The sequence below is a fragment of the Cellvibrio polysaccharolyticus genome (assembly GCF_015182315.1).
In the GTDB taxonomy this organism is placed as follows: domain Bacteria; phylum Pseudomonadota; class Gammaproteobacteria; order Pseudomonadales; family Cellvibrionaceae; genus Cellvibrio; species Cellvibrio polysaccharolyticus.
Genome location: NZ_PRDL01000001.1, coordinates 3,167,100 through 3,224,770 on the forward strand (window position 1 = coordinate 3,167,100; position 57,671 = coordinate 3,224,770).

Here is a 57,671-nt window from a genome sequence, read left to right on the forward strand (position 1 = left end):
TGCGCGGTAATGTGCGCACTGCGACCGTCCAGTGCGCGCTGCTGGCTTTCCAATACATTCAGAAAAGGATCAATACCTTGCAGGTAACGATTCAGGGAAATTTGCACCGCGCTTTCTGCAGAAGACGCAGCGGTTTCCAGCGCAGCTTCGCGCCTTACCAGCAGCGATTCCACCACCAGCGCGCTTTCCACTTCTGCCATCGCTTGTAACGCCATTTCCGCGTAAGCGTGCAAGGCTTCATCGCGCTGCCCTTCGGCAATATCCACTTGCGCAATCAACCTGCCGCCCTGAAATATTGGTTGCAAAACCTGCCCGGCAATCGACCAGATTTGATTACTGCTGTTGAACAAATCAGACCATTGATAACCTGAATAGCCCACCGAGCCGCTGAGCGAAAGTGAAGGTAAAAAGGAGCGCTTCGCCGCGCCCAATTGATAACCGGCGCTGCGCAAGCCCAGCTCGGCGGCGCGCACGTCCGGGCGGCGGGCTAACAATTCAGCAGGAACACCAGCCGCCGGTGCGGCGGGCACCTCCGGCAAAATATCTGCCGTTTGCAAAGCGCCAGCTGGATATTCCCCCATAATTACGTCCAGTTGGCGCAAGCTGCGTTCCAGCGCTTCGCGCCGCTGCTCCAAACCGGCGCTGGCGGAGGCGAGGTTGGCATTGGCCAGCATGCCATCCGCCGGTGAAGCAATACCGACATCTACGCGGTTGTTAATTTGCCGGGCCATTTCGGTCAGCGCGGTTACCGTGCGCTCGGATAATTCCAGCTGTGCCCGCGCGTGCACAATTTCAAAATACATTTGCACCACTTGCGCGGCTACCGATTGACGCATCGCACGCAGTTGTTCATTACTGGCAAGATAATTGGCGCGAGCCGATGCCGATAACGCCGAGAGCCTGCCCCATAAATCCAGCTCCCAACTGATATCCAATGAGGCGTTGTAATTGTTAAAAAGAATCGCCTCGGTGGCGAGGGGTGTTTCTCCTCCGTCTTCCACGGCCACATCTGCACCCGCGCCTACACTACCGTCGGTTGCACCACCAGGCATCATGCCTGGCATGCCCATCATTTTTTGTCGCTGGCGGGTTCCGCCCACACTCAAACCGGCTTGCGGTAATTGATCGGCACGATTAAGGCGCGCCTGGGCTTCGGCTATGCGGCTGCGGGCAATCGCCTGGATTAACGCCGGGTTTCGCTCCAGCGCGGCAACCACAAAATGATTCAGTTGCTCATCACCAAAACTTTGCCACCACTCATCCGCCGGTGTTGTCTGCCCGGAAACCGCATTGGCAAAATTTTCCGGCAGGTCAAAAGAAAGTTGTGCAGGTTCGGGCTTTACTGACACACAGGCACCGAGTAGCCCGGCGGCAACCAGCAAAAATAGACGCGAAGGTAATAACAGCGGTGATTTCCCGATCATCATGCGCCCTTCCTCGCCAGCAGGATCAATAACATTTCACGGTGTGCCTGCCGCACTTCGGCAAGGTCTTCTCCGGCGGTTGCGCCCTGCCCCAATAGTTGCCCGATCAAAGCCAATAATGCCGGCGAAGACAGCAGGGAAAATTTGCGCGTAAAAAGATTGTCAGGCAGCTGCCCCCGGTTAACGCTCTCGGTAATTTCGCTCTGCCGCTGCGCGGCATAAGGCGTAAATATGTCGTCATGCCAGCGGCGAATACGCTCGGGCGCACGGCCACTCTCACTAATTAATAAACGGAATGTCGCCTGCACCTGCGGAACCTGCAAATGCAGATAAACGTGTTCAAGATAGTCGTCTACCGTTTCTTCCAGCGATGCACCTTCACGCCATTGCCAGTGAGGTTGCGCGGTTCTGCGAAAGATATTGCTCAGCAGCAAGGCTTCAAAAATGTCGTCTTTACTTTTGAAATGGGCGTAAATGCCGGCTTTGGTAATACCTACACGCCGGGCAAGCCGGTCCATGGTGGCACCCTCAAAACCCACTGCGCTGAACTCAATCAACGCTGCATCGAGAATTTGTTCACGCCGCACCTCGGGGGCAAGGCGTACCCGTTTCGCCGGTGGCGATTTCTGACGGCGTTTTCCGCCTGGAGACTCTCCTTCACGCATGCAATACCACTCTGGCAGTAACCGATTTTTTGAGTGTAGAAGTGAACGCGGGAAATTAAAGTCCAAATGGTAGTTAATAACGCTGAATCAAAAATGCATCACAAAGTATCAGCCAGGACGGCGGTAACGAGCCTAAGGATGGGCGCTCAGGTCACAGCGTTAGCCATTACAAACAAATTTGCCAGCCATCTGCAGATGCCATAAAATTGCGAACAATTATCATTATTGGTTCTGGCGGTATCAGTCATGTCCACTAGCGAAGCGGTGAACCCGGTCGATCTTCAAGCCCTTTATCTTGGACATCACAGCTGGCTGCGCGGCTGGCTCAGCAAGCGTTTGGGCTGCTCGGAAACCGCCGCGGATCTGGCGCAAGACACTTTTCTCAAGGTGTTGCTATCGCCGCAACATGAAACCATCCGCATTCCCCGTGCCTACCTCTCTCGCATTGCTCACGGTTTGATGGTCAACCATTGGCGCCGCAAGGATATTGAACGCGCCTGCCTGCAAGCTCTGGCAACGCTGCCGGAAGCCGAAGTGCCTTCGCCGGAAACCTGCGAATCCATGCTGGAAATTCTCTACCAGCTGGACGCCGCCCTGGAGCAACTGCCGGCGCTGGTCAAACAGGCATTTTTACTTTCACAGCTGGACGGCATGAAATACCAGCATATCGCCGGGCAACTGGGCGTAGCGGAAATTACCGTGAAGCGCTATGTCAAACGCGGGCTGGTGCAATGTCTGATGGTGATGGACTCCCTTGCATGAACCGGCAGCCCGCCCTTCGGGAAGAAACGTTTGAAGCCGCCGCCGACTGGTTATTGAAAATTCAGCAGGGCACCTTGTCGGCACAGGAAAAGCAGGATTTTCAGCAATGGCTGACCCATGCCGACGACAACCGCCGCGCCTGGCAGCGCGTGGAAAAACTCATGGGCCAGCTCGGCACCCTGCCACCGGATATTGCCCGGCAGGCGCTGAATGCACCCGACAACAGCGAGCGCCGCACAACCGTTACCCGCCTCGCCCTGTTGCTTGCCGCGGTGCCGCTGGCAGGTAGCCTCTGGTATGTGAGCCGCGAACCGGCGCTGTTTGCCGGCCACAAAACCGCCGTGGGCGAGCGCAAAACGCTTCAGCTGGAAGACGGCACAGTCATCACCCTGAATACCGACACCGCCATTGACGTGCAATACGATCATGCCGGGCGCAAGGTGTTATTACACAGCGGTGAAATTTATCTGGAAACCGGCAAACAACCCGATGCGCGCCCCTTCCAGGTGGTCACCAGGTTCGGACATTTCCGCCCGCTGGGCACCCGTTTTTTGCTGCATTTACAAACCGACAGCGTGCAATTGACGGTGCAGCAAGGGGCGGTAGAAGCCATCCGCCCACAACATCAGCGGCTGATACTGCAAGCTGGCGAGCAGGTGCAACTGGGGCAAGCTACCGCCAGCAACATTACCCCGGCCGATGAGCACGCCAATGCCTGGACCACCGGCATGTTGCTGGCCGATGCCATGCCGCTGGAGCAATTTGCCGGAAAGATCGGGCGCTACCGCAATGGTCGCCTGTCGGTCGATGCAGCCATCGCCAACCTTGCCATTTCCGGCGCCTATCCCCTGGACAATACCGATCAAACGCTGGCGATGCTGGCCGAAGCTTACCAATTGCGTATCGAATCCCATTGGTTTGGCTACGCAACCCGCTTGACGCCATCTACCCCTTAGCAGCAAACTAGGCACCCGTTAAGAATAATTATCAATATTATTCTCATTCATAGCACTCTGCGCGATCTGAATCCGTCCTTTTGGAATATAGGCTGCTGTATGACGAATGTTGCCGTTGATAGGCTCTATAAGGATCACCAAAGCTGGCTGCACACCTGGTTACGCCGAAAAATCGGCAATAGTTGGGACGCCTCCGACCTGGTGCAGGATACGTTTTTAAAGGTATTACTGAAGGACGACCGGGAAAGCATTCGCGAACCCCGCGCTTACCTCACCCATATTGCGCATGGTTTGATGGTAAACAGTTTGCGGCGCAAGGATCTGGAGCGCGCTTATTTACAAGCGCTGGCCACCCTGCCGGAAGCGGAATATCCGTCGCCGGAAAACCGCGCACTGGCGCTGGAAGCCTTGCAGGAAATTGACGCCCTGCTGGACGGTTTGCAACCGCAGGTTCGCCGCGCTTTTCTGTTATTGCAACTGGAAGGCTTACGCCACGCCGAGATTGCCGAACGCCTCGGTGTGTCAGTAAGCTCGGTGCGGCAATATCTCGCCAAAGCAATTCAGCATTGCGCGTTACGCCATCACCATGTCTGAAAACCAACTCCATAAAAACGCGCTGGAAACCGCTTCGCGATGGTTTGTTCGCCAGACTGATAGCGATTTTTCAGAAACCGAGCGCATCGCCTGGCTGGCCTGGCGCGAACAAAGCCCGGCCAACGAAGCCGCCTGGCAAGCGGTAGAGCAAGTTACACAAAAATTTTCGTTGCCCGGTGTTTCTACATCCGTGGGCATTGCCACACTGGATCGCCCCGCTTCACCGGCACGGCGACGAGCCTTGCAACAACTGTCGCTACTGGTGGTGTTGGGTGGTGCCAGCTGGGCGGGCTACCGACAAGCGCCCTGGCAGGAATGGCGAGCCGACTATGTAACGGTTGTTGGCGAGCAACGCGAAATTTATTTACCGGACAACTCAAAAGTTACTTTGAATACCGATTCAGCACTGGATATTTTTTTCACCCCTGATGAGCGGCGGCTACTGTTGCACAAGGGTGAAATGTTTATTGAAACCACAAGCACAACCACAGAGCAGCGCCCGTTTATTGCAGCCACTCAACACGGCGATGTACAAGCATTGGGCACGCAGTTCAGTTTGCGCACCGCTGGTGAGCAGTCACGGGTGGATTTGTTTGCCGGTGCCGTTGAAATACGCAACGCGCAAAGCCCGTTAACACTGCAACTGAACGCAGGAGAAACCACTACGTTTACCAGCACATCGATTGTTTCCCCCTCACCGCTGTTATCCGAGCTTCCCTTGTGGTTAAACGGGATTCTGGTGGCCGATAATCAGCCATTACCAGAATTCATTGCCGAACTTGCACGTTACCGCAACGGTTATTTGTTAGCTGATGACTCGTTGAAAAATTTCCGCATCTCCGGCGCCTTTCCTATTGCCGATACCAATGCGATTCTTGATTCCATCAGCCGCACTTTGCCGGTAAATGTGCAGCGTTTTACCAATTATTGGGTGCGTGTAGTGGTGGCGAAAAGTTAAACACAAAACTGATAGTTGCTGACCTCGGGAAGCTTGGGAGCAAGTGTCATTCTGTCCGTTTGCCATTAGGGGAGATGTTTCCAAAAACGCATGAATAATTGGCAGGATTGCCAATTAGCACAGCGAAGCTGCCCGCCGGGTGAGCCACATGGATGTGGCGAATGCATCGTCCTTGTAGCTCTGACTGGTCAACGGCAACGGCTCCTGCGTTGCGCCAACCGCGTTGCTCTAACTTCCGCCATCCATGGCGATCGTCCATGACCCGACAGTTTTGGAAACATACCCCCTAATGGCAAACTCGTATGTACCAGTCTGAAATTTCCTGAGACCATGCAAAAAAATTCAATTTACCCTGTCACTTTTTCAGTTTCATTTGGCATAGGAGATGAACCCGTGTTTTCACCCTGTCATCTCCAGGAAACGCTATGACTCATCACAGACCTTCTTCCAAAACTTTGCAACGCAATCCGTTAGCGCTGGCGCTTGGCGCGGCGCTATTGACGGTAGCAGCTACCACTACCCTGCCCGTTTTCGCACAAGCACCGCAACCGGCGGCAGCGATTGTTAAAACTTACGATATTCCTGCCGGCTCACTGGGCATCAGCTTGTCGAGTTTTGCTGCGCAGTCAGGTGTGTTGCTGTCTTTTGACCCGGCGCTGACCAGTAACAAACACAGCAAGGGTTTGCGTGGCAGCTACGGTGTTGAAGAAGGTTTCAGCCGCTTGCTGGCAGGCAGCGGTTTGGGGCTGGTACGTCAGGGGCAGGGTTATTCCTTGCAAACGATTGCCAATGCCGGCGTGCAATTGCCAGCGGTCAATGTGTCCAGCAGTTATGAACCATTAAATGCCGGGGTCAGCGGCAACCGCAGTGTGGTGAGCGAAGAACACATTGAAAATATTCAGGCCACCGACCTTGAAGATGTGTTTCGTCGCACACCCTCGGTAGCGGTTGGCGGGTCTATCAGTGCCGCTGAAAAAGTGTATGTGCGCGGCCTTGAAGATGCCTTGCTGAATGTCACCATTGATGGCGCAACCCAGGCCGGTGTCTTGTTCCATCATTCCGGGCGGCTGGCGATTGAGCCGGAATTGTTAAAACAGGTTGAGGTCCATGCCGGTGCCGGTATCGCTACCGATGGACCTGGTGCGCTGGGCGGCTCAATTCAATTCACCACCAAAGACCCGGAAGATTTATTAAAACCCGGTGAAAAACTCGGTGCCCTGGTTAAAGCCGGTTATCTGGATAATGCCGAGGGTTACAAAGGCAGCGTCAATTTATTTGGTCGTATTACCGATGACTGGAGCGGTATGGTCAGCTTATCGAAAACCGATACCGATGCCATTGTGGATGGCAAAGGTCGCGAGCTGGCGGGCACCGCATCCGAACAGAGTATGGGCTTTGCCAAAGTGGTGGGGAAAATTACCGACAGCCAGACGCTGCGCTTCAGTTACGACACGCGCAAGGATGAAGGTATTCGTGCGCAGCGCCCGCAGTGGGTTATCAGTGACTGGAACCCCGGTTATCCGCTGGCCATTGAACGGGAAACCTTTAACCTGGGTTATCAAATCAACCCCACCGATAATCCGTATTTGAATCTCGAAGTTACCCTCTACGATACCAGTGCCGAGCTGGAACAAAACGTGATTGGCCACTGGGGCGTTTACCACGGTTCAACCGACAGTGAAGGTATTAACCTGCGCAACACCAGCCAGTTCGATGCGCATGAATTAATTTACGGTGCCGAGTACCGCAAGGATAACGCCGATGCAGGCCCCGGCACCAACCCCACTGAATACGGCGAGTCTGGCAGCGTAAAAGCAGTTTTTGTGCAGGATCTTTACCAGGCTACTGAAAAATTATTATTCAGCGCTGGTGTTCGTTACGATGATTACGCCCTGGACGATGCCAACAACCAACGCTTTGAAGCCGATGGTTTTAATCCCAATGTCGGCGTCAGTTATCAGTTAACCGATAGCCTTAGCCTGAACGCAAGCTACGCCGAAGCCTTACGCGGCCGCCAGACCATGGAAACTTTTTTGCTGGATTCACGCTTGAATGACCCGGCATTAAAACCCGAAGAAGCAAAAAATACCGAAGCCGGTTTTGAGTACCACCACAATGCGCTCGGTTTATCCGGCACTTTTTATACATCCCGCATCGACGATGCCATCAACGACCAGCGCATTCCTTTTAACGGTGCGCCGCGTTGGGTAGTGCGCAATATTGGCGATATTAAAACCGATGGTTATGACCTGCGTTTGAGCTACGACTGGTCGCAAATACAAGCGGGATTGACCTACAGCAATTTTGATTCCGAACTGGCAAGCGGTGATGGCGATTTGCAATTGAACGCTTACGACCACGGTGCGCTGGGCAACACCATCGGCAACACCTGGACACTGGATGTTGCCTGGCAAGCCAGTGAGCAATTTTCGTTCGGCTGGAACAGCCGCGTTGTGGAAGGCGTAAAAAATGTGCGCAGCTCAGCGGGCACCATGAATCAACCGGGTTACGCGGTGCATGATCTTTACGGAAAATGGGCACCGATTGAGATGTTCAATATGACACTCACGGTAAAAAACCTGTTTGATAAATACTACATCGACCACGCCACCAACGGCAGTTTTGAACATATCGCCGGTTACGAAGGCATTGTCGGCCTCGCCGAACCGGGACGCGATATTCGTTTAACCATGAGCTGGCGTTTGTAAGCAACACCAGTCACAAGGACGTGACAGTTTAAAAAATATTTCACGACCACAGATACTTTTTGCTTCCCCGATTGGCGAAGGAATTAAAATCCCACCCATCACGAGGAAGTTTCATGCGTTTTTCCCATCACTTCAAAAGAGCACGCCCGTTGCTCTGCACCCTGGCACTGGCTATGGCCACACAAGTCGCCGCCGAAACCGCCACGCTTACCGCTCGCGATTACCAACTCGACGCAGGCCCGTTGGGCAGAACCCTTTCCAGCGTTGCCGTGCAGGCAAGCATTCCGCTTTCTTTTGATACTGCATTAACCCGGGGGAAAAACGCCCCGACCCTTTCCGGTAACTACACACCGCTGCAAGCGCTTGAAGCACTGCTCAATGGCAGCGGTTTGCAACTGGTACGCAAAGCCGATGGCAGTTACACATTGCAGGTGATTTCGGGTACACCGCGTCTGGCAACCGTGGCGGTGTCCGGTAAAGCGATGGGCTCTACCACCGAAGGCACCGGCTCTTACACCACTGAATCTACCAGCAGCTCCACACGTCTGAATTTGTCATTGCAGGAAACACCGCAGCCAATCTCTGTGATTACACGGCAACGGATGGAAGATCAGGGGTTGAATACACTGAACGAGGTGCTGGATGCGACCACGGGTATCACGGTCAAATCATTCGGTGTGGGTGGCGACGGTCCGCAACTCTGGGCTCGCGGTTCCAGCATTACCAATTTCCAGGTAGAAGGCGTCCCCAGCTCTTCTTCTATGAGTAACTATCTGCAAAGCAGTGTGATGTATGACCGGGTAGAAATCGTAAAAGGGGCGACCGGTATGATGAGCGGCCTCGGCACGCCATCGGCTACCGTCAATATGATCCGCAAGCGCCCTACCGGTGAACCGCTAACTGATATCACGATGGAGGGAGGCACCTGGTCCAGGTACGGCGTTGGCCTGGATGTTTCGCGTACGCTGAATGAAGAGGCATCGGTGCGAGGTCGGCTGGTCGCGGATTACAAAAACCAGCAAGCATGGGCCGATAACTACCAACAGGAATATGGTGTGTTGTACGGTATCGGTGAGGTAGACCTCGGCATCAACACCTTATTAACGCTCGGATTCAGCCACATTACCCGCAATACCGATGCGCCCATTCGTCCATTTTTCATTCAGTACAGCAACGGTCAGCCCAACGGAGCAAAACCCTCAAACTACGCGGCGCCCTCCTGGACCTATTATGACCACCAACTCAACAGCCTATTCAGCTCTGTCGAACATACATTTGATTCCGGTTGGAGCGCCAAAGCCGAGCTGACGCATACTCGCTACAAGTACGATGCGATAATTGCTTCATTGCAAGGCGGGGTGGATCAACTCACAGGGCTAGGTGCTTACGCACAAATGCCTTTATGGGCCAACGAAGCCGAACAGACCAGCCTGGATTCCTATATCACCGGCCCCTTCACACTGTTCGGGCGGCAGCACGAAGTGATCGGTGGTATCACTCTGTCACAGGTAGATCAGGAGAGCCCCGGCTACCCGACCTACCGACAGAATGTTACCGACATCTTCAACTGGACCAACACCATCTCCGAACCGACATTCATCCAAACCGGTGATGTTGAAACAAAAGAAAACCAGTTTAGCGCCTACCTGAGCTCCCGCTTGCAGGTAAGCGATGCAACCAGCCTACTGCTGGGCGGCCGCATTACCGACTGGGAGCGTGACCGGAAAGCCTTTACCTATGCCAACAGTAGTGTCAGTAACTCACGCGATCGCGAACACAACGTCGTAATTCCCTACCTTGGCATCGTGCATGAGTTGAATAACATCCTGTCGCTATACAGCAGCTATACGAGGATATTCAACCCGCATGGGGTGCGGGTGCGGGACGTTAACAATATGTCGCTGGATCCGGAAGAAGGCACCAGCTACGAAGCCGGTATTAAAGCCGGTTTTAATGATGGAGCACTGACATCCAGTCTGTCTTTATTCCGTACCGAACAGGACAATCTGGCCCTCTACAACATCGCCCTGGTAGCCTATGAAGCAGCCAATAATGCCGTCACTGAAGGGGTAGAAGTGGAGCTGAACGGGCAGCTCGCTGAGGGCTGGCAATTCAGCGCCGGCTACACCTACAGCGAAACCAAAGACAAGGACGGCCAGCGCGTCATGACACGCATTCCTCGCAACTCCGTCAAGTTGTTCACCACCTACCGGTTACCCGGCGATTGGAATCGTTTCACGTTGGGCGGTGGCATCAATTGGGAAAGCAAAACCGGTGACGATTACATCCAGGGCGGCTACGCCCTGATGAAGTTGATGGCACGCTATGAAGTGAACAAACAACTCGCCATCACAGCACACCTCAACAATGCGTTGGATAAGGAATACTACGTAGCACTGGGAGGCAGCGGCGGAACCTTTGGTGATCCACGCAACTTTATGATCTCGGCGAAATACAGTTTCTGATTTTTCCACCTCACTTGCCGCCTTCAACGGCGGCAAGTGGTTTCAAGCATCTGATCAGAAGTTACCGCGTAGCGTTAACATGGCATTGGCAGGTTCACCATACCAATTACCCGAGTTGCTGCTACCCATGGATTGCCGCTTTTTTATCTTAGTCGTCATTCCATGTGCAGCCGGCAAACACATGCCAGCGCCTGAGTATCAGCACCCGGCTTTGACAAGGACATTTTTACAATGGGCTAAAGAAGGTATCAGGAGATGATCGTTAAAGAGGGTTGTTAAGGAAGATCGTTAACAGGCATGAGCCGGAAGCCGGCTCAACGTCGATCAGGCCTGTTTTATCACGATGACGATATCGCTTAAGGGGTTTTCCTGTTCTATTTCCGAAGGGCCGGTGAAGTCGAAATGGAAATCTACCAGGCACGGCAAGGGTTTTCCCTGCGCGTCATGGAGCGTTACCTGGGTGCTGTAATCCTCGCGCCAGCCGGTATTGCCCTTGATATTGGCGATGTCGCTGAGATCCGGCAGCAGACCGGTGAGTAATTCCAGCGCATTTTTGCCAATTACGTCCTGTTCGTTGTAGCCGAAAAGCACCGGGAATACCGGATTGACGTAGGAAATTTCCATCTCCGGCGTTGTTACCAGCACCGCACTTTCACCGCGCGCAACCGCCAGTGACATGTTATGGATTTGTTCTTCCTGACGCTGCTTGTCGCTAATGTCACGAATAAACGCGGTAAAGAGTACGCGCCTGCCCAACTGCACCCGTGAAATAGACATTTCGCCCCACACCAGCGAGCCGTCTTTATGCAACACCGGTACTTTGCGGCTGTTACCCATTAACGGGTGCGCCGCGTCACCGCCTATCAACGACCCCGCCTCAACTTCATGGGGCGCAGGTGGAATCAGCATTTCAATGGACTGGCCCAATACTTCACGGCGCAAGTAGCCCGAGAGTTTTTCTGCTGACTGGTTGAACAGAATAATGCGATTTCCTTCATCAATTACGATGATGCTATCCACCGCCTGTTCCAGGGTTTGGGTAAGAATCTGGTAGGTTTCGTGAGCGCTGGCGCGGCTCCAGCTTTGTTCGGCATACAAGGGGTCTGCCGTTTCCAACGCCTGCTTTGGCAAGGCGGCGATCAGTTCAGACGCCGTGGTAGGTCTGCCGAACAGGAAACCCTGCACGCTGTCGCAGCCCATGTTGGTGAGAAATTCCTGCTGTTCCGGTGTTTCTACCCCTTCTGCCACCACCCGCATATTGAAGCTTCTGGCCAGCGCGATGATGGAGGTAATAATGGTGGCGTCTTCACTGCCGTAGGTGAGGTCGCGCAGGAAGCCTTTGTCTATTTTCAATTCACTGGCGGGCAAACGTTTGAGATACAAAAGGCTGGAGTGACCGGTGCCGAAGTCGTCAATGGAGATTTGTACACCGAGGGCATTGAGTTGATCCAGCACCAGCAGGTTGGCTTCAAGGTCGCTCATGGCGACTGACTCGGTAACTTCGAGCACCAGTGAGGACGGGCTTAAATTGAAATGTTCAAGAGTATCGCGAACATTGTCGATCAAATCCGGGTGCGATAATTGCAAAGCTGACAGGTTGACCGCCATGGTCCAGCCGGTATAACCGTCATCGTGCCATTGGCGTAACTGACCGCAGGCTTCACGAATAACCCACTCGCCCAGGTTAATAATAAGACCGGTTTTTTCTGCCAGCGGAATAAAAACATTGGGCGGGATCATGCCGTGCTCGGGGTGATTCCAACGTACCAGCGCTTCCATGCCCATTACCGGCCCACTGGGCGCACGGTATTTGGGTTGGTAATGCAACACCAGCTGGCCGTTTTCAATGGCATGGTCCAGCTCGCGCAATAAACTCAGGCGGCTTTGCACATCATCGTTAAGGGCATTGTCAGAAAAACAATAGCGATTGCGCCCCATAGACTTGGCACGGTACATGGCGGCATCGGCATTGACCATCAGCGCCCGGCGGGTTTCTCCATTTTGTGGATACACCGCAATACCCACGCTGGCAGAAACGCGCAGCTTGCTGCCTTCAAGGTGGTAGGGGTTACTGATGGCTTTGATTAAATGGTTGGCAACGCGAATCGCATCGTCATCGCCATTAATGTCCATCAGGGCTAAAAATTCATCACCACCGAGACGGGCAATAAAATCGCGGGAGCGGGTTGCCGACTTCAAGCGCCGGGCTACTTCAACCAGCAAACTGTCGCCGGTGTGATGTCCATAAATATCATTGATGGCTTTAAAGCCGTCCAGATCAATAAACAACAGCGCAAAGGAATGATCGCCCTGTTTTGCCTGCTCCAGTTTTTCCAGAATCACGGTTTTAAAATGCCGACGGTTGGGCAAACCGGTCAGGCTGTCGTGTAGCGCTTGCTGCGAAAGAATGGCATTGGCTTCTACCAGCGAACTTTGCAATTTTTGTTTTTGTAACTGGTGCCGACGGCTGAGGGTGGAAATTACCAACAGACTGACGATGGACGCCAACGCCGACAAAATAATCAGCGGCGCCAGCCAGATTTGATTTTCAATTTCATAGCCGGGTTGGGCAGGATGGGAATGGAATTCGGCCGCCGCCATGCCGGTGTAGTGCATGCCGGCAATACCAAAACCAATAAACAGCGCAGCGCCCAGCCGCAATGCCACCAGGCGGGAGCTGTCACGCAGACGGTGGTTAATCCATAAGGCAATGGTAGAGGCGGAGATGGCAACAACAATAGAGAGGGCAAACAGCAGCGGGTCGTAATGCAAGGAAGCGTGCATTTGCATGGCTTCCATGCCGGAGTAATGCATGAAGGCAATACCCAGCCCGAAAATAACACCACCGGGTAAGAGTCGCCGCCACCCCAGCTTTTCACGAGCCACCAACCATAAACTGAACGCCGACATCACGATAGCAATCAGTAGCGAAAGCAAGGTGATCGCCGCGTCGTAACCTACGTTGACCGGTAGCGAAAAAGCCAGCATCCCCACAAAGTGCATGGACCAGATGCCAAAACCCATGATGGTTGCGCCGGCGGCCAGCCAGGCTTGTCGCACGCGCCCGGTAGAGACGGTGATGCGACTGGCCATGTCCAAAGCGGTATAAGCAGAAAAAATGGCGATGAGAACTGAAACAACAACCAGCAATGGCGAGTGATGTCCGATCAGCATAAGGAAGTATTCCGTGCAGACGGGAGCAACGCAGTAGAACATTCGCCAACCCGCAGATGCGGTTTTCGAACATTCCACAGCCCAATAACAAAATATCGGGGAAGCCGGATAGCCATGTTTTCACTCAGTAACGCGGTCGAGAAATGGAAATTACAAACTGACGACATATTCTGCTAAAAATCCACTAAAAGATAGGCACTACCAGGCAAATTAAACCGACTTGGGCTCAAAGCGCTAATAATTCACAATGTAGATTAAAAATCACACTGCGCACTGAATAAAAATTGCCAATAGTGTTTAAAAAAACATCAACCGGGAATAACAAAACACGCGTTGGCAATCGCCATCATTTGAACTTCTTGCCACCATCTATTGCCTTCACGGCGTTTTAGCCAGTAGCTCGCGATTAACACAATAGCGGGTCACTTGCCCGGTCAAAGCATTGATAAGGTTTTCAACCGCGCACGCGGCCATGCCGTAACGCGTTTCATGGGTTGCCGAGCCAATATGCGGCAGGGCTACAACATGGGGCAATTGTAATAAGGGCGAATTGACCGGCAGCGGTTCCTGCTCAAAAACATCCAGGCCAGCACCGGCAATAGTGCCGCGCTGCAAAGCGCTGATTAAGGCAGACTCATCAACCACCGGCCCACGACCGGCGTTAATAAGAATGGCCGACGGTTTCATCAGCGCCAGTTCCGGCTCGCCAATAAAGTGGTGGGTTTGCGCCGTAAGCGGCAACACCACACAGACAAAATCAGCCCGCGCCATCAATTCATTCAACTCGCAACGCTGTGCAGAAAATTTCTCTTCGGCATCCGGGTGCGCGCTGCGGCTGGTGTATAAAATCGGCATGTCAAAGCCCAGGTGCGCACGCCTGGCCAGCGCTTTGCCAATGCGCCCCATGCCGACAATGCCCATTGTTTTATGGTGCACATCGCAACCGAACCAGCTGGCGTCAATGGAAGATGTCCACTCACCGGCTTTGGTCCGGTTGGCAACCTCCACGATACGACGGGCAGTGGCCAACACCAGTGCCATCATGGTGTCGGCCACGGTGTCGGTCAGTACGTCCGGCGTGTGCATCAATAACACGCCCCGCTCGGTTAACGCCGTTACGTCAAAGTTGTCGTAACCGACTGAAATAGTAGAAGCCACTTTCAAACGCGGCGCATGGTCAAGCACCTGGCGGTCAACATTGGCATTGGAGCCAATGATGCCTTCGGCCTGTGCCAGCCACGACAGGGTTTCGCTGTTATCCAGCGACAGCCCCGGTGTTTCAATCACCCGGGCGTGTTCACTCAACCTTGCTAGTAACGCTGCGGGTAAAGGTTTATAGGCAATAACGACCGGTTTCATACAGACTCCTGTGCAATACACTCAACAACATGGATAGGAGCCATCATGTCAGGAACCCTTACCCGCCGCTGAGACCTGGGTATCATCAGCAAGGTGGCTGACGCGCGTCACCAGCAACTGATCAATTTTGTAGTTATCAATATCGACCACTTCGAATTTGTAGCCGTCATGAATAACAAAGTCAGTGCGCTTGGGAATTTTGCGCAGCGTATACATCATGAAACCGGCGATGGTTTCGTAATTTTGTGAGGCCGGAAAATGATCAATCGACAGCACACGCATCACATCGGCCAGCGGTGTTAACCCTTCGACCAACCACGAATTATCGTCGCGGGACACAATTTGCTCTTCTTCCGAATGAACCAGCTCGCCCATCACAATATTCATTACATCCTTGAGCGTTATTACCCCCACCACCATGGCGTACTCATTCATGATCACGGCGAAGTCTTCACCGGTAGACTTGAAGTACTCCAGCACTTCATAAAGCGACAAAGTGTCGGGAATAATTAAAGGGGTACGCAAAATACCTTCTGCGTCCAGAGATACGTCATGGCCATTTAAAATTTGCAGCAGAATATCGCGGGTATCGACATAGCCCAGCAAACGGTCCAAAGACTGGTCGCACACCGGAAAACGGGAATAGGCATGTTCGGCAATGCGGGCTTTCATCATGTCTGAAGAATCGCCCTTGTTAAACCAGAACAAATTTTCCCGCGCGGTCATCGCCGAGGTTACGGTGCGCGATTCCATTTCAAAGACGTTCTCCAGCAACTGATGTTCCTGTTGCTGCAACACCCCGGCCTGGGCGCCGGCGTCCATCATGGCGATGATATCTTCCGGGGTGATATTGTCTTCACGCATGGTGGGCAATTTGAATATTTTAAAGACAAAATTGGCCAAACCATTGAATAACCACACCAGCGGCTTGAGCAATACAATCAGGCCGGCCATGGGTTTAACCAGCGCAACCGCAACCGCCTCCGGGTACACCATCGCGAGGCGCTTGGGGATCAAATCCGCGAGCAGAATAAACAGCGCAGAAATCAGAAACACCGAAAAGGAAAAAGCCACCGGTTGTATCCAGGGGCCTTCAAAAAAGTATTCCAGCAGGTTGACGAAATAAGGCGTAAATGCCGACTCGCCTAAAATACCGCCGAGAATACCCACCGCATTGAGGCAAATTTGTACCACGGTAAAATAGTTACCCGGCTTCTCTTGCAGGGCCAATACCCGGGAGGCATTCTCATCGCCCTCCGACGCCATTAACCCCAGCTTCATTTTGCGGGACGCCGCCAGCGAAATTTCCGAGAGTGAAAAAAAAGCACCGACCGCAACCAGCGCCAGCAGCAATAAACTGTATTCCAACGTCATAACTTTTTTCCTGTAGTACCGGTTTAAACCACTATCCGGAATTTTTGCTGTTGCGTCGTAAACACCGCCAACAGAACAGCAAAAACCCCCGAGACGACGATTCATTATAGCTGCTGCTTTTTCAACCTGTCGGCAGCTGCGCTTCTCGTTCCAAACGCCCGTAGCTTAACAGCATGACAAAAAGGTTACTCCTACCGCGCTGACAATCCCGAACTTCTGGCAGAATGGGTCGCACAAAAAACGGAGAATAATATGCACACGTCAACCCGCCTTGCCCGCTTCTCGATGGTGATATTGATCGCCTTGCTGGCCGCCTGCGAAAAGCCGGCCGTTAGCTCGCTGGCGATTAACACTCTGACCGGAGAGAGTTTACAGCTCAACAGCCGACACTTTTATGTCAACCCGGCGCTGCCCGCCAGCAAACCGCACACCTTTCAATTCAAAAACCTGCATGACGCTGTCGCCGCTGCAGACAGCGGCAGCGAACAACAGCCGATGGTGATTTACCTGGAGCCGGATGTGTACCCGATGAACGGTACAGAAACCGATCGCGGTTTGTACATCCATCAGGATTGGCTGTCGCTGATCGGTTTGGCCAGCGATCCACAGGACGTAGTACTGGCGGATAACCGCGGACACACCATTGGTGCCTCCAGCGAAAAAGGTTCATCGCCGGCTGAAACCCTGTTTGTAACAGGCACCGGCTTTCGTGCGGAAAATCTGACCCTGGGCAATTACTGCAACGTGGATCTGGTGTACCCGAAAGACCCGTCCAAAAATCAACCAAAACGCTCTGCCACCATTACTCAGGCTTATGTAATAGGCGCGCATCATCCGGACAAGGTGCTGGATAAATACGTGTTTAAAAATGTACGTTTTGTCAGCATGCTCGACACCATAGCGCTCGGCCATGTAAAGCGCGCTTATTATGAAAACGTGTACGTTCAGGGCACCGATGATTACATGGGCGGCGGCGATATTCATGTTATGAAGAACGCGGTTCTGCACAACTACACCAGCAAACCGGTGTACAGCGCAGGCAAAAACGGCATGGCATTTATTGACAGTGAATGGCGGGTCGCCTTTTCCGACCCGCAGGATCTCACCATCACCAAAGTGTCTTCACCGATTTATTTGATCAACAATAATTTCTCGGATACTAACGGCAACCTGCGCGATATTCGCTGGGCCAACTATCCGCGCAGTGATGTGCAATCCATGAGTTGGCGCACCACCCGCGAGGGCGAGCCTTATACCATCCAGCCACAGGCCAATACGCTATTGCTCAGCGACCGCCAGGCGGCGGCGTTTAGCGTACACAACTTGCTGAAGGGCGAAGACGACTGGGACCCGGCTGGCGATAAAGCCACCGACCCGGCAACCACCGATGCGGCCATCAATGTGAGCGTTACGGCCAATGCAACCCTGCGCACCGGCGAAGCGCCAGTTATCTTACAGGCCTCGGTATTCCCTGCTGATGCCAGCCAGACCATCCATTGGCATGCCGACAATGACATGCTGACCCTGGAGCCGATTGATAGCCAATCGGTACGCGTGATCGGCCACAACGACAGCGAAGCAAGTGCCACCGTCCAGGTTACCGCGTCGGCAGAAAATGGTATTTACAATCACAGTGTGGTGACGGTGCACCCGGCACTGCTGCCTGCCCCGGCGTTCATCAGCAAACCGGCGTTATCCGGTGTTAATGCAGGCAGCCTGCAATTAAGTTATGCGCTGGATCTCGCTCACGGCAAGCACACCCGCCCCGACCACTCACACGTCACCTGGTACCGCGCCCGCGATAAAGACGGCAGCAATGCCTTGCCGGTTGCCATTTCCCACGGCAACCAGCCACTGCTGCAATACGCCTTGACCACCGGGGACGTCGGCCATTACCTGCTGGCAACGGTTGCCCCGGCGCACAATCGTAGCCAGCCGGGCGAGCCTCAATTAGTCATCAGCGCTCGCGCTATTACGCTGAACGATATACCGGGCGATGGCCTGGCCAAATTCAACATCAGCACAGATTTCAAACACCTGCCCACCGGCTGGCAACCGCAACTCCTCGACGGCACCTGGACCCAGGATACCTTTTACCCGAAAGATCAAAAAGTCGCCTGGCGCGCCGAAGAAACCACGCCCTGGACATACGACCGTGGCATCAACGGCGCTGGCCAGCAAACCGGCCTGCTGACCACCGCCCAGGGCGCACGTCTGCTGTATTCACAGTCGGTCAGTATTGACGACATGCGAGTTGTGGTAGAGATGAACCCGGCCAAAATGGCATCACAAGGTTTTGGCAGCCCCAACGGGCAATATCTGGAAATCTACATCAAATACGACACCCGCAGCCAAAGCGGTTATGCCTTGCGCATTGAGCGCACCAACAAATACGGTTTCGCGACCGATTACACGCTGTACCGTTATGAAAATGGTGTTGGAAAAGCTATTTCAGATTCAATATCCACCACCGCCTTCAGCCCCGGCGCCCGGGTAGAGCTGACCATCAGCAAAGGTGTATTTACTGCCAAAGCCACCACCAGCTCAGCGCGCAGCTCGGATCAAATTGCCGCCGGTTTGCCAGACAGTGTGACGCTGCTAGCCCAGGTTGAAAACAATACCTTTGGCGGTGCCGGTTTACAGCACACAGGAACGGTAGGCGGTGAAAGCCGGTTGCAGATAACCCGGCTGAGCATTAACTACGATATTAATGAGGATCACTAATAAAAAAGCCCCCGACTTCAAAAGTGGGGGGCTTTTTTGCGGTACCGATTACGACAAAAGATTAATGCTTGTGAGCACTGTTTTTAACGCGAGTAGAAAAATCACTTACGCCTTCTTTGGTACGCTCAACTTTCTTAATAGTGCCATCTTCATTGAAGTACAAATATTCCGCTGCACTGTGGCGCTGTCTTTTCTCGCAAGTACCTTCCGGTGAATCTATCCAACGGTGGTAAAACAAAATCCACTGGCCTTTATATTCAACAATGGAATGGTGATTATTCGCATTGTTCTCCTGCTCCATAATCACACCCTGATATTTCCAGGGGCCTTTCGGTGAAGTCGCGGTGTAATAAGTGAGCACACGGTTATTTTCCGGCATGGTGAAATAGTAAAGACCGTTGCGCTTGAATACCCACGGGCCTTCCATTTTCGGCTCATGGCCGCCCATATCCATTTTGAAAAATTCGCCTTTGGTGCTGCGCATATCGTCGGCCATTTCGATCACCAGATAATCTGCATTCTCACCCACGCCATGAAAATACAAATAAGCCTTGCCGTCGTCATCAATAAACATCGCCGGGTCGTTAGCGTAGGGTTCGGTCCACAAGGGCGCGCCGATCATGTCTTTGAAGGGGCCAGTAGGTGAATCACTTTCGGCAATACCAATACCCATCCACTTGGTACTTTTTTCCGGGTTTACCCGGTCTTTAAAGCCGGTGCCAGCCGGAAATACAAAATAGTACTTGCCGTTTTTGTAAGCCGCATCCGGTGCCCAGGCAAAATCATCTGCCCATGAAAGGTCGTCTACCGACAAAATGGCACCGTGATCTTTCCAGTCCACCAGGTTTTCTGACGAAAACACATGCCAGTCTTTCATGTGAAAGTCTTTCTGGCACTCTTCATCATGCGAGGTATACAGGTACATTTTTCCATCAGCCCATACGTGACCCGAAGGGTCTGCAGTTTTGATGTTGCTGCCAAAATCGAGAGGGTTCTGGGCATGGGTAAATGCAGCGCCTAAAGATAAACACAGCAGCGCTGCTGTAGTGGTCAATCGTTTCATAGTTATTTTTCCTGGCCAGTTAACATCACTGACCGATACCGGGCCGATGGGTTGATTATGTCGCCCCGAATAAGCCGGGGCTGTTATGGTTTGAATAACTATAACAACATTGACTCAAACTGCCCATATTTTTGACCCGCAACGGCTTTTTATCCCCGGTTTTAGCGGTAATAGCGGCGTTTTTTGCTGCGCCATGCAAAAACAAAAATACTATTTAAAACAACGTGTTATAAAAATTTAATGTAAATTTTTATTGATCTTTTGCCGGAAAACCTATATTCAAGCAGCCGTAGCATCGCTGTTTTCACGAGAACATAGCCGCTACAACCCGATTGGCTACTGAGGTGGGCACAACCCCTTTTATATGGACGCGTCTCGAATACGTCATTGTTTTACGCATACTGTTGATTTTCCTCCGGCTGCTGCGACCTCTGGTTGCCCTGTCGCCCTGATGGAGTTCGTTAAATGGAATTTTTAATGGACCCCTCAATCTGGGCCGGCCTGCTCGCCCTTATCGTGCTGGAAATTGTTCTCGGCATTGATAACCTGGTTTTTATCGCCATTCTGGCGGACAAACTTCCCCCGCATCAACGCGACAAAGCACGGGTCATTGGCCTGTCGCTGGCCTTGATTATGCGGCTGGGTCTTCTTTCTGTTATCTCCTGGATGGTCACCCTCACCAACCCGCTGTTTTATGTCGCCGGTTGGCCGGTTTCCGGTCGGGATATGATTTTGCTCTTCGGCGGCCTTTTCCTGGTTTACAAAGCCACAGTTGAGCTACATGAAAAAATGGAAGGCAAAAATCACGTAGAAAACAAAAGCACGCTGTATGCCGGCTTCTGGGTGGTGGTAACCCAAATTGTTATTCTTGACGCGGTGTTCTCGCTGGACGCCGTGATTACCGCTGTCGGTATGGTGGATAACATCTATGTGATGATGACTGCTGTTGTGATTGCCATGACAGTGATGTTGCTGGCCTCCAAACCGCTGACCATTTTTGTTAACAAGCACCCCACCGTGGTTATCCTGTGCCTCAGTTTCCTGTTGATGATCGGCTTCAGCCTGATCGCAGAAAGTTTTGGCCTGCATATCCCCAAAGGCTACCTGTATGCCGCTATCGGGTTCTCTATTTTGATTGAGGTTTTCAACCAGTTAAGCAAACACAATTCGCTTAAAAATCAGGAAAAGCAGCCGTTCCGCGAGCGCACCGCTGACGCCATTATCAAGCTGATCAGCCGCAATCCGCTGACGGTTTCACCGTCACAGCAGGTACAGGTTGAGCAGGAAAAAATCTTTGCCGATGAAGAACGCTACATGATCAGCGGTGTGTTAACCCTGTCCGAGCGTTCTGTTAAAGGCATCATGACGCCGCGCAGCGATATCTCCTGGCTGGATATCAATGACTCACAGGAAAAACTGCGCGAGACTATTTTGTCGGTACCGCACAGCTTCTTCCCGGTCGCTCGGGAAAATATCGACAACGTATTTGCCATGGTGCGCGCCAAGGAATTCCTCGATGCGCTGGACAACGAAACGGATCTCAAGCCGTTGATGAGCAAATACCGCCCGGTATATATCTCTGACCATATGAATATTCTTCAGGTGATGAAGGTATTGCGTCAGTCCAACGGCAGCCCGGCGATGGTGGTAGACGAGTTTGGTTCTATCAAAGGTCTGATTACGCCGCTGGATATTTTTGAAGCGATTGCCGGTGAATTCCCGGATGCGGATGAAACCCCGGAAATTCAAAAAATGCCCGATGGCACCTGGCTGGTAAGCGGCGCCGCTGATTTGTATCAGCTGGAGCTGGAGCTGGATGTAAACCATCTGATCAGTCGCAAAGACGGCAGCTTTATCAGTGTTGCCGGTTTGATTCTGGAAGAGCTGGGGCATATTCCAAGCATTGACGAAAAAATCGTCAGGGAAAACCTGATGTTTACTGTTCGGGAAATTCAGGAAAACCGCATCCATCTGGTTGAGGTGAGTATTGTCGAACCGGAGAATGGTCACGAGTAACAAAAAAGCCCGGCAAATGCCGGGCTTTTTTTCGCCTTAATTTCACTGAAGATCCGATCAGCACAATGCGAGTTTGCCGTTAGGATGTTTGTTCCAAAACTGTCGGGTCATGGACGACCGCCATGGATGGCGGAAGTTAGAGCAACGCAGGAGCAGTTGCCGTCGACCGCCATGGATGGCGGAAGTTAGAGCAACGCAGGAGCAGTTGCCGTCGACCGTCAGAGCCACATGGGTGGAGTGCGCATAAAGCAAAACATGTTTTGCGCGTACGGAACGACAATCCTCTGTGAGGATTGGCCGGCTCCGCTTGCGGATGTTCATGCGCTTTTGGAACAAACATCCTAACGGCAAACGGATAGACTGGCACTTACCAGCAGGTTTGAAAAACAACGTCCTGATACCAATCTCCGATTGAGCCAATTTGAAACGCTTAAGAGTCTGACAACTCATTGCGCGGAGCGGTGATTTACCATCCACACTGCGGCTTCTACGCGGGAGCGCAAGCCGAGTTTTTTCAGCAAGTGTTTAACGTGTACCTTAACGGTGCCGTCAGAAATATCCAGCGCCCGCGCAATAAGTTTGTTACTCATACCCTGCGCAATCAATTCAATAATTTCCCGCTCGCGGCCGGTCAGGCTTTCAAGGCTGGAGGTAGGGCTTTTTTGCGGTTTGCGAATCGCGCTGGCCAGTACCTGGGTAACCGCTTCGCTCATCACCATCTTGCCTTGCAGTGCGCGCTGAATTTGCTCCAGCAGCAACTCCGGCTCCATGTCTTTTAACAAATAACCATCAGCACCGCGTGAAATGGCTTCCAGCACATCTTCATCGGCATCGGATACCGTCAGCATCACAATACGCGAGGTCACGCCTTCGTCTCGCAAACGGCTGAGGGTTTCCTGGCCGTTCATGCCCTGCATATTCAAATCGAGCAATATCAAATCCGGGTCAAGCTCTGTACCCAGCGCAATCGCCTCTTCTCCACTGCCCGCTTCGGCAATGACTTCAAGGTTGTCAGCCAACCCGATTAACTGCTGCAAACCTTTGCGCAGCAACGGGTGATCATCAACCAGCATGATAGTAGCGACCTGCTGTGTCATATCCTGTACTCCCAATCTGATGAAAATCTGACGCGGCAAACAGTGCGCCCAGGCGACCTGCTGCCAGGCAAGCTTATCATCCTGGCAGCGCAAATGATGTAACCCGGAAGAATAACCCGTTCAGCAAAATTACCCCTTTGGGAGTACCTCGAAAAAACACGATTTTCCGCAAAAACTAACCCCAAGGGCGAATTGAGTTGATCGCCAACAGACGGCACACTGACCGTCATCAATAATGATGGCCGACTAACCGCGAGATCCTGGCTATGCCACAGGAATTTGTTCACACGGAAAGTCACGCCTCTACTGCCAGCACAACAACGAACAACGAACCGCCTATCTGGTGGTTGATCGCCTGTGCCTTTTGTTGCTTCGGTGTTTGGTCAAGCTGGAGTGTTATCGTTGTTTTGCTATTGCAGACCGGGGCCAGCTATTCCGTATCAGCACTTTTTTCACTGCTGTCCATTTCCGGGCTGGCCGGTGCCAGCTTGCATATCGCGCTCGGATTACTGATACCACCCGGCAGCGCACGTCCGCTATTGATGCTCTGCATCGGCTTTCTACTGATTCCCGCTACCCTGCTCTGCTGGCTGCCCGCGCTGGACGCACCGCTGTGGACACTGCAATTGGCCGCGTTGTTTTGCGGTTTGGGCGGCGGCAGTTTTTCTGCGTTTATTACCCGTGTTTGTTACCAGTTACCGCGCTCGCAGCAAGCCACCACGCTGGGGCTGGGCAAAGGCCTAGCGCACCTTGGCATGGCTGCCAGCCAATTGCTTTTACCGCTGCTGGTCAGCATCGGCCTATGGAGCGGAGCACAAGCCAACCCGCTGGTGACCGGCCAATTCAGTACGTTGCTCGGCAGTGACAGCAGCAGCGAAATCCGGCTGCAACAATCATTTTTGTTATGGCCGCTGTTGCTGATGTTATTGCTGCTGTTTGCCTTGAAAAATTTTCGCAGCAGCGAAACCACCCGCCGCGAAACACCCGGCACCGGGCTCGCCGCGCTGGGCATTGGCCTGGGCGTAAGTGCTCTAGGATTATGGTTAACCCTGTCACCGGAAGCGTCCGGCGCAGGGCTGCAATTATCGCGGGAATTGGTACTGGTTGCGGTTGCACTCACCATGCTGGTGTTGCTGCGCTTTTTATTCGGCGCGCAACATCCGGCGTTTGCGCTGTTTAATAACCGCCATACCTGGGCCATGAGTTTGTTATACGCCATGAGCCTGGGCTCTGTTTTAGGCCTGGCTTGCGCGCTGCCATTAACGCTGGAATTGGTGTTTGGTTACATCCCCGATGGCGATTTACGATTGCCCAATCCCAATGCACCCGGCGTGTTTACCTATATCTGGATGGGGCCTTTATTGGGTGTGCTGGCACAACCGGTTGGCAGCTGGCTGGCGCGGCTTTTCGGCAGCGCCACGGTAACGCAAAGCTGCGCACTGGTTATGATGCTGAGCGCGGCATGCAGCGCTTATTATTTATCGGCCGCTTACCAATCTACCGAGCCGGAACAATATTTTTTAACGCTGTTGATGCTGGTTTTTATTTTATTTGCCGCGGCGGGTTCCAGTTATGCGGCATTGTCGCTGGCGGTGCAAAACAGGTTTTCCAGCCGCCAATTGCTGCATGCACGCCTGTGGCTGACCGGCATTGCCAGTTACGGTATGTTTTATATTCCGCACTTGCTGGGCGAGCAAATGGCGCAAGGCACACCGGCGCAAGCCATGATCGGCTTTGCGCTTTTTTATGGTTTATGTTTGCTGGTGAATGGCTGGTTTTACAAACGGCGGGAACGCACTGCTTAACAAGCTTTAGCCGCCCTGCCTTGCAATCAAATTGCGCTGCTGTAAATAATCCGGAGTGAAACCAAAATACACCCCGGTGCCACCTTCCTCGCGCCGCCTAATCGTCACATCACCACCGAGGTTCTTACTGCGTTCGCGCATAATCGCCAACCCGTAATGATTGAGCTTTTCCGGTGACTGGGCGATACCCACGCCATCGTCTTCAATACTCACCTGCACCTGCTTTTGGTCGCTCTGGTACACCTTCACCGTCACCGACTGGCCGCCACTGTGGCGCACGGCGTTTTGTAAAGCTTCACGGATAATTTGCAGCAAGTGAATTTCTTCGTTGGGTGTGAGCGGCAAATTACTCAACCGGTAATCGAGAGAAATATCCAGCACCGATTGTTCACTGAATTGTTTGATACTGGTTTGCAAGGAACTGAGCAGCCCGGAGGAATCCATTTTCAAACGGAAAGTAGTGAGCAGCTCACGCAATTGCCGGTAGGCCGAATTCAAGCCTTCCTGCAATTCTGCCGACACATCTTCCAGGGTGGTGCGGTCATCTTTGGCCAAACCGTGGTTCAACCTTGTTACCTGAATTTTTAAATAAGACAGCGCCTGCGCCAGCGAGTCATGCAGTTCACGCGCAATAACCGTACGTTCATGCACCAGTGCCAAACGACGGGCGTTGTCTTGCTGATTTTGCAAACTCAGGGCCACCGCCAGTTGGTCAGCGACGGATTGAATCAACTGACGCTGCCAATGATCCAGCTCACTACGGTTACTCATACGGCACACCAGCACACCATAGTGACGCTGCTCATACAACATAGGAAAGCTGTAACGGCACAAACCGGTTTGACCAGCCGCGTTGGTAGCGTTGGTTAAGGTTTCTCCATTCAAACAACTGTTACAGTTTTCTGCCGCACACAAACCAACCGCATTGTCCGCCGGTTTGATTTGTAAATAAGGGCTGTCACCGGCTTCGGTCATCAGGCAGAGTTCGATATCACCACCGTCAATCAGCTGTGCCAGGCGGCCAACAATCTGGTCGTAGTCAATACCTGCCGGGTCGTGTTCAATAATAGTTTTGGCCGTGTCATACAAAAATTGCAACGCGGTATTACTGCGTTGCAAGGCACGGGTTTGCTCTTCAATGCGCTCTTCCATTTGTTCGTGCATACGCGCAATGGCTTCACTCATACGGTTATGCGTTTGCGCCAGAATGCCCAGCTCGTTCAACTCCCGCGGCACCAGCCGATCGCTGAAATCGCCCTGCCCTACGCGGCGCGCAGCGCGGGTTAATTCCGATAAAGGCTGTTCTACTTTCACTTTTAACCAGTAAACCACCACCGATGACAACAACAAAATCAGAAACAGCGCCGTTACCTGGGTTAACCGCAGCTTGCGCGCATTGCTTTCGGAATGATGTTGAATACTGGTGACCAACCCGTTTAACAACGTCACTTGCTCGGCCAATAATTGCTGAATTTCTGTGGCGGCAGGTTTGGCCATTAACCGGGGAAAAATCTCCTGCCAGAAATCGAATGCTACCTGCCAGGTTTCCCGCAATGCCGGGTTGTGGTGTTGCAAACTGTTAAACAGAGGATGCTGCCAGGTGTACTCCAAACGCTCCAGAACCTGCTGCAATTGCAACTCGTCAACATCCGGTTGCGCCAGTAAAAAACCCATTTCATAACTTTGTACCCGCAAGGAACCGGCAATATTAATGGCGGCGGCGTCGCTATCGGCGCGGTCAGAAATCCAGTAAGAGGTGAGCATGGTAGCCATCGACAGCGCTACGATGCCGGCAATGGCGGCGCTGATTCGGATCACAATAGAAGACTGACGCATAACAAATCCCGGGGTATTCAGCTGGCCGGGTGAAAAAGGAATACACCTTTTGCGCTCCGGTCGAAAAGTAACGCGATTTTATCACCGCAAAATTGCAACAAGACGTTATAAATCAAAATATTAACGAATTCGTGCTTATACCACTTTATGGGTAGAAAGCCGCATTTTTCAGCTAACCCGTGGCGAGAATTCAAAAACGCGTTGGCGCATAATCTGCTTCACCAGTGATTGTTACCCTGAGGCCCGCATGACTTTATTCAACACATCCGTTACCTGGAATAATGAACTGATCAGCCGTTACGATCTGGCCGGGCCGCGCTACACCTCCTACCCTACCGCGCCGCAGTTCAGCGATCAATTCTCCATGAGTGATATGCACGCGGCTATTGAGCGCAGTAACGCCACGGCCAACCCGCTCTCACTGTATTTTCACATCCCCTTTTGCGACACCCTGTGTTTTTATTGTGGCTGCAACAAAATTGTTACTCACCATAAAGAACGGGCAATGCCTTACCTGCAGCGCCTCGACCGTGAGATGCAAATGCAAGCAGCATGGTTTGATACCCAACGACAGGTAGAGCAATTGCACTGGGGCGGCGGCACCCCGACGTTTATCAGCGATGCAGAAATGACCTGGTTAATGGCAGCCACGCGCAAGCATTTCTCACTGCTGGATGATGACAGCGGTGAGTACTCGGTAGAAATTCACCCCGGCAGAGTCTCTGCCAGTACCATGGGGCATTTGCGTGATCTTGGTTTTAACCGCGTCAGCATGGGCGTGCAGGACTTTGATGCAAAAGTACAAAAAGCGGTCAATCGCTACAACACCCCGGAAGATGTTCGCTCGCTGGTGCAAGCGTTGCGCGCGCAGCAATATCACTCCATCAGCATGGATTTGATTTACGGCCTGCCGCTACAAACTCGTGCCAGCTTTACCGAAACCCTGAAACAGGTGATTGATTTATCGCCCGATCGCCTATCGCTTTTCAACTACGCGCACCTGCCGCATTTATTTAAAAGCCAGGCGCTGATCAAGGCAGACCAGCTGCCTTCCGCGCAGCAGAAGCTCGATATTCTGCAGTCGTCCATCGAACAATTACAGCAAGCCGGATACGTGTACGTGGGCATGGATCACTTTGCCAAACCACAAGACAGCCTGGTAAAAGCACAACAAGCTGGCAAACTGCAACGCAACTTCCAGGGCTATTCTACCCACGGCCATTGTGATTTATTGTCTTTCGGCGTTTCGTCCATCAGCGCGTTTGGCGATGTGTATTTACAAAACAGTAAACAATTGGATGATTATTATCAGCGCATCGACCAGCAACAACCGGCCTTTGTACGCGGCTTTACTCTGAGTAAAGAAGACCTGTTGCGCCAGCGTGTGATTAACCAGCTGATCTGCCACTTTCATCTGGATTTTCAACCGATACAGGAAGAGTTTGGCATTGCGCCAACCGAATACTTTGCTAACGAGCTGGCAGAGCTCCAACCGATGGTAGAGGACGGCCTGATCAGCATTGACGACAAGGGCATTCAGGTACACAACACCGGCCGCCTGCTAATCCGCCGCATCTGCATGGTATTTGACGCCTACCTCAATCAGGGGACGATGATTCGGTATTCGAAGGTGATTTAGCGGAAAGAAGCAGGAAGAGAGATCAATTTTAACTCTGCGAGGGCGTTGCTGTATGATTACAACAACGCCCTCGCAGTATTTAAAACCACACCAATCCAGGACAGGACAGGACAGGACAGGACAGGACAGGACAGGACAGGGGCGAGATTTTAGCGATCAAGCAAAGCACGAAAAAACCAATCGGATAAAACTTTTATCGAAAAATATCCGGGATAAAAAAATAGGGAACTTGTATATTATCGATCAAATCCGGATAATTTTAAGTGCCAAGCCTTTCTTTACACCCGACCCCAAAAAATAGAAAAGCGAATGCAGCCTCGACGAAGATGGCTAAAAATATGCCAGCCACCACACTTCCCATTAAAAACTCATATACCCCAAGAAGCGTCAGAGAGACACACAAAACGACAATACCTGTTGTTATTGAAAATCGGCTTTGTGACGCTGGTGCATTTCGCACCATATATAACATGGTCGCCAACCCCAGGAACAGTGCAGCGCTTCGGCGACCAACCAAACCCGTTATTTCAGAATAGGATATACACCGCACATTCAAAAGTAGATGAGGGTAAAACAACTATATTGCTGTCAGCACCAGGAATGTAAAGCTCGCAGCAAGAGAAACGTTTCTAAAATTTACCACACCGATCGGCCTCGACAGAAAACATTAAAAAACGAGTACCTTATAAAAATAACACCAATAAAAACTATGTTTAATACTATGCATTTAAAATAAATTATTAAATCTCTTTATACATAATATTGACTGAAACATCTCTATACATGCAAGGCTCCAAACTCCGCCAACCCAACCTCTCATACAGTTTCGAAGCAAATTCAGTATAAAGATATAAGGTATCAACCTTTGATCTCTTTGCTTCATATTCGCATTTGGCAACCAGAGCGGAAGCAACTCCCTGGCTCCGATATTTTTCTTTTACATAAACTGCAGCCAGCCAGGGCGATAAGTCAGGTCTTGATTGCATATCTTCCAGCACCAATGCAGCAGAACCAATAAGCTCATTTCCAGAGGTAGCGATAAATATTGAGGGGATACTCCTTCCGCCCGCTAAACTGGCAAGCTTTCCTATGCGCTTTTCCAAGGTTAAAGACGGATTCAAATGCCCCCACTCCGAATGATGAAGTGCTGCCAGCTCCTCAATGAATTCCATTCTTTCGCCTAACGGGATAATGTTCATAGATTCCTTGTGTAAATAGTCAGGATAAATCAACTGCACTCAAAATAAATGACAACCGATATTCCAAATTACCGGGTGGCACTTCCAATGTTTTATAACCCCATTGCAGATACCAGCGTTTCAAGCCTTCGAATACGTCAATAGCTTGCTCAAATGTCTGGTCACGTTCGGAATCAGTCTGGTAGATCTCTCTCCATGGCGGCAGCAGGAAAACGGTGGCGTTATACGGAAAAGAGTGAACATATTGAAAGGCTTCATCGTCTACCAGTGCATTTTCAGCATCAAGCATGTACATTGCATCCAGAATCCCCCTGTCGAAAAACGTGGGGTGAACACTGTTGTCTGTATTACGATATTTTTCAATATCCCTCCTGAGAATATCACGGGCAAAAGGGACAGGATCCGGCCGGGCAGACAATCCCGCATTCAAACGCTCTCTGATAACTTCCCTCGCAGATTCGGACACGACATCGTATCCATGTTTTACCAGCGCATTGAGTATTGTGGTTTTACCGCCACCGGGACCACCGCTTAATACAAATCGATAATTCATTTAACACCGGATACTTAAATCAGTCTTTCCCAGGCAACTGGCCATCAGGCAGAGAAAGCTTGAAAACGTTGAATTTTTCGGCATTACTTTGAGGATTCCATGGACCATCTATAACAATCAGATTATTTACACCGAATTTTTCCAGGTCTTGCAAAGAATAGTACCAACCGTTGTAATAAACACTATGGTTACTGTATTCGCCCGATTGACCAAGGGTGTTTATAGATTTTGATACGCCGATTTTTTTTATAGAAATCAGTTTCCCTCTTTCCGGTTTTTTCCCGATGAATGCGCAAGGCCTCATCCATTGCTTTCTTTACAGACGCCCTTTTATCTTCCGGAAAAGACGCAAGAGTGCTCTCATCATTGGATACAAACGATTCACTGTGTGCCCCGCCATGGAAAGCAACCAGCGCTTTGTTACCAATATACTTTTTCACACCAGCCGGGAAAATATAATTAGCGCAGGATGACATACAGTAATCCTCGACTTTGACATGCAGCAGCTTTTCTACAAGCCACTCGCCCAATTCCATACCAACTTCAATATCCCCGCCTAAACTGGTTATACTCAAGGTGTCGGGCTTGTTGACACTTTTATCATAAAGATCAAAAGCTTTTGCATTAGCTTCAACAGTTAGTCCACCAACATAGAATATTTCATCGCCATCAGAAAAGACCTGAGTATCCGCTGACACGACCTGAGAAATTAACAACACAACCAATATTACTTCCCTGTAGAACATAATAAATTCCTTTGTATTATTAGATAACTACTAAAACATATAGAGATATTGATTATATCAACATGGAATTTTAATAAGTGTTACCTCAACAATGATATTGCCCCGACAAAATGGAAACGTTCATTTTATCGGGGCAATATCATGTGCAGATTGCTACTCCTTGTTACGCTTTTTTAGAGATAGCACTCCACCCACTGAACTCCATTGATTGTTTTTTTAATTAAAACATCTATAAGGAAATTGAGCTATTGTTGCCTGTAATTATTGATATCAAAATCACTGGGTGGTTTCATTAAAAATGCCATTAGGACATAAACACCTAAAGCAGAACCACCACTTAAAATAAATGATACAAACCAGATGAATCGCACAAACCGCACGCTCATCTGCTGATATTCTGCTATGCCACCTGCAACACCTGCCAGCACGCGATCTTTTGATTTTCTAATGTCCAAATGAATTTTCTCCTTGATTCGTACTTATGCATAACTTTTAGATACGTGCGAGTTATCTACCTAATAGATGCCTGTTATCCTTTTTCCCATTCTGCAAGCGGCTGACTATATGAGGTTTTTTATCAAAAGCAAACCGGATACGCGCGTTGACCGGCTGCAAAACGCACATATATCGTTATCTATTTTCATGCTTTTAATCCGCTGCCCCTTTGGGGGTAGAGCTGCCTCAAATTTGATCTGGATCAAATACCCAACCTCTCCATACGCCCACCATTCGCACATATAGTGTTTTATCAAAACAAAAACACAACATATGGTTTTCAGCATGTTGCAGTCATTACGATTTATTGCCGAGCAAGTTGTTTGGCAGGAGGTGCCGGGAGAGGTTTCTCTGGCGTTTACGGTTAGTGGTTGCCCACTTCGCTGCCCCGGTTGCCACAGTAGTGACAGTTGGGATGCGCAACAGGGTTTGTTGCTTACTGACAACTATCTGCAACAGCGTATTACACAGTATGAAAACCTGATTACCTGTGTGTTGTTTTTTGGTGGCGAGTGGCGGCCGGAGGCGTTGTTGCCGCTGCTGAAGTTGTGCCGGGCTGCAGGGTTGCATACCTGCCTTTATAGCGGACTGGATGCAGTTGCCGAACCAATAACAGCGCAACTGACATTTTTGAAAACCGGCCCCTGGATCAGAGAGCTGGGCGGGCTTGATAGTCCGACAACCAATCAGGTTTTTACCGACTTGCGGACAGGAAAATCACTTAACCATCTATTTCTTTCATAAGTTTCACGGCTTTATCGTGCACGGGAAGCACTGCTAACAAAGGCAGTTTTTCAGAGTTTCCCAACTACATCTCAGGAGAGCAAAAATGCTGGCATTAGACCCCAACCAGATTGACCATAAACTGAATTTCATTAGCAACTATCTTAGCGCCGAGAATGCGGCGGATGGCTCTACGATGGACGCCAACGCCAACGTGACGCAAAAGAATATCGCCACGCTCGAAACCGAGTTGATGAAAGATTATTTTGTGCAGGTAAACCGTTCGCTGGTGAGCAAGAAAATTGCAGAGTTGTTTGGTGATGACCTGGCTCGCGAATATCACCGTCAAATTGAGAACCACGAAATTTACGTGCACGACGAAACCAGCCTTAAGCCTTATTGCGTGTCTTTAACCATGTATCCGTTTTTACATGACGGTCTGGTGAAATTGGGAGGCGAGTCAAAAGCGCCACGACATCTGGAATCTTTCTGCGGCAGCTTTGTTAACCTGGTGTTTGCGGTAAGTGCGCAATTTGCCGGTGCTGTCGCCACCGTAGAATTTCTTACCTACTTTGATTATTTCGCCCGCCGCGATTACGGTGATAGTTACTTGCTCACTCATGGCAAGGAAATCCGCAACCATTTACAACACGTGGTTTACGCGCTTAATCAGCCGGCTGCGGCCAGAGGCTACCAGAGCGTGTTCTGGAACATTTCTGTCTATGACGAACATTACTTTGATTCCATGTTTGGCAACTTTGTATTCCCGGACTTTAGCGCACCCAAGTGGTCATCTGTAGCGGCACTGCAAGACTTTTTCCTGAGCTGGTTTAACCTGGAGCGCACCAAAGCCATTCTCACCTTCCCGGTGGTTACGGTTGCCATGTTGACCGATAACGGGCAATGCAAGAGTCAGAAGTTCGCCCGCAATATTGCCCGCGAACTGGCAGACGGCAATTCCTTTTTTATGTACCTTTCTGATAACGCCGATTCCCTGGCATCCTGCTGCCGTTTACGCAGTGAAATCAGTGATAACACCTTCTCTTACACGCTGGGCGCTGGCGGTGTCGCAACCGGCTCTATTAACGTGATCACGCTGAATATGAACCGCCTGATTCAGGATGGCCGCGACCTGGCAACCGAAGTGGATAAAGTACAACGTTACCAGGTTGCTTACCGGGCCTTGATGGAAAGCTACCAGGCTGCCGGATTACTCAGTGTCTACGATGCCGGTTTTATCAGTATGGATAAACAATTTCTTACCATCGGTATTAATGGCATGGTAGAAGCTGCCGAGTCAGTGGGTCTGGTTGCTGGTAACAACCCGGAATACATCGAATTTGTACAGCGAAATTTAAAAGTAATTTTCGATGCGAACAAAAAAGCCAAACAACAATGGGGCTATATGTTCAATACCGAATTTGTACCTGCCGAGAACCTGGGCGTTAAAAACGCCAAGTGGGATCGCGCTGACGGTTATGCGGTACCGAGAGATTGCTACAACTCCTACTTTTACGCAGTAGAAGATGACGAGACCAATGCTTTGGATAAACTGGTTTTACATGGTCGCGAGCTGGTTGATTATTTGGATGGCGGTTCCGCATTGCATTTGAACCTTGAAGAGTCTATTAGCACCGAAGGTTATTTGTCGTTGATTAATATGGCGGCTCGTACCGGTTGTAATTATTTTTGCATTAACGTGAAAATTACAATTTGTAACAATTGCGCGCACATTGATAAGCGGACTTTGCAGGCTTGTTCTGCGTGCCAGTCAAAGGATATTGATTATGCGACTCGGGTTATTGGTTATTTGAAGCGGGTTTCTGCGTTTAGTAAAGGAAGAAGGAAAGAGCATGGACTGCGCCATTACCATCGTCAGCCACAGCAGGCGACGGCAGTGCCCCGGAAGGTAGAGTCTACTCGAATTGCAGCTGTGTAAGATAGAGTGAGAGGCTGATCTCTGTCCGTTTGTCATTGGAGGGGGAGGCAGTTCCAAAAGCGCATAAATACATCCTTGTAGCTCCGACGGGTCATCCCTGACCCGACGGTTTTGGAACTGCCTCCCCCTCCAACGCCAAACTGGTTTGGTGCTTCCAGTTACACATTCCAGAAAAAACCAGACACCGAAAAGCCGTGACACAAACCCCAAGCCCAATTTCGGCATAGTGTGAGTTTGGCATTGGGGTGTTGGTTCCAAAACTGTCGAGTCAGGGATGACTCGTCAGAGCTACAGGATGTATTCATGCGTTTTTGGAACCAACACCCCAATGCCAAACGTCTGAATGGCACCTACTATTTATTCCACATTTTCCAGCTTCTCAGTCCAACCGAATTATCAGCCATATCTTCCGGTTCTTCTTCCAACAACTCCACCACCTGCATCAATAGGTTATACACAGGCTTATGCAGCAAACTCGCTGCATCCAGTCTATCGAGAAAGTTTTTCAACGATAAACCCAGGTCTGTGTCTCCTGTCACTGACAAACGGCGCCGAAAAAAGAGTGTATCCGGGTCTGCTTTGCCGGTTATTAATAGCAATAAATCCAGCGTATTCGCGCGAAAGCACACATCACCTTTTGATTTATCCAGAGAAGCAAGAATACGCTGATTAGCCAACGTCACAGAAAACTCCAGTTCCAGATCAGTAACCTGAATAACCACATGGCGATTTTTTAGAAAATCCAGATTGCCAGCATTCACTTCTTTTTTAAAAATTCGATTCAGCCAAAACGCAATAGAAGCAGAAACAACAGGTGCTGGCGAGCGGGATAAGCAGAACCTCAAGCCCGGTGGTAATTTTTCTACCACTTTGCGCATAACTCTTCTGTGTTGCAGCATTCTGTTATACCTCTCTATTAAAAATGATACTGTTGCCAGCCATAAAATAGTACCCGCTTGCAGTCGGAAAAAATTATTTTTCTGAAAATTTAAAGAGGTAACCCACATGGAACTGCTCTGCCCCGCAGGCAGCATGCCCGCGCTGAAAGCAGCTTTGGATAACGGTGCTGATGCCATTTATGTTGGTTTGCGCAACGATACCAATGCCCGAAACTTTTCCGGTTTGAATTTAACCAAAGAAGATTTACAGCAAGCTGTAAATCTGGTGCATAAGCACAAACGTCGTTTGCATGTTGCCATTAACACCTTTGCCCAACCTACAGAATTCAAGCGCTGGCAAAGCGCCGTGGATGATGCAGTGCAAGGTGGCGCTGATGTTTTGATACTGGCGGATATATCGCTGCTGGCTTATGCCGCCGAACGCTACCCGGAGGTTGAGCGGCACCTTTCGGTTCAGGCGTCTGCAACCAATGCAGCGGCTATTGAATTTTATCAGCGCAATTATCAGGTGAGTCGCGTGGTGTTGCCGCGGGTTTTATCCATGCCACAAGTCGCCGCTATTGCTCGCACTTGCAGCAGCGAGCTGGAAGTGTTTGCTTTCGGTAGCCTTTGCATTATGGCCGAAGGCCGTTGTTACCTGAGTTCTTACATGACGGGTGAGTCGCCCAATAATTCCGGCGCTTGTTCACCGGCAAAATATGTTCGCTGGGAAGAGCATGATGGCATTCTGGAATCGCGGCTCAATGATTATTTGATTGACCGTTTTATGCCGGAAGAAAATGCAGGCTACCCTACTCTGTGCAAAGGCCGTTTTAATGTGGGTGAAGCGCGTTTTCACGTGCTCGAAGAGCCGACCAGTTTGAATACACTTGACCTGCTGCCATCGCTGCATAACGAAGGTATTAAAGCGGTAAAAATTGAAGGCAGACAACGCAGCCCGGCTTACATCGCTCAGGTTACGCGGGTATGGCGTTCTGCTATTGATCAGGTATTGGCTAACCCGCAGAGCTATCAGGTCAAGCAGGAATGGTCGCAGGTGTTGGCCGGGTTGTCGGAAGGCAGCCAGACAACCCTGGGGGCATTCCACCGCCATTGGCGTTAACCAGGAAATCTATTATGAAATTCTCTCTTGGCCCTGTGCTGTATTACTGGCCCAAAGCCACCATGCAAAGCTTTTATCAACAGGCAGCCGCATCCAACGTGGATATTGTTTACCTGGGTGAAACTGTTTGCCCGAAACGATGCGAGTTGCGCCTGTCGGATTACCTTGAAATTGCCAACCAGCTGCGCGAAGCGGGAAAGCAGGTGGTGTTATCCACAATGACATTGTTGGAATCGCCCGCCGATTTACGCAGCTTGAAACGCAGTTGCGACAACGGTGAATTTATTATTGAAGCTAACGATATGGGCGCGATTGGTTTACTACAGGAACGCCAACTGCCGTTTGTTGCCGGTGCCAGCATTAATTGTTACAACCATCAAACGCTGTTACACCTTGTTAAGTTGGGAATGCAACGTTGGTTAATGCCAGTGGAATTATCACGGGATTGGTTAGCCAGCTTGTTGCAACAACCGGAAGTAATGGCGGTGCGCGACCGCTTTGAGATGGAAGTATTCGGTTTTGGTTATTTACCGCTGGCCTGGTCTGCCCGCTGCTTTACTGCACGCTCTGAAAACCGTGCTAAAGATGACTGCGACTTGTGTTGTATTAAATATCCCGAAGGTCGCGCGGTTAGCACGCAAGAAGGCAAACGCTTATTTACGCTAAACGGCATTCAAACCCAGTCCGGTGGTCGCTACAACCTGGTTAATGAGCTGCATACGATGACCGGCCTGGTTGACGTGGTGCGGTTAAGCCCGGAAATTGAAGGCACCTTTGGTTGGCTGGAAAAATTCCGTAACGCTTACAGCAGCAAAAGCAGAACACCCCTTGATGATATTGATTGCAATGGTTACTGGCACAAAATTGCCGGGATTAAATGCGTCACCTTCCCCTGAATAGGTACCCGTAAAACATTGTTGATCAATATCAAAAAGGGCGACAGTTTTCCGGTTAAGCTGATTAAACCCCAAGGTAGAATTATCAGGAGATCAACATGATCAATGATGAAAAACCTATCGTCTACTCCTGCTCAGGCTGTTCCAATGTTGCGCAACTGGCTAATGATATTGCGGTAATTATGGATCGTGAAGGGCTGGCAAAGATGTCGTGTATCGCTGGCGTTGGTGGCGATGTGAAGAAGCTGGTTCGTATTGCAAAATCCGGCAAGGATATTCTGGCCATTGATGGCTGTCGTTTGAACTGCGTTAAAAACACACTGGCGCGCCACGGCGTTGAACCCACCTGGCACGTTGAATTAACTGAGTTGGGAATTAAAAAGCGCGAGGGAGAATCCTGCCCTGCCAGTGATTACCACAAGGCCTTGAATTATACCTACCAGGCGATGGATCTGATTCCGGTAAAAGATATTACCCCTGCCCCGATGAGGCTTGTAGCGAACAACTAACCGCAGACCACCGGGTCAAAAAGCCACTGCAAAAGCCAGTGGCTTTTTTACATATCCAACAACCGGATCAAAGCCTTGCGCTTCGATCCGGGCAAAAGGTCCGCCAGCGAGTAGCCGTCCAGCGAACGAAAAAAAGCTTCCAGCGCTTCTGCGAGAATTTTCTTCAAATGACAGGCCGGGGTGATAATGCAAGTGTTATCCCCACCGAAGCACTCCACCAATGCAAGATCCTGCTCCATATCCCGCACCAACACGCCTATATTAATGTTCTCCGGGTCGCCATTTAAACGAATACCGCCATTTTTTCCGCGCAAGGCAATCAGATAGCCTTTGCTATTCAGATCCTGCACTACTTTCATCAAATGGTTTTTGGAAATGTCATAGCTATCGGCAATTTCACGAATGGTCGCCTGTTCATCGCCTTTCAAGGCGAGATACATAAGCACCCGCAGCGAATAATCTGTGTAGGAAGTAATACGCATTTTTTCTCTCGTTATCCGGGTAAACCGTCCACACGGGGGCCGGTAAAAATGCTCCAGTACAATCCGGCAAACAGGGCAAAGGCGGCAGTCCAGGCGATAGCGGCGATGGTAAGCCCCCAGCGGTAATCCACCCATTGCAATGCGGCCAATACCCGCGCCGATGCCGACAGCGTAATACACCAGTAAATAACCACAGCGAAATCTGGCAACTGCATGGCTCGCCCGGTATGCCCCAAGGCTACACGGGTCATAAAGCCGAGAATCAGCGTGCCCATGGCACCGGTTCCCATGGCGTGCAACCAGGCACCGCTCGCAACCAGATTAAAAGTCGCCAAACCTTTAAGCAGCAGCGCGATAGCGATCCAGAAATAACCGAGATGCAAGATCCATAATAAAGGTTCGCTACCCGTGTGCCAGCCTTTCCAGAAAAAACAACGCAAACCATTGGCAACCGCCGCAATCAATGCAAGGCCGCCAATTGGCCAAGCCACCCCACTGAACTCTGCGGGTATTAATAGTGCAGTAGAAAGGAGTGTTATTTTTTCCAGCAACGGAAAAGAAGATGGCCCGTTTGCCAAACCCTCACGGCGAAACCAGTTGGTGGTAAATAAAGGAATAATTCGACCACCAATCACAACCATCATGAAGGCAATTAAATTCAATGCCAGCAGTTGACCTTTAATTAGCCAGTTCATTGCGCCGGTAACAAAACCTGTGTGCATTAAGGTATTAGCCAACCCCAGTACCAAAAGAATAGCACCCAAAACCAGGTTGCGTTTGTTGCCGTATTTCAATAAAACCCGCAATACATAAAAAGCCAGCACATAAAGAAAAAGCCCATCAATAATTGCAATAACAAGGATTGGCAACACACCGGATAACCACATAGCAATACGCCCGGCCACCCATAAACTGGCAAGTGCCAGTAACCCGCCATTTCGCAGTGGCGGCGCGCCGGTCCAGTTGCACATGGCGGTCATCATGAAACCGGCAATGGCCGGGGTTACCAAACCGAATAACATTTCGTGGCTGTGCCAATGCAAAGGTGACCAGCTCACTGCCATAGGTATACCACCGAAGAGGTACCCCATCCAGGCGAGCACAATTACCACGCCGTAGATGCCGGTTAGCCAAAAAAATACGCGAAAGGGGTAATGCAGCAAGACAAACGATTTAAAAAAGCCATTCATGATGATTAGTCACTCCCGCAGCAAGATGTTTTTCATTAACTTCAACAAACACAAAAGATGCATTTATTTTACATCTTTAAAAGATGCAATTACAATGCATCTTAAGAAAGCCAACCGGCTCAATGATGTGCATCGTTGTAAAGGCTTTCTATTTCGCAACCGGAGATCAACAATCATGGCTGAATACCGCAAACTATGGTGGCTGCTTATTGCCATCCTCGCTCTCACCTTTTCTATTTTGGGCTATTTTGGCCGGGAGGTTTATCGAGAGGCTCCTCCTATACCCGGCAAAGTAATGACTACGTCGGGTCAGTTATTAATGACGAAAGACAGCATCCTCGACGGACAAACTGCCTGGCAGTCTGTGGGCGGGATGCAACTGGGTTCCATTTGGGGACACGGCGCTTACCAGGCACCGGATTGGACAGCAGATTGGCTGCACCGCGAATTGATTACCTGGCTCGATTTAGCCGCGCAGGATAAATTTGGTAAAAATTTTGATGCGCTTGAAGGCGGTCAGCAATACCAATTGCGGTTTGATTTGAAAACTGAATATCGTACCAATACTTATAACGCAGCCACTGATACGCTGACCGTCAGCGAAAGACGTGCAGCTGCCATTGCGCAAACTGCCGATTACTATAGTCGCTTGTTCAGCGCAGCCCCCGAGTTGCAAAAAACGCGTGAAAGTTACGCCATGAAAGAAAATACTTTGCCGAGCGCAGAGCGTCGTGCCCGCATGACCGAGTTTTTCTTCTGGACGGCCTGGTCTGCTTCTACCGAGCGCCCGGATAGCCATGCCACTTACACCAACAACTGGCCGCACGAACCTTTAATTGAAAACAAACCGACTGCTGAAAACATTATCTGGTCTATTGCCAGCGTGGTGTTGCTGATTGCCGGTGTTGGCGGTTTGATCTGGGCCTGGGCATTTTTACGCAAGCACGATGAAGTAGACCCGGTTGCTCCGCAGCGCGATCCTATTTCTTTGGTAAACCTCACCGCTTCACAAAAAGCCTTGGGTAAATATTTATTCCTGGTGGTAGCCCTCTTCTGCTTCCAGGTAATGCTGGGCGGATTTACGGCGCACTACACCGTAGAAGGTCAGAAATTTTACGGCATTGATGTATCCCAGTGGTTCCCCTATTCATTAACACGCACCTGGCATATTCAGTCTGCTCTTTTCTGGATTGCGACTGGTTTTCTTGCTGCCGGTTTGTTCCTTGCGCCGATTATTAACGGCGGTAAAGACCCCAAATACCAGAAACTCGGTGTGGATATTTTATTCTGGGCACTGGTTATTGTGGTCGTTGGCTCATTCGTTGGTAACTTCCTCGCCATTTCACAACTGATGCCAGCTCACCTGAATTTCTGGCTGGGTCACCAGGGCTATGAATATGTTGACCTGGGTCGCTTATGGCAAATTGGTAAATTCCTCGGCATCGTTTTCTGGTTGGTATTAATGCTGCGCGGTATTGTGCCGGCACTGTACAAACCCGGTGATAAAAACCTGCTCGCGCTGTTGACTGCCTCTGTTGTTGCTATCGGCCTGTTCTACGGTGCCGGCTTCTTCTACGGCGAACGCACTCACTTGTCTGTCATGGAATACTGGCGCTGGTGGATTGTGCACCTGTGGGTAGAAGGTTTCTTCGAAGTATTTGCCACCGCAGCACTGGCCTTTATTTTCTGCAGCATGGGCCTGGTATCACGCACGCTGGCAACTACTGCGAGCCTGGTATCTGCATCATTGTTTATGCTTGGCGGTATTCCGGGCACCTTCCACCACTTGTATTTTGCGGGCACCACCACGCCGGTAATGGCAATTGGCGCAACCTTCAGTGCGCTGGAAGTCGTTCCGTTAGTGGTGCTGGGTTATGAAGCTTGGGAAAACTGGCATTTGAAAAGCCGCGCCCAGTGGATGCAACACCTGAAATGGCCGTTGATTTTCTTCGTGGCAGTAGCTTTCTGGAATATGTTGGGTGCCGGTGTCATGGGCTTTATGATCAACCCGCCTATCGCGCTCTATTACATTCAAGGCCTTAACACTACCCCAATGCACGCTCACGCCGCGCTGTTTGGTGTGTACGGATTCCTTGCGCTTGGCTTCACGCTGATGGTACTGCGCTACATTCGTCCGCAACTGGTATTTAATGAGCGGTTAATGAAAACGGGCTTCTGGTGGTTGAACATTGGTTTGGCACTGATGCTGTTCACCAGCTTGTTGCCGGTCGGTATTATCCAGTTCCACGCCAGTGTTACCGAAGGTATGTGGTACGCCCGTAGTGAAGAATTTATGCAACAGGATATTCTGCAAACCCTGCGCTGGATTCGTACTTTTGGTGATGTGGTGTTTATTGTGGGCGCGCTGGCGGTAAGCTGGCAGGTGGTATCGGGTGTTTTCTTCCACCGCAGCGGCGGCAACACCGCTGCAGTATTTGACCCGACACAAAAACAACATGCAAAAGAAGAAGGCAGCTGCTGTGGTAGCTGTGGTGGCGGAAAATAGCCTGACAATTAACCAACACACCCACCGAACATGCCTTCCGGGATGTTCGGCCCCGGTGTAACGGTGATGTAAAGCCGGAGCAGCTGCAAAATTATTCAAGGTAGCTGCTCCTTTTCAAAACCCTGCTATCCATAAAACAAGGTTACGCATACAGAAACTTTCGAATAAAACAGCACGCCTGATTTACCTGCTTTCACAACAACACCGCCCGTCGACCCTCTCCTGCTGTAAAAAATCTCCGCCAAACTACCTATTTGTAGGTATTTCTCTATGCTTCCAATTTTCCGGAGCCTACCGGAAGAGAAGTAGTTTTACGCTATTTTATGTGCCACTTTCAGCTGCCCTGCTTACCTCCCTGGCGCAATTTCAACTTTTCCCCATTCTGATATTTTGATCATGCAACCAGACGTTTTAGCCAGTACAAAAACCGTACAAAACGGGAGAAGAAAATGCCTTTACTTCGACGGGTATTCAATCAATGCAACAGAAGTGTCGTCTTGTTGGCGATGGTATTACCAGCCGCGCACAGTTTGGCTGACGATGTCACTGCGGGCAAAGCGGTTTATCAAAAAAATTGTCAGGCATGCCATCAACCCACCGGCGCAGGCATCAAGGGAGCGTTTCCACCACTGGCAGACAACCCGAACATTAAAGATAACCCCGAACATATTGCCAACAGTATTTTGAAAGGACAGTCCGGCCACATCACCGTTAACGGCGATAGTTACAACGGCATGATGCCGCCGCTCGCTCACCTTTCTGATGAAAACATCGCCGATGTGGTGGCCTTTATTCTGGCCGAATGGAACGAGAGCAAAACCACATTAAGTGCAGCAGATATCAAAGCGTTACGTTAATTTATTATTGGTCATAAAAGGAAAGAACTATGAAAACCCAATCACGTCGTTTATGTAAATTGGCCATGGTGTCACTGTTGCTGGGCAGTATGGTGATTCCCGTGGCAAACGCACAAAAGCTTAAACACGAAGGTGAATTTATTGTTGACGGCATGGTGTTCGGCTTACCCAAAGCAAAAGTTTTCACTGAAGATTACAGCGGCCCACCGGTAGTAGGTGAATACCTGAGTGCCCTGCCGCACTTGCAAAAGCTCGACTACAAAGGCAACAAGGAACACCATGTGCGCATGGATGTTATTTCTCAAAAAGTAGAAATTGCACCGGGCGTAAGTTACACCGCGTGGACTTTTGGTGGCTCGGTTCCAGGCCCTACTCTGCATGTGCGTGAAGGCGACCGCGTGGTTTTCACCATGAAAAACCGCTCTGATGAAGCGGTAGTGGTAACTGATCCGGTAAAAGGCGGCTCTCCGTATTTCGAGCAATTGCAAGCTAACCCTTACCAGAAAAATGTACCGGCAATTACTCCGATGCCGCACTCCATGGACTTCCACAGCGGCACTGTAGCGGCGGATGATAAATGGCGTTCTATCGCACCAGGTGAAACCATCGAGTTTGAATGGGTTGCCAACTATCCCGGTGTTTACATGTACCACTGCGGCACTGCCAGCGTACTGATGCACAGTGCGATGGGGCAATACGGTGCGGTGGTTGTATCACCGAAGAAAGGTTTTTCTACCGATAAAAAAGTGGATCATGAATTCGTGGTAGTGCAATCAGAATTCTATCTGGAAAAAATAGGCACCGAATATGTGTATGACCATACTGCCGCCATGGCGCGTGATGCCAGCCATGTAGCTTTCAACGGCCATGTGAGTGCGCTGAGCAAAACTCCGTTGCGTGCCAATGCCGGTGACCGTGTGCGTTTGTATGTTCTCAATGTTGGCCCGAGCGGTACTTCAAGCTTCCACGTTATCGGCGCAATTTTTGATCGCGTGTGGTACGAAGCCAGCCCGGAAAACGAATGGCGCGGTATGCAAACTGTTTTGCTGGGAGCCAGTAACGCTGCGGTTATTGAGTTCATTGTACCGGAAGAAGGCTTGTACAAACTGGTAGACCACGAGTTTGCCGATGCAGAGCGTGGTGCTGCCGGTGCGCTGATTGCAGGCCCTCGTGTAAAACGTTAATCGCTACTGTTAAGTAAAAACCTAAGAAGTAAGTAAGCAGTCAGAAAAAGGAACCTCCGCCATGAAAAAACTTGCAAGCCTTGCCGTACTCTTGTGTGCAGCCTCGGCATGGTCTGAGCCGGTAGTGATTGACGGAGGTGCCTTTCAGTCACCGCTGGTGCTGGATGACGAAGTCGTCAGCTTGCCCGTTGCCTCTTTTAAACTGGATGCTGTTCAGGTAAGCAATCGCGATTTTCAAAAATTTGTAGAAAAAAATCCGCAATGGCAACGGGGCAATGTTCCCGGCATTTTCAGTGACCACAATTACCTGCGTCATTGGCAGTCACCCTTACAAGCCGGTGAAGACATAAACGATCTGCCAGTTACCCGCGTCTCCTGGTACGCCGCCCGCGCCTATTGCGAATCGCAAGGCGGTCGTTTACCAAGTAAAGATGAATGGGAATATGTATCGCAACAAATTCGCCAGCTGGATGGCATCAGCGACAAGGAATATGCTCGCCATGTTTTTTCCTGGTACAGCAACCCGAATAGCGAAAATTTAAAAGCGGTTGGCTCCGGCACTGCCAGCGCCAACGGCATCCACGACTTGCATGGTCTGGTCAGTGAGTGGGTTGAAGATTTTCAACTGCTAATGACCAACGGCGACGATGCCGATTTACTGACCAGTTCCTGTGGTGATACTGCGCGCTTTATGGCCAACTACGACACCGCCAGCTACGCGACTTTTTTCCGTTATCAATCACGCAGCAACTATCAACCACACACAACGACCAGCACGCTCGGCTTTCGCTGTGCCTGGTCTCTTTAAAGTTGACTACCCCTGTTAATTACCGAGGTTTTATCCATGTTAAATAAACCGGAAAAAAATCGGATGCATTCCGTCAGTTCTATTCTCTTCTCACTGGCGCTGGGGAGCTGCATATCGCTGACCGCCAGCGCTGATGATCATGATGCACACAACCATGATCAGCACAAAGCCGAAGTACATCATCACGACCACAAACACACCAGCCTTGCTGCTGGCGAAGTGAACCACCACGACTCGCTCTATCATTTTTCTGCCAACTGGACTGATCAAAACAACAGCAAATTAACCCTGAACGATTTCAAAGGGCAGCCGGTTATTATCAGTATGATTTACGGCAACTGCCGCACTGCCTGCCCGGTGCTGGTGAATGATGCACGGCAAATTATTAAAAAGCTCAACCCGCAACAGCAGCAAACCGTAAAAGTGGTTTTTGTCAGTTTTGATGCGAAACACGATACCCCGGAAGTGCTGGCAGACTACGCAGAGCAAATGGATCTCGCGCAACCCAACTGGCATTTTCTGAACGGCTCCGCCTCAGACATTCGTACTCTGGCCACCTTGCTGGGCATTCGTTACCGCGAAAAAAGCGATGGCAACTTTGATCACAGCAACATCCTCACCTTGCTGGATAAGGAAGGCCGCATCGCCCACCGCGTGGAAGGCCTGCAACAGCCAGCCGAACCCATGATCAAAAAAATCTCCGCTCTTCTGCCTTAAATTGCATCTCTTACGGGAGGTTTTGAGAAAGTCTCAAGCCGCACAATGTAAGTTTGGCGTAAGGATATTTGTTCCAAAACGTTGCAAGCCAGGGATGGCTTGCTTGAGCTACAGGGATGATTCATTCGCCACATCCGTGTGGCTCACCCTGCGGGCAGCTACGCTGTGCAAATTGGCTATCCTGCCAATTTGTCATGCGTTTTTGGAACAAAAATCCTTATGACAAACGGACAAATGGCACCCGCCATACAAGCCCACCAAAAAAAATATCAACAGCTACGCCCTTTGTTACTCTCTTCCACTTGCGACACAACCAAAGCCCGCTTAAGCTCGTGCCTCCGGTTTGTAACCGGTTAACAACAATCACGAATTATAAGGTCGGGCAATGAAAACATCCGCTACGCTTCTCTTTTGCTGCATTGCACTCGCCAGTTGCGGTCAATCCGGTTCAGATACCACGGCATCATCCGCTGCGATAGTCGCCTCCAGCGCTGCTGCAGAAACTTCCTCTGTGCAAGCCACCAACGATGCTGCATTCACCGGCGCAAACAGCCGTTTAATCGGCCGTTTCGACACCGCCGAAACGGGCAAAGCACAATTCACCTGGCCAGGCTCTGCCATTGAATTCACCTTTGAAGGCAGCAACGCCAGCATTAATCTGCAAAGCGCAGAACGGGTTCGTTTTGAAGTTAACGTTGACGGCGAAAAGAAAACCTTATGGGTTGACGCCAACGAAACCCGTTATCCGCTGGCCACCGACCTCGCTCCGGGCAAACACACGATTCGCCTGACCCGCGTTTCAGAATCGTCTGCCGGTGTCACCGCGCTGACCAGCGACCCGCAAACCGACGGCCAACTGTTGGCAGCGCCGCAAGCGCCGGATCGTCAACTACTGGTGATTGGCGATTCCATCACCGCCGGTTACGGGGTTGAAGGCGATAGTGCCGAATGCAAATACTCCCTCGACACCAGTACGCAACAACTCACCTACGCCGCATTGGCCGCACAAAAACTGGACGCCGATTTGCAAGCGATTGCCTGGTCCGGCATTGGTGCCTGGCGCTCTTATGGTGAAGAAACACCGACCAGTCCGACTATCCTCACCCGCTACCAGCGCACCCTGGCCACCGATGAAAACAGCCGTTGGGATGTTACGCAGTACCAACCGGATGCCATCATTATCAATATCGGCACCAACGATTTCTGGCAGGGTTCTGTAACCGAAGAATATCGTCATGGCATGAGCCAACTGATCACCCAGGTGCAAACAGATTATGCCGGTAAGCCGGTTTACGTCATGGTCAGCCCGATGCTGTCCGGCGATGCACGCAGCTCGCAAACTGAAATTTTGTCATCGCTGACCAATGACAATATTCACTTGCTGGATGCCGGAAAAATTGAAGCGGAAGATGGCCTGGGTTGCGACTACCATCCCAACCTGACAACGCAACAACGGCTTGCTGATGCAGTGGGTGAACGTCTTGCCAAAGATTTGGGTTGGCAGTAAGAAGTTAAAATCTCACCATGCACAATGCGAGTTTGGCGTCAGGATGTTTGTTCCAAAACGTTGCAAGCCAGGGACGCCCGCCATGGATGGCGGAAGTTAGAGCAACGCAGGAGCAGTTGCCGTTGGCTTGCTCGAGCCACAGGGATGTGTTTATGCGTTTTTGGAACAAACATCCTGATGACAAACGGACGGAATGATTAAACAGCGCCGAAAAAATTGAGCGCTTTTCAACAGCTCAATCCTCATCCAACGCTTTGAATTGTTCATCCAGATAATCAATCAACGCGCGTACCGCAGGCAGCAGTCCGCGCCGCGATGGAAATACCAGGTGAATAATTTCCCGGCGCGGTGCCCAAGCGGGGATAACTTTTACCAGCTGTTTTTCACTCAACTGCGAAAGCATCATCATCGCCGGCAGCTGCACCACCCCCACGCCAGCCACCGCGGCATTACGCAATGCCATCATGCCTCGCGTCACCAGACGCGGACGGTGCACTACCGTTACTTCTTCACCATCCGGCCCGAACAAATGCCAGCGGTGTTGCTCTTGCGGTAGCCCCAAAGCGAGACTCGGCAATGCCGACAAATCTACCGGATGACGCACCGGATCAAACTGTGCCAGCAACGTCGGGCTGGCAACCAGGCACTGACCGCGATCACCCAGTATTTTCAGCACCAGATCACTGTTTTCCAGCGGTGGTGGGCGCACTCTTATCGCCACGTCCACGCCTTCTTCAATAACATCCACCCGGCGGTTGGTTTCTTCCAGGTGCACCTTCACTTGCGGAAAGGCCACCATAAAATTCGCCAGCATTTCTCCTACTCTGGTATCCAGCAAGGCAACCGGACAGGTTACTCGCACGACACCGCAAGGCTCGGAACGGGTGGCCGCAATGGCGTCTTCGGCGGCATCGGCTTCAATCAGCATCGCCCGGCAAGAGGTGTAATAAATTTGCCCGGCTTCCGTCACGGAGAAATGACGGGTAGAACGCTGAATCAAACGGGTATCCAGGCGCGCTTCCAATTCGGCAATACGCCGGCTGATGCGGGATTTGGGGATACCCAGCGCCCGCCCCGCCGGTGCAAACCCGCCGTGCTCGACGACCTGAGCAAAGTAGAAAAGATCATTCAGATCATACATTTGCAGCTTCTCGTGTTGTGACCCGCCCATTGTTCTATAAATAGAACAATCAGTTCAAAAATCGCCTACTACCGGCATTTTCGTCCCGCTCATATGATTTGTCCATGGCATCACGCCACCAACCGGAACCTGTGGAGGTTTTTATGAAAGACATTCTCGGCACTTACCAGGCACCTCGTCCTCATTGGGTTGGGGATGGTTTTCCGGTGCGTTCACTGTTCAGTTACAGCAGCCATGGCAAACACCTGAGCCCGTTTTTGCTGCTGGATTACGCCGGCCCGGCGACCTTCGACCCGACTGATCGGCCACGCGGTGTAGGGCAGCATCCGCATCGCGGTTTCGAGACGGTCACCATCGTTTATCAGGGGGAAGTGGATCACCGCGATTCTACCGGCGCAGGCGGCCATATCGGCCCGGGCGATGTGCAATGGATGACCGCTGCCGGCGGTATTTTGCACGAAGAGTTTCACTCGGAAGATTTCACACAAAACGGCGGCACGCTGGAAATGGTGCAACTGTGGGTGAACCTGCCAGCGAAATACAAGATGGACAAACCGGGCTATCAAACCCTGTTGAACGCGGATATTCCCTCCGTGCCACTGGCAAACGACAGTGGTTACACGCGGGTCATCGCTGGCGACTTTGAAAATTACCATGGCCCGGCGCACACCTACACGCCGATTAACGTCTGGGATATCCGCTTACGGCAAGGCAAGGCACACACCTTCAAGATACCGGAAGGCCACACCCTGGCACTGGTGGTGTTGCACGGGCAGGTACGCGTCAACGGTGGCGATGCGGTAGCACAAGCGCAATGGCTACACCTCGATCGCGAAGGTTCTGCGGTGCACATTGAGGCGAGCAGCGATGCCACCGTGTTGTTGCTGAGTGGCGAGCCTATTGATGAGCCCATTGTCGGCCACGGCCCCTTTGTTATGAACAGTGAGGCTGAAATCCGCCAGGCGTTTTACGACTTCAGCGCAGGCAACTTCGGCAAGCTGAATCACTGATGACAGCACCGGCAACCGCCGGTGCTTTTTCCCGGCCACAGGCCATTTTTCAAGGAGAGTTACCATGAGCAAACCTTACGTTCGCCTCAATAAAGATGATGTCGCAGTGCTGCTGGTGGATCACCAGACCGGGTTGTTATCGCTGGTACGCGATATTGACCCGGACAAGTTCAAAAACAACGTGCTGGCGCTGGGCGATATTGCTGAATATTTCAAGCTGCCCACTATTCTCACTACCAGTTTTGAAAACGGCCCAAATGGCCCGCTGGTGCCGGAGTTGAAAGAGCAGTTCCCCAATGCGCCTTACATTGCCAGACCAGGGCAAATTAACGCCTGGGATAACGAGGAGTTTGTTAAGGCGGTGAAGGCAACCGGTAAAAAACAACTGCTTATTGCCGGTGTAGTGACAGAAGTGTGCGTCGCCTTCCCTGCGCTGTCTGCCATCGCGGAAGGTTACGAGGTGTTCGTAGTGACCGATGCCTCCGGCACTTTTAACCCGTTAACCCGCGACTCGGCGTGGGACCGTATGTCGGCTGCCGGTGCGCAGCTGGTAACCTGGTTCGGCGTCGCTTGCGAACTGCACCGCGACTGGCGTAATGATGTGGAAGGTCTGGGCAAACTGTTTTCCAACCATATTCCGGATTACCGAAACCTGATTAACAGTTACGAGACACTGACTCGCAAAGCTTAAAAAGCCGTTCAAAAAAGCAACAATGGCGGCGAGGCCTTGTGATATCAGGCCTCGCCGCCAGTCTCTACATGTAATCCCAATAGTTATCCACAGAAGCTGTGCATAATTGCGGATCAATAAACATCCCGACAGTAACGTTTTTGTTCAGTCAGTTGCTGCACGGTTTCTTCACCGAGTATTTCAATCAGCACCTGATGTATGCCCTCGCCCATGCCGGTCAGGCTGCCGCACACGTAAATACTGGCGCCCCTTGCGATCATTTCCTGAACAGCCGCCGATTCCTGCAACAAGCGCTGCTGCACGTAACCGTCACCATCGCGGGAGAAAACCTGATCCAGCCGCGAAAGCACACCGGCGGTTTTCAGCGCTTGCAATTCATCGTCATAAATCGCATCAAACTGGCGGTTGCGTTCACCGAATATCAACCAGGTTTCGTTAATGCTGTTATCGCGGCGGTGATGCAAATGCGAGCGCAAACCGGCGATACCGGTACCGGCACCGACCAGTAACATCGGCGCGACTGTTTCCGGTGCGTGGAAGGCCGGGTTGGTGCGCACGCGAGCGGTGAGTAATTCACCGGGCTGCAAATATTGCGTTAACCAACCGGAACCCAAACCGGGTTTGCCATCCGGCAAATACGCCAAACGAACCACCAGTTCCAACACGCCGGATGCCGGTAATGATGCGATGGAATATTCGCGGTGCGGTAAATCCGGCAGCGCCCACTGCGATACATCGCCTGCCGGTTTTTCGGCGGGTAATTGTTTTTGTTGCAACCAGTTCGCCAGGCTTACGCCTTCAACCGTAGCAGCGGCATCCAGTTGCCAGTGCGCAATCAACTCCGCAATAACCGCCGGGTTATGACGCGGTTTGATATCCAGAATATCGCCTGCCTGCCAGGTGATGCGCTGCTCTTGCGGAATCGCAAAACGCACGCGGTACACCGGGTCACCGGCGCTGCCGGGGTTTAAATGGGTGTTATCCAGTAGCGGCCACTGGTCATAATCCGGTGCCTGCCAGGCTTCAACGTGTTCAGCACCACATACGTCAGCAATCGCGGTTTGCCATTGCTGCAGCGTTTCAATACTGCCGTTATCCACTTCCAGCGCGTCAAAGAAAGGCGCGGCCGAACAGCCGAGTAACCAGTTGTTTACCTCACGGGCAAACACGCAATAATCCGGGTAGCGTTTGTCACCCAGGCCGAGCACCGCAAATTGCAGGTGATCCAGCATGTAGTGTTGCGACATCACTTTTTTAACAAAACTGCGCGCATGATCCGGCGCTTCGCCTTCCCCGAAGGTGGATAACAGCAGCACCAGCTTGTCGGTTTTTTCAAGCAGCGCGGCATCGACTTCATGCAGGGGTTTTACGTCCACACCCTCACCGCCCGAGGCAAGAATACTCGCGGTGTGCCAGGCAAGCTGTTCTGCCGTTCCTGTCTGGCTGGCATAAACCACCAGATAACCCACCTCGCCGGTTGCCGATACAAATTGAGTAGCACCCGCAGACGCCGCACGGGTTTCGCGCTTTTTACGGCGACGGTCGAAATACAACAGGAAGCCGGTAATCATAAACAACGGCATCGCCAGCGAAGCCACCATATTGACCACGCGGCCGGTGGTGCCAAACCAGTCGCCAACGTGCAAATCGTACACGCCCTGGTAAATGCGTTTACCCAGGGTATCTGCCTGCTGGTAAGGGCGCTCGCGCACCATGTCGCCGGTTTGCAAATCCAGCGCTACCTGATTGCTTTGGCGGTTGTGCAAGGCATCCGGCAGCACAAAAAATACCTCAGCCGCTTTGGCATCGCCCTGCGGCAAACTGATAAACGCGGTGCGGTATTCGCCATCGCTGTAACGCAAAAAGCCGCTCCATGCTGCATCAATGGAAGGCACTTCACCGGTTTCCGGCGGCGGCGTAAAACCACCGCGCGCCCCGCCTCCGCCGCCCCGGCGTTGCTCCGGCACTTCACCGGTCAGCAGCCACGACATGCTGGTGCGGTACCAGGAATAAGACCAGTAAAGCCCGGTAAACGACAGCAACAAATACACAATCAACACCCAGGTGCCGATGACCGAATGCAACGACCAGTAAAGGCTGCGGCCACGCAAACGAAAATCCAGCCGCAGCCAGGCACGCCAGTTCAGCGCACGGCGCGGCCAGCGTAAATACAAACCGGAAAGCGAAAGATAAACCAACGCAATGGTGCTAAAGCCAGTCAGGTGACGCCCCCAGTTGATACCTTCTCCAGAGGGAATCAGCAACCAGCGGTGCAAACTGCGCACATCACGGAAAAATTGTTCACCGCGAATTTTGCCCAGTAACTCTCCACTATAAGGGTTGAGGTACAGCGACTCACCGCGGCGGCTTTCCGGGGTTGAACGGGTGCGCACCACGACCGCACGCGACGGATCGGAAGAAAGTGTCAGCTGCTGCACACCGGCGTCCGGGCGGTGCTCGTTAAAGCGGCTGACAATCGCATCGGGCGTAAGCCGGTTGCCGTCCGCCGGTACTTCAACGTACACCACATCGCTGCTCATCCATTCCATGATTTGCCGTTCAAAGCTCATCATGCCGCCGGTCACACCAATAATGCCCAGCACAATGCCGGCGGTGATGCCCAAAAACCAATGCAACTGAAACGTCCAGTTCTTCACTACCACTACTCCACAACAAAATCTGCCCGCTCACAGCACAACCGCCTGCGTGAGCCGGGCATCAATAACAAAACCAATAAAGAAAACACCCGATGCTTCTATCGGGCGGGGTAAAAACAGGCAAGCAGCTGCAACAGCTACCGGGCAGATCGAGGAATCGATAACGGATATGATAAGTTAATGATAATTATTATTAAATATAAAATTAAGGAAAAATAGTGAATTGAGGCGACTCGCGCTTTCAGAAAGGCTCAGACAAGGCTGACAGAACATCGTAAAATCACTACGCCGGGCACCAACTGATGAGAAAACAACACTTGCGTGGCTGATGCTGTAACAAGGAAATATCGCCCGCAATATAAGTCACAAACACCGGCAAAGCTCACCGGCTCAATAACCAGCAACACGGCCCCGCCAGCATGAAAAAAACCCAACTCGAATCGCTTGCTTACCACGCCATGCGCGAAACCATGCACCGTTACTATCCGCTGAGCGACGATACCTGGCAGCGGCTAACCGCCCTTTGCCGCTTCCGTGAGTTGGAGAAAAATGCGGTGCTGTATAGCCTGGGCGATATCCCGGTGAGCTTTTCGTTTGTGCACCAGGGGCTGTTTCGCGTGTTCATCACCGATGCCAAAGGCAATGAATACAACAAGAATTTTTTCTCTGAAGGTATGTTTCCGGGTTCCATATCCGCGTTATTGCAGTCGCAACCTTCTGCGTTTTCCATCGTCGCGCTGGAGCCTTCGGTCATTATTGAAATTGACTTCAAAGGTTTTCGCCAATTACTGAATGACTGCGATGACCTCAAGTGGTATCAGATTCATTACCTGGAAAAAAACTGGCTCATTTTAAAAGAAGCCCGTGAAGTCGAAATCGTGCAGGAAGATGCCACCTCCCGCTACGCCCGCTTTTGCGAAAACCACCCTGATTGGCTGGCGCGTTTACCGCAGCACCACATTGCCTCCCACCTTGGCATTACCCCCACACAATTGAGCCGCATCCGCAAAAAAATAAGCGGGCATCAACCTATGTAAATGAATCGCACATCGCCCTCGCCTATTCTGGCTACTTCAACAGTAGCCAACAGGAAAAGCGTATGACGATGTTCTGGTTACTGGCCAGCATTGCCGGGGCAGCGATAGCCTTGCAGGCGGTTATGAATGCGCGGCTGGGTGTATTGCTGCACAACCCGTTACTCGCCACCACCATCGCCTTTGGCTGCGCCTGTCTGGTTACTTTAGTGGCGGTATTGCTGGTAAACCGGTCGGTGCCCGACGGCAACACCTTGCAAAAAATACCATTGTATTTATGGGGCGCCGGGCTGCTCAGCGCTTTTGGCGTAGGCACCTTTTATTACCTGATTCCGAAAATGGGCGCCGGGCCAATGATGTCCTGGGCGCTGGGCGGGCAAATATTATTGGCCATGCTGATCAGCCACATGGGCTGGTTTGATCTGCCCATCAAACCGATAACGCTGACCAAAGTCGCCGGTGTTATTTTTCTTATCCTCGGTATTTTATTGATCAACCGGAGTTAACGCATGAACGCAATATTACAGGCACGTAACCTGAATAATTTAACCAACCTGTGGAAAAAACTCGGCGCACAACCGCCCGCTTTTGTCAGTGACAGTACGGATATTTTTCAGTCCCCCAGCTGGCCCAACCGCTGTTGGCTGGATGCTTTTGCAAGCAGCGATCGCGTTTCACATTTTACCGGGCAGATTAAACATTTTCCCGTGCGCATTATGGTTCCGGTGTGGGGTATCAATACACAGCAGGATGAAGAACTTGAAGCAGAATTGCGTTTGCAAGGTTTTGCACCGACCTTACTGCAAACCGGTATGTATCTCGATCTTAACGAAAGTAGCAATACCAGCGAGAACGGCCTGACTATTTATAAAGTGACAACACCGACTCAGGTAACAGAATGGACACGCGTTGCCAGCGCAGCATTTGGATATGCCATTGATGAAACGGTGATTGCACGACTGCCGGGGCAAGCGGATATTGAACTGCTGTTGGTAAATGAAAAAAACCAACCGCAAGCCATAGCCACCGCACTGTTATTCGCCACCGGCGACACTATTGGCGTGCATATGGTCGGCGTAGCACCGCACGGGCGTGGCAAAGGTATTGCGATGCAACTAATGCAATTCATCATAGGCCAGGCAAAACAGCAGGGCTACGCGTATATGACACTGCAAGCATCCCCTGCTGGCGAGGGCATTTACCGGAAACTCGGTTTTCAGCAGCAATTTGTCATGCGCAGTTTTAAACGAACACCGGGCTGAACTTTCGGTAGCTATACCACAGGGTTATGGTCGGCGGGGTTACTCATGCGACGTGGCCTTTCGCGGCGTTTTCTTTTATTCTTCGCCACCGGTGGGCATAGCGCTCCCGGTATTAAGGACTGAAGGAAACCACTGTGAAAATATTTTTGAAACCGGCCAACATGGCCAATCCCTCTTTTTGCAGCCAGCCATGTCTGGTTTTATTATTAACCGGCGTACTGGCATTAACACTCACGGCCTGCGGCGGAAGCAGTAATAAAGGCAGCGGTGGCGCAGCCTCCAGTTCATCAAACTCTTCCAGCCCTCCCATTATTTCCAGCTCTTCGGTTTCGTCTTCATCATCCAGTGCCAGTTCCGTATCCAGTGCCGAATGGGTACAAGGTATTTATCGCGATTCCAGCGAGTACAAAGATTATTGCGAAACACCACGTGTCGGTTACAGCCAGTACACCGGCATCGCATTTCCGGATAAACAAGGCACACTCCTTGATGAAAAAAATTTCCTCCGCTCATGGAGCCATGAAACCTATCTCTGGTTTGGTGAATTACCGGACATTGACCCCACCTTCGGCAATTCTGCACAGGAATATTTTTCCTGGTTAGTTACCCATTCACTAACGGAATCCGGCAGTTTCAGGGATAACTTCCATTTTTCAGAACCGACCGAATATGCCGAGGCCTGGGACGCGGGTGTAACCTACTCTTACGGCATGAAGTTAAGATACTATTCCGTCATTCCTCCACGCGCCTATTATGTGGCTTACGTCGAACCCGGCTCCCCTGCTGCCAATGCAGGAATCATACGCGGTACAAAAATTCTCGAAATTAACGGTTACGATCTGGTTCATGAAGAGAGCATGGAAGGCATAATGGTACTGAGTGATGGATTGAATCCAATCAGAGCGAACGCAATAAATCATTTTACTTTATTAGAGCCAGAAGCAACTGCACCACGTAAAGTGACGTTACAGTCTGCTGATATCGCCATTTCTCCTGTGTTAACTACCAAAGTGCTGGAAAATGGCAATGATAGAGTTGGTTATATCGTTTTTAATAGCCACATTCAAAAAGCGCAGGATCAATGGGTAACTGCCATTCGGCAATTAAAACAAGCGGGCGTCAATGATGTCATTCTGGATTTACGTTACAACGGCGGTGGTTTGTTATCCATTGCCAGCCAGGTTAGCTACATGCTGGCAGGCAGCAATATCCAGTCGGAAGTATTTTACGAACAACTAGAGAACAGCAAAAAACCTGTGCTTGAGCCGTTCCCATTCCTGGATTTCGGCCTCTACGGTGAGAACCAATATCTGGATTTGCCCACACTGGATTTAAAGCGGGTATTCATTTTATCTTCGCGGGAAACCTGCTCCGCCAGCGAAGCCATTATCAACGGCTTGCGCGGTGCCGATATTCCTGTTTATTTAATCGGTGACACCACCTGCGGAAAACCCTATGGTTATTACCCGGAACCTAACTGCGGTACCACTTATTACACCATTCAATTGGCCGGTGTTAATGCTAAAGGTTTTGGAGAATACAGCGATGGCTTTTCTCCTGCCACCGCTTCGGATGGTAAAACACGAGTAGAGGGTTGCTTTGTGGACGACGACCTTAACCACGAGCTGGGAGATCCCAAGGAAGCCATTCTGGCAACCGCACTGGCCTTCCGCGCAACCGGCTCCTGCCCGACCGTCAGTTCAACCATGCTGATAAGAAAAGCAGCACCGGCGGATAAAGGAAGCTTGATGGTACCGGAAACTCAAAAGCTGTTGAAATTAAGATAATAACATTCAATAAAAAGCCCCGGTTTTTCCGGGGCTTTAGAGACTTAGGCTACCAGGTGCCGCCTACCCGTTTGTCATTAGGAAGCTTGTTCCAAAAACACATAAATACCTCCCTGTAGCTCTGTCGAGTCATCCATGACTCGACAGTTTTGGAACAAGCTTCCTAACGACAAACTCGCCTCATACCGATCTCGTGTTTATCGCTCTCTGAAAAAACATCAGCTATCTTCCAGTTTTTTACGATAATCCGGTAAAGCCGCTTTCAGTTCTTCCTTTACTTCCGGCCAACTCAAATTCAATGTTTTTAACGCGGCTAAAACTGCATCGGCAACCGCCAGCCGGGCGTAAGGTTTATTATCGGCAGGTATAACAAACCAGGGCGCATAATCAGTGGCAGTTTTCTGAATAGCCTGTTCATAAGCGTGCATATAATCATCCCAGTGCGTCCGCTCCTCGATATCGCTTTTATCAAACTTCCAGTTCTTCTTCGGGCTATCAATCCGCGACAGCAACCGCTTTTTTTGTTCTTCCGGGGAAATATTCAAAAAGAACTTCAAAATCTTCGTACCACTGCGGGCGAGATGCCTTTCGAATAACGAAATATCTTCCAAACGCTCATCCCATAAATTATCCGTAACCAAACCATCAGGAAGATGTTGCGGTTCCAGAAACTCAGGGTGAACCCGAACAATCAGCGTTTCCTCATACCACGAACGGTTAAACACACCAATCTTCCCTCGCGCCGGTGTGCACTTGGCCGCTCGCCATAAAAAGTTATGCTCCAGCTCCCGCGCCGAAGGCTGCTTGAAACTATGCACCTCGCACCCCTGCGGGTTAACACCAGACAGAACATTCTTGATCGTAGAATCCTTCCCCGCCGCATCCATCGCCTGAAAAATCAATAACACCGACCATTTATGGTCTGCATAAAGCACGTTCTGTAAATCAGAAATTTCCTTCACCCGCTGCTTCAGCAACTGCTCAACTTCCTCTTCCGGAGGCAAGTCATCAGGCAAGGTAAGCCAATCCTTCAACGAAAACTTCTTTCCATCTGTTACGGAAAAACGACAAGAAAAACCTTCATCGATCATTAATCAACTCCCATTCGTGTCTCGCAATTTTCAAATAAAAGTTCATAAAGCTCCAAGCGCGTCTAAA

General features: G+C 51.0%; 45 protein-coding genes (1 of these 45 only partly in view). 27 read left to right on the top strand and 18 right to left on the bottom strand.

Annotated features, from left to right (window positions below; translation table 11 throughout):
- Positions 1–1,427, bottom strand: the 5' portion of a protein-coding gene (locus tag C4F51_RS13450) for an efflux transporter outer membrane subunit (RefSeq protein WP_193910606.1). The gene continues 133 nt to the left of window position 1, outside the view; only the first 1,427 of its 1,560 coding nucleotides appear in the window; it begins with the start codon at positions 1,425–1,427; its stop codon lies beyond the left edge, outside the window.
- Positions 1,424–2,089 carry a TetR/AcrR family transcriptional regulator gene (locus C4F51_RS13455; protein WP_193910608.1) on the bottom strand — a complete coding sequence of 222 codons (666 nt, stop codon included), beginning with the start codon at positions 2,087–2,089 and terminating at the stop codon, positions 1,424–1,426. The genes C4F51_RS13450 and C4F51_RS13455 overlap by 4 nt, the downstream gene beginning before the upstream one ends.
- 246 nt (positions 2,090–2,335) lie before the next feature.
- Between C4F51_RS13455 and C4F51_RS13460 the strand changes: the two genes are divergently transcribed.
- The 6 genes from C4F51_RS13460 (at position 2,336) to C4F51_RS13485 (ending at position 10,532) form a co-directional block, all read left to right on the top strand.
- Positions 2,336–2,851, top strand: a complete 516-nt coding sequence (locus C4F51_RS13460; protein ID WP_193910610.1) for a sigma-70 family RNA polymerase sigma factor — start codon at positions 2,336–2,338, stop codon at positions 2,849–2,851.
- A complete protein-coding gene (locus C4F51_RS13465; RefSeq protein WP_193910612.1) occupies positions 2,848–3,807 on the top strand; it encodes a FecR domain-containing protein in 960 nt (319 codons plus the stop codon). Before C4F51_RS13460 ends, C4F51_RS13465 begins: the two co-directional genes overlap by 4 nt.
- 99 nt (positions 3,808–3,906) lie before the next feature.
- Positions 3,907–4,401 (top strand): sigma-70 family RNA polymerase sigma factor, encoded by a 495-nt coding sequence (locus tag C4F51_RS13470; RefSeq protein WP_193910614.1) that lies wholly within the window; start codon positions 3,907–3,909, stop codon positions 4,399–4,401.
- Entirely contained in the window at positions 4,394–5,359 is a 966-nt protein-coding gene (locus C4F51_RS13475; RefSeq protein ID WP_193910615.1) for a FecR domain-containing protein, read from the top strand. The genes C4F51_RS13470 and C4F51_RS13475 overlap by 8 nt, the downstream gene beginning before the upstream one ends.
- 425 nt (positions 5,360–5,784) lie before the next feature.
- On the top strand, positions 5,785–8,067 hold the full coding sequence (locus C4F51_RS13480) for a TonB-dependent receptor (protein WP_193910617.1): 2,283 nt from the start codon (positions 5,785–5,787) through the stop codon (positions 8,065–8,067).
- Positions 8,068–8,180: 113 nt separating this feature from the next.
- Positions 8,181–10,532 carry a TonB-dependent siderophore receptor gene (locus tag C4F51_RS13485; protein WP_193910619.1) on the top strand — a complete coding sequence of 784 codons (2,352 nt, stop codon included), beginning with the start codon at positions 8,181–8,183 and terminating at the stop codon, positions 10,530–10,532.
- 324 nt (positions 10,533–10,856) lie between these two features.
- Here C4F51_RS13485 and C4F51_RS13490 read toward each other — a convergent pair whose 3' ends face one another.
- The 3 genes from C4F51_RS13490 to C4F51_RS13500 all read right to left on the bottom strand — a co-directional run bounded on the left by C4F51_RS13490 (position 10,857) and on the right by C4F51_RS13500 (position 16,439).
- Positions 10,857–13,706 carry an EAL domain-containing protein gene (locus C4F51_RS13490; protein ID WP_193910621.1) on the bottom strand — a complete coding sequence of 950 codons (2,850 nt, stop codon included), beginning with the start codon at positions 13,704–13,706 and terminating at the stop codon, positions 10,857–10,859.
- Positions 13,707–14,084: 378 nt separating this feature from the next.
- Positions 14,085–15,065, bottom strand: a complete 981-nt coding sequence (ghrB, locus tag C4F51_RS13495; RefSeq protein WP_193910624.1) for a glyoxylate/hydroxypyruvate reductase GhrB — start codon at positions 15,063–15,065, stop codon at positions 14,085–14,087.
- A gap of 48 nt (positions 15,066–15,113) precedes the next feature.
- On the bottom strand, positions 15,114–16,439 hold the full coding sequence (locus C4F51_RS13500; protein ID WP_193910626.1) for a hemolysin family protein: 1,326 nt from the start codon (positions 16,437–16,439) through the stop codon (positions 15,114–15,116).
- Between the two features lie 252 nt (positions 16,440–16,691).
- Between C4F51_RS13500 and C4F51_RS13505 the strand changes: the two genes are divergently transcribed.
- Positions 16,692–19,163: a PemB family protein gene (locus tag C4F51_RS13505; RefSeq protein WP_193910628.1), complete on the top strand. Its 2,472-nt coding sequence runs from the start codon at positions 16,692–16,694 to the stop codon at positions 19,161–19,163.
- Positions 19,164–19,224: 61 nt separating this feature from the next.
- On the opposite strand, the gene C4F51_RS13510 is transcribed toward C4F51_RS13505, so the two are convergent.
- Complete coding sequence (locus C4F51_RS13510) at positions 19,225–20,226, bottom strand: family 43 glycosylhydrolase (RefSeq protein WP_193910630.1); 1,002 nt, start codon at positions 20,224–20,226, stop codon at positions 19,225–19,227.
- Positions 20,227–20,691: 465 nt separating this feature from the next.
- Between C4F51_RS13510 and C4F51_RS13515 the strand changes: the two genes are divergently transcribed.
- Complete coding sequence (locus C4F51_RS13515; RefSeq protein ID WP_193910632.1) at positions 20,692–22,242, top strand: TerC family protein; 1,551 nt, start codon at positions 20,692–20,694, stop codon at positions 22,240–22,242.
- A 446-nt stretch (positions 22,243–22,688) separates the two neighbouring features.
- Here C4F51_RS13515 and narL read toward each other — a convergent pair whose 3' ends face one another.
- On the bottom strand, positions 22,689–23,339 hold the full coding sequence (gene narL / locus C4F51_RS13520; RefSeq protein WP_193910634.1) for a two-component system response regulator NarL: 651 nt from the start codon (positions 23,337–23,339) through the stop codon (positions 22,689–22,691).
- A 266-nt stretch (positions 23,340–23,605) separates the two neighbouring features.
- On the opposite strand from narL, the gene C4F51_RS13525 reads away from it, so the two are divergent.
- Positions 23,606–25,144, top strand: coding sequence for an MFS transporter (locus C4F51_RS13525; RefSeq protein WP_193910636.1), 1,539 nt, complete (start codon positions 23,606–23,608; stop codon positions 25,142–25,144).
- Between the two features lie 6 nt (positions 25,145–25,150).
- Here the strand turns inward: C4F51_RS13525 and C4F51_RS13530 are convergent, their stop codons facing one another.
- Complete coding sequence (locus C4F51_RS13530; RefSeq protein ID WP_193910638.1) at positions 25,151–26,980, bottom strand: ATP-binding protein; 1,830 nt, start codon at positions 26,978–26,980, stop codon at positions 25,151–25,153.
- A 247-nt stretch (positions 26,981–27,227) separates the two neighbouring features.
- Here C4F51_RS13530 and hemN point away from each other — a divergent pair, with 247 nt between their 5' ends.
- Positions 27,228–28,619 (top strand): oxygen-independent coproporphyrinogen III oxidase, encoded by a 1,392-nt coding sequence (hemN, locus tag C4F51_RS13535; RefSeq protein WP_193910640.1) that lies wholly within the window; start codon positions 27,228–27,230, stop codon positions 28,617–28,619.
- Positions 28,620–29,359: 740 nt separating this feature from the next.
- On the opposite strand, the gene C4F51_RS13540 is transcribed toward hemN, so the two are convergent.
- From C4F51_RS13540 to C4F51_RS13555, 4 genes are all read right to left on the bottom strand, one after another.
- Positions 29,360–29,818 (bottom strand): GNAT family N-acetyltransferase, encoded by a 459-nt coding sequence (locus C4F51_RS13540; protein WP_193910642.1) that lies wholly within the window; start codon positions 29,816–29,818, stop codon positions 29,360–29,362.
- Positions 29,819–29,837: 19 nt separating this feature from the next.
- Positions 29,838–30,371, bottom strand: a complete 534-nt coding sequence (locus C4F51_RS13545) for an AAA family ATPase (protein WP_193910644.1) — start codon at positions 30,369–30,371, stop codon at positions 29,838–29,840.
- A 188-nt stretch (positions 30,372–30,559) separates the two neighbouring features.
- On the bottom strand, positions 30,560–31,117 hold the full coding sequence (locus C4F51_RS13550) for a hypothetical protein (RefSeq protein ID WP_193910646.1): 558 nt from the start codon (positions 31,115–31,117) through the stop codon (positions 30,560–30,562).
- A 245-nt stretch (positions 31,118–31,362) separates the two neighbouring features.
- Entirely contained in the window at positions 31,363–31,572 is a 210-nt protein-coding gene (locus tag C4F51_RS13555) for a PspC domain-containing protein (protein ID WP_193910648.1), read from the bottom strand.
- A gap of 325 nt (positions 31,573–31,897) precedes the next feature.
- Here C4F51_RS13555 and nrdG point away from each other — a divergent pair, with 325 nt between their 5' ends.
- The gene (gene nrdG, locus C4F51_RS13560) at positions 31,898–32,356 is read left to right on the top strand and encodes an anaerobic ribonucleoside-triphosphate reductase activating protein (RefSeq protein ID WP_235992337.1); all 459 of its coding nucleotides are present in this window, start codon (positions 31,898–31,900) and stop codon (positions 32,354–32,356) included.
- Between the two features lie 85 nt (positions 32,357–32,441).
- Positions 32,442–34,274 carry an anaerobic ribonucleoside-triphosphate reductase gene (gene nrdD, locus C4F51_RS13565; protein WP_193910650.1) on the top strand — a complete coding sequence of 611 codons (1,833 nt, stop codon included), beginning with the start codon at positions 32,442–32,444 and terminating at the stop codon, positions 34,272–34,274.
- 353 nt (positions 34,275–34,627) lie between these two features.
- Here nrdD and ubiT read toward each other — a convergent pair whose 3' ends face one another.
- Positions 34,628–35,173 carry a ubiquinone anaerobic biosynthesis accessory factor UbiT gene (gene ubiT, locus C4F51_RS13570; RefSeq protein WP_193910652.1) on the bottom strand — a complete coding sequence of 182 codons (546 nt, stop codon included), beginning with the start codon at positions 35,171–35,173 and terminating at the stop codon, positions 34,628–34,630.
- 106 nt (positions 35,174–35,279) lie between these two features.
- Here ubiT and ubiU point away from each other — a divergent pair, with 106 nt between their 5' ends.
- The 3 genes from ubiU to C4F51_RS13585 all read left to right on the top strand — a co-directional run bounded on the left by ubiU (position 35,280) and on the right by C4F51_RS13585 (position 37,680).
- Positions 35,280–36,275, top strand: coding sequence for a ubiquinone anaerobic biosynthesis protein UbiU (ubiU, locus tag C4F51_RS13575; protein WP_193910654.1), 996 nt, complete (start codon positions 35,280–35,282; stop codon positions 36,273–36,275).
- A gap of 14 nt (positions 36,276–36,289) precedes the next feature.
- Positions 36,290–37,171: a U32 family peptidase gene (locus C4F51_RS13580; RefSeq protein WP_193910656.1), complete on the top strand. Its 882-nt coding sequence runs from the start codon at positions 36,290–36,292 to the stop codon at positions 37,169–37,171.
- 98 nt (positions 37,172–37,269) lie between these two features.
- Positions 37,270–37,680, top strand: a complete 411-nt coding sequence (locus tag C4F51_RS13585) for a putative zinc-binding protein (protein WP_193910658.1) — start codon at positions 37,270–37,272, stop codon at positions 37,678–37,680.
- Between the two features lie 47 nt (positions 37,681–37,727).
- On the opposite strand, the gene C4F51_RS13590 is transcribed toward C4F51_RS13585, so the two are convergent.
- Complete coding sequence (locus tag C4F51_RS13590; RefSeq protein ID WP_193910660.1) at positions 37,728–38,162, bottom strand: RrF2 family transcriptional regulator; 435 nt, start codon at positions 38,160–38,162, stop codon at positions 37,728–37,730.
- 11 nt (positions 38,163–38,173) lie between these two features.
- A complete protein-coding gene (locus C4F51_RS13595; RefSeq protein WP_193910662.1) occupies positions 38,174–39,352 on the bottom strand; it encodes an NnrS family protein in 1,179 nt (392 codons plus the stop codon).
- A 175-nt stretch (positions 39,353–39,527) separates the two neighbouring features.
- Between C4F51_RS13595 and C4F51_RS13600 the strand changes: the two genes are divergently transcribed.
- The 6 genes from C4F51_RS13600 to C4F51_RS13625 all read left to right on the top strand — a co-directional run bounded on the left by C4F51_RS13600 (position 39,528) and on the right by C4F51_RS13625 (position 46,931).
- Positions 39,528–41,858, top strand: coding sequence for a nitric-oxide reductase large subunit (locus tag C4F51_RS13600; RefSeq protein ID WP_193910664.1), 2,331 nt, complete (start codon positions 39,528–39,530; stop codon positions 41,856–41,858).
- Positions 41,859–42,307: 449 nt separating this feature from the next.
- The gene (locus tag C4F51_RS13605; protein WP_193910666.1) at positions 42,308–42,715 is read left to right on the top strand and encodes a c-type cytochrome; all 408 of its coding nucleotides are present in this window, start codon (positions 42,308–42,310) and stop codon (positions 42,713–42,715) included.
- 29 nt (positions 42,716–42,744) lie between these two features.
- Positions 42,745–43,899, top strand: a complete 1,155-nt coding sequence (locus C4F51_RS13610) for a multicopper oxidase domain-containing protein (RefSeq protein ID WP_193910668.1) — start codon at positions 42,745–42,747, stop codon at positions 43,897–43,899.
- A gap of 61 nt (positions 43,900–43,960) precedes the next feature.
- Entirely contained in the window at positions 43,961–44,707 is a 747-nt protein-coding gene (locus C4F51_RS13615) for a formylglycine-generating enzyme family protein (protein ID WP_193910670.1), read from the top strand.
- Between the two features lie 36 nt (positions 44,708–44,743).
- On the top strand, positions 44,744–45,424 hold the full coding sequence (locus C4F51_RS13620) for an SCO family protein (protein ID WP_202987690.1): 681 nt from the start codon (positions 44,744–44,746) through the stop codon (positions 45,422–45,424).
- A gap of 385 nt (positions 45,425–45,809) precedes the next feature.
- Complete coding sequence (locus C4F51_RS13625; RefSeq protein ID WP_193910672.1) at positions 45,810–46,931, top strand: SGNH/GDSL hydrolase family protein; 1,122 nt, start codon at positions 45,810–45,812, stop codon at positions 46,929–46,931.
- A gap of 235 nt (positions 46,932–47,166) precedes the next feature.
- Here the strand turns inward: C4F51_RS13625 and C4F51_RS13630 are convergent, their stop codons facing one another.
- Entirely contained in the window at positions 47,167–48,072 is a 906-nt protein-coding gene (locus C4F51_RS13630; RefSeq protein ID WP_193910674.1) for a LysR family transcriptional regulator, read from the bottom strand.
- 143 nt (positions 48,073–48,215) lie between these two features.
- Here C4F51_RS13630 and C4F51_RS13635 point away from each other — a divergent pair, with 143 nt between their 5' ends.
- Together C4F51_RS13635 and ycaC are read left to right on the top strand one after the other, a co-directional pair.
- Positions 48,216–49,082 (top strand): pirin family protein, encoded by an 867-nt coding sequence (locus C4F51_RS13635; RefSeq protein WP_193910676.1) that lies wholly within the window; start codon positions 48,216–48,218, stop codon positions 49,080–49,082.
- A 64-nt stretch (positions 49,083–49,146) separates the two neighbouring features.
- Entirely contained in the window at positions 49,147–49,773 is a 627-nt protein-coding gene (gene ycaC / locus C4F51_RS13640) for an isochorismate family cysteine hydrolase YcaC (protein ID WP_193910678.1), read from the top strand.
- Positions 49,774–49,886: 113 nt separating this feature from the next.
- On the opposite strand, the gene C4F51_RS13645 is transcribed toward ycaC, so the two are convergent.
- Positions 49,887–52,430 (bottom strand): PepSY domain-containing protein, encoded by a 2,544-nt coding sequence (locus C4F51_RS13645; RefSeq protein WP_193910680.1) that lies wholly within the window; start codon positions 52,428–52,430, stop codon positions 49,887–49,889.
- A gap of 419 nt (positions 52,431–52,849) precedes the next feature.
- Here C4F51_RS13645 and C4F51_RS13650 point away from each other — a divergent pair, with 419 nt between their 5' ends.
- The 4 genes from C4F51_RS13650 (at position 52,850) to C4F51_RS18355 (ending at position 56,513) form a co-directional block, all read left to right on the top strand.
- Positions 52,850–53,467 carry a Crp/Fnr family transcriptional regulator gene (locus C4F51_RS13650; RefSeq protein WP_193910682.1) on the top strand — a complete coding sequence of 206 codons (618 nt, stop codon included), beginning with the start codon at positions 52,850–52,852 and terminating at the stop codon, positions 53,465–53,467.
- Positions 53,468–53,529: 62 nt separating this feature from the next.
- Positions 53,530–53,970 carry a DMT family transporter gene (locus tag C4F51_RS13655; RefSeq protein WP_193910684.1) on the top strand — a complete coding sequence of 147 codons (441 nt, stop codon included), beginning with the start codon at positions 53,530–53,532 and terminating at the stop codon, positions 53,968–53,970.
- Between the two features lie 3 nt (positions 53,971–53,973).
- Entirely contained in the window at positions 53,974–54,726 is a 753-nt protein-coding gene (locus C4F51_RS13660; protein WP_193910686.1) for a GNAT family N-acetyltransferase, read from the top strand.
- Between the two features lie 134 nt (positions 54,727–54,860).
- Positions 54,861–56,513 (top strand): S41 family peptidase, encoded by a 1,653-nt coding sequence (locus C4F51_RS18355; RefSeq protein ID WP_193910688.1) that lies wholly within the window; start codon positions 54,861–54,863, stop codon positions 56,511–56,513.
- A gap of 218 nt (positions 56,514–56,731) precedes the next feature.
- Here C4F51_RS18355 and C4F51_RS13670 read toward each other — a convergent pair whose 3' ends face one another.
- Positions 56,732–57,604, bottom strand: coding sequence for a PPK2 family polyphosphate kinase (locus tag C4F51_RS13670; protein ID WP_193910690.1), 873 nt, complete (start codon positions 57,602–57,604; stop codon positions 56,732–56,734).
- Positions 57,605–57,671: the final 67 nt, after the last annotated feature.

Bases quoted from the DNA above. Each gene is read 5' to 3' on its own strand.
- nrdG (WP_235992337.1), top strand. From the start codon at position 31,898: ATGTTGCAGTCATTACGATTTATTGCCGAGCAAGTTGTTTGGCAGGAG.
- C4F51_RS13600 (WP_193910664.1), top strand. From the start codon at position 39,528: ATGGCTGAATACCGCAAACTATGGTGGCTGCTTATTGCCATCCTCGCT.
- C4F51_RS13595 (WP_193910662.1), bottom strand. From the start codon at position 39,352: ATGAATGGCTTTTTTAAATCGTTTGTCTTGCTGCATTACCCCTTTCGC.
- C4F51_RS13585 (WP_193910658.1), top strand. From the start codon at position 37,270: ATGATCAATGATGAAAAACCTATCGTCTACTCCTGCTCAGGCTGTTCC.
- nrdD (WP_193910650.1), top strand. From the start codon at position 32,442: ATGCTGGCATTAGACCCCAACCAGATTGACCATAAACTGAATTTCATT.
- C4F51_RS13485 (WP_193910619.1), top strand. From the start codon at position 8,181: ATGCGTTTTTCCCATCACTTCAAAAGAGCACGCCCGTTGCTCTGCACC.
- C4F51_RS13625 (WP_193910672.1), top strand. From the start codon at position 45,810: ATGAAAACATCCGCTACGCTTCTCTTTTGCTGCATTGCACTCGCCAGT.
- C4F51_RS13630 (WP_193910674.1), bottom strand. From the start codon at position 48,072: ATGTATGATCTGAATGATCTTTTCTACTTTGCTCAGGTCGTCGAGCAC.
- C4F51_RS13475 (WP_193910615.1), top strand. From the start codon at position 4,394: ATGTCTGAAAACCAACTCCATAAAAACGCGCTGGAAACCGCTTCGCGA.
- C4F51_RS13650 (WP_193910682.1), top strand. From the start codon at position 52,850: ATGAAAAAAACCCAACTCGAATCGCTTGCTTACCACGCCATGCGCGAA.
- C4F51_RS13605 (WP_193910666.1), top strand. From the start codon at position 42,308: ATGCCTTTACTTCGACGGGTATTCAATCAATGCAACAGAAGTGTCGTC.
- C4F51_RS13580 (WP_193910656.1), top strand. From the start codon at position 36,290: ATGAAATTCTCTCTTGGCCCTGTGCTGTATTACTGGCCCAAAGCCACC.
- C4F51_RS13480 (WP_193910617.1), top strand. From the start codon at position 5,785: ATGACTCATCACAGACCTTCTTCCAAAACTTTGCAACGCAATCCGTTA.
- ycaC (WP_193910678.1), top strand. From the start codon at position 49,147: ATGAGCAAACCTTACGTTCGCCTCAATAAAGATGATGTCGCAGTGCTG.
- C4F51_RS13500 (WP_193910626.1), bottom strand. From the start codon at position 16,439: ATGACGTTGGAATACAGTTTATTGCTGCTGGCGCTGGTTGCGGTCGGT.
- C4F51_RS13620 (WP_202987690.1), top strand. From the start codon at position 44,744: ATGTTAAATAAACCGGAAAAAAATCGGATGCATTCCGTCAGTTCTATT.
- C4F51_RS13615 (WP_193910670.1), top strand. From the start codon at position 43,961: ATGAAAAAACTTGCAAGCCTTGCCGTACTCTTGTGTGCAGCCTCGGCA.
- C4F51_RS13660 (WP_193910686.1), top strand. From the start codon at position 53,974: ATGAACGCAATATTACAGGCACGTAACCTGAATAATTTAACCAACCTG.
- hemN (WP_193910640.1), top strand. From the start codon at position 27,228: ATGACTTTATTCAACACATCCGTTACCTGGAATAATGAACTGATCAGC.
- C4F51_RS13530 (WP_193910638.1), bottom strand. From the start codon at position 26,980: ATGCGTCAGTCTTCTATTGTGATCCGAATCAGCGCCGCCATTGCCGGC.
- ubiT (WP_193910652.1), bottom strand. From the start codon at position 35,173: ATGCTGCAACACAGAAGAGTTATGCGCAAAGTGGTAGAAAAATTACCA.
- C4F51_RS13470 (WP_193910614.1), top strand. From the start codon at position 3,907: ATGACGAATGTTGCCGTTGATAGGCTCTATAAGGATCACCAAAGCTGG.
- C4F51_RS13545 (WP_193910644.1), bottom strand. From the start codon at position 30,371: ATGAATTATCGATTTGTATTAAGCGGTGGTCCCGGTGGCGGTAAAACC.
- C4F51_RS13460 (WP_193910610.1), top strand. From the start codon at position 2,336: ATGTCCACTAGCGAAGCGGTGAACCCGGTCGATCTTCAAGCCCTTTAT.
- C4F51_RS13635 (WP_193910676.1), top strand. From the start codon at position 48,216: ATGAAAGACATTCTCGGCACTTACCAGGCACCTCGTCCTCATTGGGTT.
- ubiU (WP_193910654.1), top strand. From the start codon at position 35,280: ATGGAACTGCTCTGCCCCGCAGGCAGCATGCCCGCGCTGAAAGCAGCT.
- C4F51_RS13590 (WP_193910660.1), bottom strand. From the start codon at position 38,162: ATGCGTATTACTTCCTACACAGATTATTCGCTGCGGGTGCTTATGTAT.
- C4F51_RS13610 (WP_193910668.1), top strand. From the start codon at position 42,745: ATGAAAACCCAATCACGTCGTTTATGTAAATTGGCCATGGTGTCACTG.
- C4F51_RS13655 (WP_193910684.1), top strand. From the start codon at position 53,530: ATGACGATGTTCTGGTTACTGGCCAGCATTGCCGGGGCAGCGATAGCC.
- C4F51_RS13515 (WP_193910632.1), top strand. From the start codon at position 20,692: ATGGAATTTTTAATGGACCCCTCAATCTGGGCCGGCCTGCTCGCCCTT.
- C4F51_RS13510 (WP_193910630.1), bottom strand. From the start codon at position 20,226: ATGAAACGATTGACCACTACAGCAGCGCTGCTGTGTTTATCTTTAGGC.
- C4F51_RS13550 (WP_193910646.1), bottom strand. From the start codon at position 31,117: ATGTTCTACAGGGAAGTAATATTGGTTGTGTTGTTAATTTCTCAGGTC.
- ghrB (WP_193910624.1), bottom strand. From the start codon at position 15,065: ATGAAACCGGTCGTTATTGCCTATAAACCTTTACCCGCAGCGTTACTA.
- C4F51_RS13505 (WP_193910628.1), top strand. From the start codon at position 16,692: ATGCACACGTCAACCCGCCTTGCCCGCTTCTCGATGGTGATATTGATC.
- C4F51_RS13670 (WP_193910690.1), bottom strand. From the start codon at position 57,604: ATGATCGATGAAGGTTTTTCTTGTCGTTTTTCCGTAACAGATGGAAAG.
- C4F51_RS13490 (WP_193910621.1), bottom strand. From the start codon at position 13,706: ATGCTGATCGGACATCACTCGCCATTGCTGGTTGTTGTTTCAGTTCTC.
- C4F51_RS13525 (WP_193910636.1), top strand. From the start codon at position 23,606: ATGCCACAGGAATTTGTTCACACGGAAAGTCACGCCTCTACTGCCAGC.
- narL (WP_193910634.1), bottom strand. From the start codon at position 23,339: ATGACACAGCAGGTCGCTACTATCATGCTGGTTGATGATCACCCGTTG.
- C4F51_RS13455 (WP_193910608.1), bottom strand. From the start codon at position 2,089: ATGCGTGAAGGAGAGTCTCCAGGCGGAAAACGCCGTCAGAAATCGCCA.
- C4F51_RS13540 (WP_193910642.1), bottom strand. From the start codon at position 29,818: ATGAACATTATCCCGTTAGGCGAAAGAATGGAATTCATTGAGGAGCTG.
- C4F51_RS13465 (WP_193910612.1), top strand. From the start codon at position 2,848: ATGAACCGGCAGCCCGCCCTTCGGGAAGAAACGTTTGAAGCCGCCGCC.